Source organism: Catenulispora sp. MAP12-49, assembly GCF_041262705.1.
Lineage (GTDB): Bacteria > Actinomycetota > Actinomycetes > Streptomycetales > Catenulisporaceae > Catenulispora.
Genome location: NZ_JBGCCP010000006.1, coordinates 115,100 through 172,770, shown reverse-complemented (window position 1 = coordinate 172,770; position 57,671 = coordinate 115,100). Strand labels below are relative to the sequence as shown.

Genomic DNA, 57,671 nt, shown 5'->3' with positions numbered 1-57,671 from the left:
CAAGTAGCGTCACTCACCGATGACGCCGCGTACGCCCTGAGCAGGAGACTCGGTACCGTCTGACGGCACGGCTAAACTCTGGATGTGGCCGGCCAGATCAAAGACGACGATATCGAGCGAGTACGCAGGGCGGCCTCGATCGTCGATGTCGTCGGCGCCGTGGTCCAACTGCGCAACGGCGGCGGGGGGAACCTGAAGGGCCTGTGCCCGTTCCACGACGAGAAGTCGCCGTCCTTCCAGGTCAGCCCGTCCAAGAACTTCTACCACTGCTTCGGCTGCGGCGTCGGCGGCGACGTCCTGAAGTTCGTCATGGAGTACGACCACCTCTCCTTCCCCGAGGCGGTCGAGCGGCTGGCCGGCCAGTACAACATCGAGCTGCGCTACACCGAGGGCGGCTACACGAACCAGGGTGTGCGCAGCGAGCGCACCCGCCTGATCGAGGCGCACAAGGTCGCCGCGGAGTACTTCGTCGACCAGTTGGCCACGCCGGCCGCCGCCAAGGCCCGGGAGATCCTGAGCGCGCGCGGGTTCGACACCTCCGCGATCGAGCATTTCCGCGTCGGCTTCGCCCCGGAGTCCTGGGAGTCGCTGGTCCGGCACCTGCGCGGCCGCGGCTTCACCGACAAGGAGATCCTGACCGGCGGTCTGGCCTCCGAGGGCCGCCGCGGCGCGATGGACCGCTTCCGCAACCGCTTGATGTGGCCGATCGCCGACCTGTCCGGCGACGTGATCGGGTTCGGCGGCCGCCGGCTCACCGACGACCCGGACACCCCGAAGTACCTCAACAGCCCCGAGACGCCGATCTACAAGAAGTCCTCGGTGCTCTACGGCCTGGAGCTCGCGCGCAAGGAGATCATCAAGCAGGAGCGCGCGGTCGTGGTCGAGGGCTACACCGACGTGATGGCCTGCCATCTGGCCGGCGTGACGACCGCGGTGGCCACCTGCGGCACCGCCTTCGGCGAGGAGCACATCAAGATCCTGCGACGGCTGCTGGCCGACCGGAACCAGTTCCTCGGGGTCGAGGTGGTCTTCACCTTCGACGGTGACTCGGCCGGCCAGAAGGCGGCCATGCGCGCGTATCTGGACGAGGACAAGTTCGTCACGCAGACCTTCGTGGCCGTCGAGCCCAGCGGGATGGACCCGTGCGATCTGCGGCTGGCCAAGGGCGACGTGGCCGTGCGCGAACTGGTCGCCACCCGGACCCGGCTGTTCGAGTTCGTGATCCGTGCCGAGCTGGCCAAGCAGAACCTCGACGAGTCCGAGGGCCGGGTGCACGCTTTGCGGACCACCGCCCCGATCGTGGCCAAGATCCGGGATTCGGCGCTGCGCAACGACTACACCCGCCGGCTGGCCGGCTGGCTCGGGCTGGAGGAGCGGGACGTGCAGTCGGCGGTGCGCCGGCTGCTCGCCGCCGCCGGGGTCCGGCCGGAGGTCCCGGTCTCCGGCGGCCAGGGGCCCTCAGGGGGCCGTGGCGGCGACTGGGGCGACCGCCGGGGGAATCAGGGCTCGAACAACCGGCGCGGCGGCTACGGGGGCGGCCAGGGCGGCTTCGGGGGCGGTCGCGGCGGGGGTCGTGACGACCGGGGCGAGCGCGGCGGCTGGGGCGGGCGCGAGGACCGCGACCGCGGCGGCTACGGCGGCGGTCGTGGCGGTGGCCGCGGCGGTGGCGGCGGCTACGGCCGGTCGGAGCCGGACGGACTGTTCGGCGCCGAGGCCGCGACCGTCCCCGGAGGGCGCGATCCGGTGGCCGGCGCCGAGCGCGAGGCGTTGAAGATCGCGTTGCAGTTCCCGCAACTGGCCGGTGCCACGTTCGACGGTCTGGCGCCGGAGGAGTTCACTGTTCCCGCCTATGCCGCGGTGTGCGCGGGGGTGCGCGGGGCCGGCGGCTGCGGAGGCGGCAATGACAACAACTGGACCGGCCGGGTCCAGGATCAGGCTCCTGACGACGCCATCCGCGGGCTGGTCACCGAGCTCACCGTGGAACCGGTACATTCCCGCGGCGCGGCCGACGAGCGTTACGTCGCCGAAATCATGACAAGGGTGCGAATCCACACGGTCGACCGCCGTATCAAGGACGTGAGATCCAAGCTGCAACGGCTGAATCCGGTTACGGGTCAAGAGGAATACAACAAACTCTTCGGTGAACTCGTGGCGCTGGAGCAGTACAAGCGTGGCCTGGCGGAAGTCTCATAACGGTCACGGTTCCGTGACCGTCGGGTGATATCGATCTTGGTGAGTTTCCGTTATCTGGGATAGCTCAGGGGCGCGCGGGGTAAGCGTGTGGCGAAGACGTCGCGAACCCCCACTTGGAGCTTGTCGTGAACAGTGCTGTCGCACAGGGACCGGTCGCTCTCCTCGACGCCGTCGCGCCGACCCCCCACCCCACTGCTTCGTCCGCGGCCGAGCCCCGGACCGCTGTCGGTCTGGGCGATTCGGAGGAGCTCGGTCCCCTGCGGATCCCCGGGCCCGCCGCGCCGGAGATCGCAGAGCTCGAAGCGGTTTTGGAGGAGGAGGCCGAGACCGAGCCGGAGAAGGAAGCCGAGGCTGACTCGAAGGTCAACGCCTGGGCCGATTCCGCCGGACCGGCCGGTGACCTGTTCCGGCAGTACCTGCGGGAGATCGGCCGGGTGCCGCTGCTGAACGCGGTCCTGGAGGTCGAACTCGCCCAGGCCGTCGAGGCCGGCTTGTTCGCCGAGGAGAAGCTCACCTATGAGACCCACCTCAAGCCGCAGCTGCGGCGTGAGCTCGCCATCCTGGTCCTGGAGGGCCAGGCCGCCAAGCGCCGGCTGATCGAGGCGAACCTGCGCCTGGTGGTCTCGATCGCCAAGCGCTACCTCGGTCGCGGCATGTCGATCCTGGACCTGGTCCAGGAGGGCAACCTCGGTCTGATCCGCGCGGTGGAGAAGTTCGACTACACCCGCGGGTACAAGTTCTCCACCTACGCGACCTGGTGGATCCGGCAGGCGATGAGCCGGGCGCTGGCCGACCAGGCCCGCACCATCCGGGTGCCGGTGCACGTGGTCGAGCTGATGAACCGCGTGGTGCGGCTGCAGCGCCGGCTGTTGCAGGAGAACGGCGTCGAGCCCTCCCCGGACGACATCGCCGAGGTTCTGGGTGTCGCGGTCGAGCGGGTCGTGGAGGTGCTGCGCCTGGCCCAGGAGCCGGTGTCGCTGCACGCCCCGGTCGGCGAGGAGGACGACGTGGCGCTCGGCGACCTCATCGAGGACGCCGACGCGGTCTCCCCGGCCGATTCGGTCGCCGTGGTGATGCTGCGCGAGCACTTGGACGCGCTGTTGTCCACCCTCGGAGAGCGGGAGAAGCGCGTGGTGCAGCTGCGCTACGGGCTCACCGACGGCCAGCCGCACACCCTGGAGGAGATCGGCCGCACCTTCGGCGTCACGCGCGAGCGGATCCGGCAGATCGAGGCCAAGACCCTGGCCAAGCTGCGCGGTCACACCTATGCCGATCAGCTGCTTGACTACCTGCGATGACGGTGGGTAGTCACCAGGATACTGAATCGCACGGCGGGTGCCGGAACAGGTTGGGCGGGACCTGTTTCCGGCGCGCGGCGCATAGGGCATGATCTGGCGTCATGCCGATCGTCGCGGGTATCGATTCCTCGCCCAGCACCACACGAGTCGTCGTCTGCGATGCCCTCAGCGGGAAAGTGATCCGGAAGGCGGCGGTGGCCCACGCCGCGGCCGGGGACGACGACCCGCACGAGTGGTGGAACGCACTCGTCAAAGCCTGTGACGGCGACATCCTGGACGGGGTCCAGGCGGTCGCCGTCTCCGGCCAGCGCCAGGCGCTGGTGACGCTGGACAACGCCGGGGGCGTGGTGCGCCCGGCGCTGATGTCCACCGACTTCCGCGCCGCGAACTCCGCCGACGATCTGGTCGGCGAGGGCGGCGGACCGGGCGCCTGGGCCTCGGCGGTCGGCGCGGTGCCGACCGCGGCCTTCCCGATAGCCAAGCTGCGCTGGCTGGCCCAGCGCGAGCCCGAGAGCGCCGCGCGGGTGGCCGCCGTGCTCCAGCCGCACGACTGGCTGACCTGGCTGCTGCTCGGCGGCGCCGCGGCGCCGGTCACCGACCGCGGCGAGGCCTCCGGCACCGGCTACTGGTCGCCGTTCTCCAACGACTACCGCACGGCCCTGCTGGTGCACGCCTTCGGCCGCGAGGTCGCGGTGCCGCGCGTGCTGTCCCCGGTCGAGCCGGCCGGCAGCACCAACGCCGGCGTTCTGGTCGCGCCCGGAACGGGTTCGGCGATGGCGCAGGTGCTCGGCCTGTCCGCCGAGCCCGGCGACGTGGTGATCAGCATCGGCGCCACCGGCACGCTGTTCGCCGGCGGGCTGGAGCGCCCGGTGGCCGATCCCAGCGGCACCGTCTCCGGGTTCGCCGATGCCACCGGCGGCTTCCTGGCCATGGCCCGCACCGGCGAGGCGATGCCGACGCTGGAGGCCGCGGCGAAGATGATCGGCGTGGACCTGCAGAGCCTGTCCCGGCTCGCGCTGGAGTCCACGCCCGGGGCGCAGGGCGTGGTCTTGGTCCCGCCGATGGCCGGCCAGCCCGGTTCGCTGACCGGGCTGCGGCTGGCCCGGATGACCGCGCCGAACCTGGCGCGGGCGGCGGTGGAGGGCATGCTGTGCGGGATCGCCGAAGGGCTGGACGCGCTGGCGGCGCAGATGGCCGCGGTCGGCATGCCGCTGCGGCGCGTGATCCTCACCGGCAAGGGCGCGCGGCTGGACGCGGTGCGGCTGATAGCCCCGGCGATCTTCGGCGTCCCGGTCGCGGTCGCGGTGTCCGCCTCCTTCGAGGACGGCCCCGGCGGCGGCCTGACCTCCACCGGCGTGTTCGCCGCCCTGGACGCCACCGGCGTACCGCGCCCGGGCTCGGGCCGGCCCACCGGCGCGGTGATGCTCGGCGGCAGCGAGATCATGGCGATCGGCGCGGCCCGGCAGGCGGCGTGGGTCCTGGCCGCCTCCACGGCCCCCGGCGGCGAGGCGCCCAAGGCCCCGCCGACGTGGAACGAGGCCGTCATGTTCAAGGACTCCCCGAACGCCAAGGCCGGCATCGGCGCCGGGGTGCGCGCACAGTACGCCGGTGCCCGCGACGCGATGCTGGCCTCCATGGAGACCACCGCCACCCCAGCCGTGGGAAGTACCGTCCCGGCGTGAGTGATGCGGGCGGGACGAAGCGAAGCCCGGTTCCGCACCCCAGGTCCAGACACGGCCCCGAACCCCGGCCCAGCAGCCCCGCGATTTTATAGAAGAGGCCTTTTTATAGAAGAGGCCTTACACCATACTCCGCGCCGCATGCCGAGGGTCGGCCCCCGCGAGGGCGGGGGCCGACCGTCCGGACTGCCTGTCCCGGCGTCCGATCCGCTTGCCTCAGCCCGACATCGCGCAGCCGTTGGCCGCGTTGCTCCACGTCGGCTGCATGGCGAAGCTGCCGGTGGACAGGCTGATCGAGCCCAGGTCGTACCAGGCGCACAGGTCGCCGTTCTCCTCGCCGTCACCGGCCACCCAGCCCGAGGAGGGCTGCGGGTCGGTCATCGACTCGGCGTACTCGTGGCCCTCCACGATGCTGAAGCCGTCGAGCTGGTTGGCGACGCTGTTCGCGCCGCAGCTGCTGCCGGCGTCCAGGACGTACGGCATGTTGGTGTACGACACCGTGCCGTCGTAGTCGTGCCACGCGCAGAAGCCGGAGTTCGGGAACCCGTCGGGGTTGGTCCCGGACGGGCTCAGCACCACGATCTGGGTGTCGCCGGTCGGGGTGATCCCGAAGTGCGACACGCCGTTCTCCGCCTCGGCGGCTATGTCCGACTGCGCCGCGGACTGCGGGGCCGGGCTGCCGTCGTCCACCCAGGTGCCGGCGAGCACGGCGCCGCCGAACGTCGGGCCCGAGCCGGAGCTGTCGGTGTACTGGCTGGTGACCGTGGACCAGGAGTCCGAGCTCGTTCCCAGGCCGCTGAACAGGTTCTGCATGTAGCCCTCGACGCCGTTGGAGTCGCTGTCCCACTGGGAACCCCAGAAGACGAGGTACACCTGGACGTTGTGCTGGACCGGGCCGCCGCCGTAGTTCAACGGGCCGCCGGTGCCGCCGGACTCCGGCGCGAAGGTGTGGACCCGCGATGCCGTCGCCGCTGTCGACGCCGACCGCATCGGGACGATGCCGAACCGCCCGTGCGGCTGCGGCTTGTGGTGCTTGGCCTGCGCTGCGGCCTGCGGTGCGGCCTGCGTCGTCGCCGACGCCGCCCCACCGCTCATCGCGGCCAGGCCCGCGGCCAGCGCGAGCGCGCCGATCGCGGCCAGGCCCCGGTGCAGCCGGCGCGGGGCGAGATGCCGTTCGCTCATTCCCGTACTCCGTTCCGCCGCCTCCGAAAGCCGCGGACAGGGGTGCGCCCGCGACACGGTGGCGGCTTACAAGGGGATCCGGGCGGAGCGGGATGGTCCGCCCGGTGGAGCTGTGGGCCAGGGTCTTGATGTCAGGTTCCTGAACATCCGGTCCCTGACCCACTGCGACGGAGGCTAGCGCCGGGTGCTGGAGCGGTCGAGGAATGGGCGGGTCAAAGACCTTTTACTAGTTTTTGACACATAGGGTGGCGCAAAGGGAGCGTGTGAGCGGTCCGTGAGAAACCAAGGGGGAGCCGGGGTCGTTCGGCACGGGGAAGTCCGGTCGGGGATGCTTGATCCATGCCCACCTCCCTCAAGGTCACCTTCACCGGCGGCGGCGACGCCGCCCTCGCCGCGCGCCTGGAACTCCCCGAGGGCGCCGAGCCGCGGGCGTACGCGATCTTCGCGCACTGCTTCACCTGCGGCAAGGACGCCGTCGCCGCCTCGCGCATCGCCCGCGCGCTGACCGATCACGGCATCGCGGTGCTGCGCTTCGACTTCACGGGGCTGGGCCAGTCCGGCGGCGACTTCGGGAACACCGGCTTCAGCTCCAATGTGGACGACCTGGTCGCGGCGGCCGACTACCTGCGGGCCGAGCACGCCGGGCCGAGCCTGCTCGTCGGCCACTCCCTCGGCGGCGCGGCCGTCCTGGCGGCCCGGCACCGGATTCCCGAGGTGCGCGCCGTGGCCGTGATCGGCGCTCCGGCGGACCCCTCGCACATCGCGCACCTGCTGGGGGACGTCCGCGACACCATCGAGCGCGAAGGGGAGGCGACCGTCACGCTCGGCGGGCGCGAGTTCTGCGTGCGCCGCAGCCTCCTGGCCGACATCGCCAACCAGCCGCAGGCCGAGCGCATCCGCGGGCTGAAGGCCGCGCTTCTGGTCATGCACGCCCCGCAGGATGAGACGGTCGGCATCGACAACGCCCGGCAGATCTTCGACACGGCCCGGCACCCCAAGTCGTTCGTGGCCCTGGACGGCGCCGACCATCTGCTCAGCCGCCGTCCCGATGCGGAGTACGCGGCCTCCGTGCTCGCCGCGTGGGCCGGCCGCTACCTCCCCGAACCGGAGGCGGCGCCGGTGCCGGCCCCGACGGTGCCCCTGGCCGCCGACGTGCCCGTGGGCGACACGGTGACCGTCGCCGAGACGGGAACCGGAACCGGGGGGCTCCAGCAGCTGATCACCGTCGGGCGCCACCGCATGCTCGCCGACGAGCCGGTGCCGATCGGAGACGACACCGGCCCGAACCCGTACTCCCTCCTGCTCGCGGCCCTCGGCGCCTGCACCTCGATGACGCTGCGGATGTACGCGACCCGCAAGAACCTGCCGCTGGAGAAGGTGACGGTCTCCGTGCGCCACGACCGGATCCACGCCGAGGACTGCGCGGAGTGCGAGACCACCGCCGGATTCGTGGACCGCATCGATCGGACCATCCAGCTCGACGGCCCGCTGACCGATGCGCAGCGGACCAGGCTCATGGAGATCGCCGACAAGTGCCCGGTGCACCGGACGCTGACCTCTGAGACGGTCATCCGGACGGAGCTCGCCTGAGGTGCGATGCCGCTGTCCCGTTACGGCGACACGGCCGTCCGCGGTTGCCGGCTGGTAGCGGGAGCAGGCATCGGCATCACTGTTCGGCGAAGTCCGTGCTGAGCGTCAGCTCCCGCCACTTCTCCACCTCGGCGCCGAACGCCGCCAGCGCACCGGTCACGGCGCGGTGGGCGTCCGAGCCGAGCAGCAACCGCGTCGGCGGCTCGTCGAGCTCGATCAAGCGCAGCAGCGCGTCGGCGGCCTTGTCCGGATCGCCGGGCTGGCGGCCGGTGAACCCGGCGCGCGCCGCGCTGATCGGCTCGACGAGGCCGTCGTAGTCCTCGATGCTCCGCGTCGCGCGCCGCATGGAACGGCCCGACCAGTCGGTGCGGAAGGCGCCGGGTTCGACGGCGGTGACCCGGATCCCGAACCCCGCCACCTCGGCGGCCAGGGCGCGCGTGATCCCCTCCAGCGCGAACTTGCTGCCGTTGTAGACCCCGAGCGTGGGGCCCGCGATGAGGCCGCCGACAGAAGTGACGGTGATGACGTGTCCCGCGCGCCGGGCGCGCATGCCGGGCAGGACGGCCTGGATGACCGCGACCGCGCCGAAGACGTTGACGTCGAACTGCCGGCGCCACTCCTGGATCGTCGACTCCTCGACGGTGCCCTCGTGGCCGTAGCCGGCGGCGGCTATCAGCACGTCGATCGGGCCCACAGTCTGCTCGACGCCGGCGACGACCCCGCGGGCGTCGTCGAACCGGGCGGCGTCCAGGATCCGCGCGTGGGCACGGCCGGGCGCCAGCGCCTCGAACTCCTCGACCGCCTCGGAGGTGCGGACCGTCCCGACGACCGTGTGCCCGCAGGCCAGCGCGCGGCGCGCGGCCGCCCGGCCCAGGCCGCTGCTCGCGCCGGTGATCAGTATCAGCAGAGTGCGGTCCCGCATGGCGTGTCACTCCCCAACTTACTTACACATGAGTCAGCTAAATACCTGACGCCAATGTAAGGTAGTCGCCATGGCAGGGCAACCCGACGGCCGGCGCACCGACACCCGCGTCCGCATCCACGAGGTGGCGCTCGAGGTCTTCACCGAGCACGGATACGAGCGCGCCACGATGCGGGAGATCGCCGACCGGCTCGGCGTGACCCGGCCCGCGCTCTACTACCACTACCGCAGCAAGGAGGACATCCTGGCGAGCGTGCACGACGAGCTCGCCGCCTCCGTCGACGACCTGCTGGCGTGGGCCGGCGGGCAACCGGCGACCCGCGCCACCCGGCGCGAACTGTTGCTCCGGCTGCACGCCCTCATGTCAGGGCCCTGGCGCGCATTCAGCCGCTTCGCGCAGGCCAACGAAGCCGCCATGCGCGACCTGTCCGCGACGGCGAGCTTCGCGCACCGCATGGATCAGGTCGGCGCACTGCTCGGCCCGGCCGACTCGGTCGAGGGCCGGCTCAAAGGGCGTCTGGCGCTCACCGCGCTGTTCATGGCGACCGCCCGGGGCTCTCAGCTCCGCGGAACGGACGCCGAGCGCATGGCTGCCGCGCTGGATGTCGCCACGTCGCTCGTGAAATAGGCCAAAAGGCGACGCCCCGCCGCGAGCCCGGGGGGAAGGCTCGCGACGGGACGCCGCCGGTTTGGGGGAGCAGGACCTGCTCCGGGGTCGGGGCTAGTTCGTCCCGAGCGCCGTCCGCAGCACCGCGACCGCCTGGTTGATCGCGCCCTCGGCGGCGTGCGTCTCGCGCAGCGCGTTGAGCATGACGAAGTCGTGGATGACGCCCTGGTAGCGCACCGCCGTCACCGGGACCCCGGCCTGCCGCAGCTTGTTCGCGTACGCCTCGCCCTCGTCGCGCAGCACGTCGGCCTCGCCGGTGACGACCAGCGCCGGCGGCAGGTCCGCCAGCTGCTCCACGCTCGCGCGCAGCGGCGAGGCGGTGATCTCGGCGCGCTGGGCCGGGTCGGTCGTGTACTGGTCCCAGAACCACTGCATCGCGTCGCGGCGCAGGAAGTAGCCCTCGGCGAACTGGTGGTAGGAAGCGGTGTCGAAGCTCGCGTCGGTCACCGGGTAGAAGAGCACCTGCTGGACCAGCCGGATCCCGCCGCGCTCCTTGGCCATCAGGGTCAGCGCCGCCGCCATGTTGCCCCCGACGCTGTCGCCGGCCACCGCTATGCGCGAGGCGTCCAGGCCCCGGGCCGCGCCGTCGCTGACGACCCAGCGTGCCACGGCGAAGTTCTGCTCGATCGCGACCGGGTAGCGCGCCTCCGGGGACAGGTCGTACTCGGGGAAGACGACCGCCGCCCGGGCCCCGACGGCCAGCTCGCGCACCAGCCGGTCGTGGGTGTGAGCGTTGCCGAACACCCAGCCCGCGCCGTGGATGTAGATGATCACGGGCAGCACGCCGGTGCTGCCGGCCGGCTTGACGATCCGGGCCCGCACCTGGCCGGTCGGCCCGCCGGGGACCGTGATCCACTCCTCGTCGACGGCCGGCTTGGCGATCTCGCCGGACTGCACCTCGTCGACGGCCTTGCGGCCCTCGACCGGCCCCAGGTCGAACAGGTACGGCGGGTTGGCGGTCGCGGCAGCGAAGTCGGCGGCGGCCTGCTCGAGAACGGGGACGGGAGCGGGGGCGGCGGCGGGCACGTACTCGGACATGGCTGACTCCTCGTGGTTCGGTGAGCCGGGGGAAGCTCACGGCCTGAACACTAGCGCGCGATTACATCGTGCACAAGTTAAATGCTCACGAGGGGATCGTCTCCACGGCTATGCTGATGGTCATGGACACCGCACGATCCGTGAACGACACCCCGGCCTCGGACGACGGCTTCACGATGCTGCTGGACGACCAGCTCTGCTTCGCCCTGTACGCGGCCTCGCGCGCCGTGACCCAGCGCTACCGCCCGCTGCTCGACGACCTGGGGCTGACCTATCCGCAGTACCTGGTGATGCTGGTGCTCTGGGAGCACGGCACCGTCCCCATCAAGGACATCGGCACCGCGCTGCACCTGGACTACGGGACCCTCACCCCGCTGATCAAGCGCCTGGAGACCAACGGCCTGGTCCGCCGCGAACGCGCCGCCGACGACGAGCGCACGGTCCGCGTCAGCCTCACCGCCGAGGGCGAGGAGCTGCGCACCCGCGCCGCCGACGTGCCGGCCGCCATCGGCGCGGCGATGGCCCTGACCCCGCGCCAGTTCGACGACGCCAAGCGCCTGCTCCGCCTGCTGGCGGACAATGTTTCGGAAGCGTCGGCCTGAGCTACGTCGCCTGAGCTACGTCGCCTGAGCTACGTCGCCTGAGCTACGTCGCCTGAGCTACGTCGCCTGAGCCGCGTCGCCTGGGCTACGTCGCCTGAGCTACGTCAGCGGCCGAACGGTGAGGATCTGTTCGGCGTAGCCGACCGGCCCGGCCACGTCGTGGAGCACGGTCGAGGTGACGCCCTGACCGGTCGGGCCGAACGTCACCGTCGTGTCCAGCCCCGTCCACCGCCCCGCGACCGGCTGCCGGTGCAGATGGACGGTCAGATCGACGTTCGGGAACATCCACTCGGTGGGGGATTCGCGAACGGCGATGCCGTTGGCCGTGTCGACGAGCGCGATGAAGGACGCCAGCCGGCTGGAGCTCTGCCCGGCGACGAGATCGAGCTCGGTCCCGACCCACGCCGTCGTGCGTCCCGGCTGCGGCGGCGCGACCGGGCGGACGTCGACGGAGGCGATGTAGCCGCCGGGCCAGACGTCCGTCATAAGCCACGAGGCCAGCGCTTCCGGGGGCGTGAGCTTGTCGCCGTTCCCGTTGCCGTCGCTCTTACCGTCGCCGGCCCCGCCCCCGCCCCCGGCCACCGCCGCGGTGTCACCGGCGTTCAGCAGCCAGGCCCGCGCCCGCACCACCGGCCGATCACCGATGAGCACGACCGCCTCGACCAGCTCGATCGTCCGCCCCGGCCGCAGCGTCTCGACCCGGATCTCGCACTCGTCGAGCGCGAGCCGCCCCAGGATGTCGAAGCTGACCCGGGACAGCAGCAGCGCGCCGCCAGACCGCGGCCGCTCGGCCGCGAACCGGTCGATGGCGTGCACCACCAGCCCGCCGAGGGGGCTGAAGTGCTGCTCTTCGGGGTCCCACGCGCCACCCGCGTGCGTCGTGGGCTTGTAGCGGTTCTCGCCGGCCGGTTCGTAGTAGCTGCCGATGTTCATGGTGGTGCGAGTCTATTTCAGGGATTGATCGGCTCCGGTTCCCGGGCCCGGGGGTGAATCACAACCGCCACCCCATCGCATCTAGAACCTAGAAGCAGCGGGTCGGCGAGGAGGGCGGAGATCGTGGGGCGGACGGGGCGTGGTGGTCGCGAACGGCAGGATGCGGAGTTCACGGAGTACGCGGCGGCGCGCGCGGCGCGGCTGCGGGAGACCGCCTATCTGCTGTGCGGGGACTGGCATCGCGCCCAGGACCTGGCACAGATGGCGCTCGCAAAGGTCTACGTCGCCTGGCCGAAGATCGAGCGGTCCGAGGCGGTCGACGCGTATGCGCGGCGGGTGCTCACCAACGAGTTCCTCGGCTACCGGCGTCGGCGTAGTTCCACCGAGCGTGTCACGGACGAACTGCCGGAGACGGCAGTCCAGCCGGTGCAGCACGAATTGCGCCTGACGCTGCTGGAGGCGTTGGAGCGGCTCTCGCCGAGCCGGCGGGCGGTGGTCGTCCTGCGGTACTGGGAGGACCACAGCATCGAGACGGTCGCGGAGATGCTCGGCATGAGCACGTCCGCGGTGAAGTCGGCGAGCCTGCGTGCGCTCGCCGAGCTGCGGTCGATGCTCGGCGCGGACTTCCTGGCCGATCTCGCGATCACCTGATCCTGTCGGCCGACCCCTTACGGACAAAGGAGATCAGTCAGCATGCAAGCAGAAGAGGAGTTCCGCTCCCGGCTCCGGGAGGACTTGCGAGGACGGCCGGCGCCGGCGGTGGGCACCCTGGCGGCCGACGCGTTCAGCACCGGTCGCCGGATGCGGCGGCGGCAGCGGACGCTGCGCGCCGTCAGCGGGACCGCGGCGGTGGTGGCGGTCGCGGTCGGATCGGCGGCGATGGCGGGGGCGTTCGGCTCGAACTCGCCGTCCGCGGGCAGTGCCGCACCGGGTGTCGGAACGAAGACGTCCAGGTCTGCGCCGCCGCCGTCCTCGCCGAGGTCGCCGGGCCGGTCGGGCCCGACCGCCCCGCCCTCGTCGGCCCCGGGCCGGCCGGTGACCATCCCGCCGGGGTGGACCGTGCCGCCGCCGGCGACCGTCACCGACCCCGAGTGGGTCACCTCCCGGGCGGTCATCGCGGAGACGAAGAAGCTGCTCCCGGCGGGTACGGACAGCTCGGCCTACTCCGGGGACTACGCGTACGGCGGCGGGGACCCGCGCCAGCAGTGGGCGGTCGACGCGTCGATGACCATCACGACCGCGAAGGGCTCCGCGCAACTGGACGTCACGCTCCACGACGGCAACGGGGGCAACTCCGGCTTGGGCTGCCGCGGGGTGTCGTCGTGCGGATCCGAGCTCCTGCCCGACGGCAGCCGCGTCATCGTCCAGCACGACTGGGACGCCATGGGCACCGGCAAGCTGGGCGCCTACATCATGGTCATCCGCAAGGACGGCATGTCCGTGCAGGTGACGATCCGCGACCAGTCGCAGCTCACCGACGACCAGCTGTTCGCCGTGGCGTCCAGCGGCGCCTGGGGCGGCCTGAAGATGGACAAGAGCTTCGTGGACCAGGCCGAGGCCACGATCAAGGGCACGTTCATGAACCCGCCGGCGTAGTCCGGCAGATCCGGCCCGGCCCGGCGCGGCCGGACGAGAAGACGGCGGTTCCCTGGTGAGTCAAGCACCGGGGAACCGCCGTCGTCGTCGAAGTGTAGATGCGGCGACATCCGGGCCACTACATCAGAGCTCGAACACTGACCGCTTCCGACGTCCACAACCTGTCACCGTGCGCCTCTCGGCGGTAGCCGTTTCTTTGTCGAGACTTGGGGCCTGTCAGGCGCCGTCCACGCGCCTGTGAGCTGCATGTCCGCCGGCCGACCGATCGGCGGAACTACCAGGAAGCGGTGAGACGGAATGCGCAACCTGAAGTCCGTGCCGGAATACGGCACCTCGCTCTTTCGGATCGTCGTGGGCTTCCTCATGGCCTGCCACGGTGCCAGCAGCCTGTTCTCGTGGCCGATGAAGGCCATGGGCGGCCACACGGTGTCGCCGACGACGTGGCCCGGCGGGGTCGCCGCGACGCTGCAGTTCGTATTCGGGGTGCTAGTGATGGTCGGCGTGGGGACGCGGGTCGCCGGGATCATCCTGTCCGGGACGATGGCCTACGCGTACTTCTCCGTCCACCAGGAGAAGGCGCTGCTCCCGATCGCCAACGGCGGGGAGCCCGCCGCGCTGTTCTGCTGGGCGTTCCTGATGATCGCGATCGTCGGGGCCGGCCCGCTGTCCGCGGACGCCGTCGTGGCCAAGCTGCGCGGCGCGTCCCCGGCGCCGGCCGTGTCCGAGCCGGAGGGCACGCCCGCCGCTGTCGCGGCGTGAGCTGACCGGCCCTCCCGATCCGGCGCGGATCCGACCCCCCGCGGGTCCGCGCCGGAATCCCCGCCGCGCGGCGGCACCGCGTCCAGGACGTCCGGGACGTCCGCGCAGTGAATCAGGCCATTGATCAGCTTGTGACGAAACGCGTGAAGCCGCATGCCACCGCGGCTCCCCACAACCGGGCGCTGACCGGTTCGGGCAGGGACAACCTGTCACCGTTCGACCATCGGCGCCCCCGGCTTTTCCCCACACACTGGATCGCGGCCGGGCGATCCGTCCGCGGCCGCGCCCGCCGAGCGCCCCGCCCGAGATGAGGTGGCACGTTGACATCCCTTGATGAGATCGAGATCCCGCTCCCGTTCCAGGAGCTGCTGCGGCCCCACCTGCCCTACGCCGGGGCCGGCCCGCTGACCGCCGGCGAGGACCTGGCCGCGCTCGGCCTGGACTCGATGGCCGTGGTGCAGGTGCTGGCCGACGTCGAGGCCGAGTTCGGGGTGGAGCTCCCCGACGAGATCCTGGACGAGGCCACGTTCGCCACCGTCGGCTCCCTGTGGGCGGCCGTCAGCGCGCTGGTCGGTAGCGGTGCTGACGCGGCTTGACGACCTGGTGCGCCGCGGGGCCCCCGAGCGCCCCGCCGTCACCTTCAAGGACGGCACCCTGACCTACGGCCGGCTGGCCGAGCAGGTCGGCGCGGCCGCCGCGGGCCTGCGGGCGCTCGGCCTGGAGCGCGGCGACCGGGTCCTGGTCTACCTGGAGAAGCGGCTGGAGACGGTGGTGGCGCTGTTCGCCGCCTCCGCCGCCGGGCTGGTCGTGGTGCCGGTCAACCCGCTGCTCAAGGCCGGGCAGGTCGCCTTCATCGCCGCGGACTGTACCGCGCGGGCGGTCCTGACCAGCCCCGAGCGGCTGCAGACCCTCCGCGGGGACCTGCCCGAGTGCGTCGCGCACGTCGTCGTGGTCGGCACCCGGGCCGGGACCGACGACCACGCCGGCGCGGCCCCGGTGACCGCCTGGACCGAGCTGTGCCAGATGGCCGAGCCCGAGACGCAGAACCCTGTCACGGTCGTCGACTCCGACATCGCCGCGATCCTCTACACCTCCGGCAGCACCGGAACGCCCAAGGGCGTCGTGCTCTCGCACCGCAACCTGCTCGCCGGCGCCGAGAGCGTGGCCGGCTACCTCGGCCACACCGCCGACGACGTGATCCTGTCGGTCCTGCCGCTGAGCTTCGACGCGGGCCTGAGCCAGGTGACCACCGCGCTGCACGCCGGCGCGCACGTGGTCCTGGTCAACTTCCTGCTGGCCCGCGAAGTGCCCAAGCTGTGCGCCAGGCACCGCGTCACGGCACTGACCTGCGTGCCCCCGCTGTGGATGCAGCTCGCCGAGGCCGACTGGCCCGCCGAGTCCGCGGCCCATCTGCGTTATTTCGCCAACACCGGCGGCCATCTGCCGCGGCCCACGCTCGACCGGCTGCGCGAGATCTTCCCCAAGGCCGACCCGTTCCTGATGTACGGGCTCACCGAGGCCTTCCGCTCCACCTACCTCGACCCGGCCGAGGTCGACCGGCGCCCCGACTCCATCGGCAAGGCGATCCCGAACGCCGAGGTGCTGGTGGTCCGGCCGGACGGCACGCCGTGCGAGGCCGGCGAGGAGGGCGAGATCGTCCACCGCGGCGCGCTGGTGGCCCTGGGCTACTGGAACGACCCCGAGCGGACCGCCGAACGCTACCGGCCGCTGCCGCGCGCCGGCGGCGCGGCGCGTGCCGAGACCGCGGTCTGGTCCGGGGACCGCGCGGTGCGCGACGAGGAGGGGTTCCTCTACTTCCGCGGCCGTGCCGACGAGATGATCAAGACCTCCGGCTACCGGGTCAGCCCGACCGAGGTGGAGGAGGCGGCGCACGCCACCGGGCTGGTCGTCGAGGCGGCCGCCTTCGGGGTGCCGGACGAGGCGCTGGGCCAGCACATCGTGCTCGTCGTGGCTCCCGTCCCGGACGCCGGCACCGACCCCGGCCCCGCCCGCGCCGACGCTGCCTCGCTGCTGGCCGCGCTGCGCGGCCGGATCCCGACCTACATGCTGCCGCGGCGGATCGAGTTCCTGGACCGGCTTCCGCGCTCCGCCAACGGCAAGTTCGACCGCCCCCTGATCCGGGAGCGGATATCGCAAGTGGAATCCGATGACGAGATGGGACTGACATGACTCTGGTGGGTGTCGTCGGCGCCGGCGTGATGGGCGTCGGGGTCGCGCAGAACCTGGCGCAGACCGGGCACGACGTGATCCTCGTCGACAAGGACGAGGAGACGTTGCGCGAGGCTCTGACCCTGATCGAGCGCAACTGCCGCATGAGCCGGCTGATGGGCGGCCCGGAGGTGGACGCGGCCGAGGTGCTGGCCCGCATCACCACCGGGGTCGGCGCCAAGCAGGTGGCCGGCGCGGAGATCGTGATCGAGAACGTGACCGAGAACTGGGACGTCAAGCGCGCGGTCCATGAGGAGATGGACGCCGCCTGCGGCCCGGAGACGGTGTTCGTGGTCAACACCTCCGCGATCCCGATCACCAAGATGGCCTCGGTGACCGACCGCCCCGACCGCGTGGTCGGCGTGCACTTCATGAACCCGGTCCCGGCCAAGCCGGCGGTCGAGCTCATCCCGGGCTTCCACACCAGCCCCGAGACCGTGCGGCGCACCCGCGACCTGCTGACCGCCATGGGCAAGAAGGCCGTGCAGGTGAAGGACTCCTGCGGGTTCGTCTCCAACCGGGTGCTGATGCTCACCGTGAACGAGGCCGCCTACCTGGTGCACGAGGGCGTGGCCAGCGCCGCCGACGTGGACGAGGTGTTCCGCAGCTGCTTCGGCCACCCGATGGGCCCGCTGGAGACCGCGGACCTGATCGGCGTGGACACCATCCTGTACAGCGTCGAGGTGCTGTACGAGCACTACGCGGACAGCAAGTACCGGCCCTGCCCGCTGCTGAAGCAGATGACCGACGCCGGGCTGCACGGCCGCAAGTCCGGCCGCGGCTTCCACGACTACGACCCCTCCGGCCGGCTGGTCGCCGCCGGTTCCGCGCGCTGAGAAACGACGCCAACGACGCCTACGAGGCCAACAACGCAAGGAGATAAGCGAATGTCCGACTCGATCCAGGCCAAGAAGCAGATAGCCGAGTTCATCCACGGCCGTTTCCCGCAGGCTGAGATCAGCGATTCCGACGACATCTTCGCGCTCGGATTCGTCAATTCCCTGTTCGCCATGGAACTGGTGATGTTCATCGAGAAGACCTTCTCCATCACCGTCCCCAACGACGAGCTGAAGATCGACAGCTTCCGCACCGTCGAGCTGATGGCGGACCTGGTCGGCCGGCAGAAGGTCCTGGCATGACCGTCGCCGATCTCGAGCGCTCCGCGCTCGGGACGCCCGACCGGAACTCGGCGCGGGCGTTCGTGGACAGGTGGATCGTGCCGTGTGCCAACGACTGGGACCGGGACGGCCGCATCCCCGAGGAGCTGCTGGAGCGCCTGGCCTCCGAAGGGCTGTGGGCGCCGTTCCTGCCCGCCGAGTTCGGCGGCGCGGGCCTGGACATGGTCACGCTCGGCGCGATCCACGAGGAGGTCGGCCGCGGCTGCTCCTCGGTGCGCAGCCTGCTGACCGTGCACACCATGGCCTCCTGGGCCGTGCACCGCTGGGGCAGCCCCGAGCAGCGTGAGCGCTGGCTGCCGCGGATGAGCCGCGGCGCCGTGCTCGGCGCGTTCTGCCTGTCCGAGCCCGGCGCCGGCAGCGACACCTCCGGCATCACCACCACCGCGGTCCCGCACGGCGGCGGCTGGCGGATCTCCGGGGTGAAGCGCTGGATCACCAACGGGCAGCGGGCCGACCTGCTGCTGGTGTTCGCCCGCGTCGGCACCGGCATCGCGGCGTTCCTGGTGCCGCACGACACCCCCGGCGTCAGCGTGCTGCCGATCGACGGCATGCTCGGCACCCGGGCCTCGATGATCGCCGAGATCTCCTTCCAGGACGTCGAACTCGGCCCGGACGCCCTGCTCGGGCCCAGCGGCTTCACCGCCGGCATGGTGCTCACCGGCACCCTGGACCTGGGCCGCTACAGCGTGGCGACCGGCTCGGTGGGCATCATCCAGGCCTGTGTCGACGCCTGCGCCGGCTACGCCGCCCAGCGCAAGGTCAACGGCGCGCCGCTCAGCGAGCTGCCGCAGATCCGCGCCAAGCTCTCCGACATGGTCACCGACGCCCGCGCGGCGCGGCTGCTGTGCGAGGAGGCCGGGCGCCTGAAGGACGCCGGCGAACCCTCGACCATCATGGCCACCTGGATCGCGAAGTACTTCGCCTCCACCGCCGCGGCCCGCCACGCCACCCAGGCGGTGCAGGTCCACGGCGCCAACGGCTGCAGCCCCGACTACCCGGTCGAGCGCTTCTACCGCGACGCCAAGGTCATGGAGATCATCGAGGGCTCCACCGAGGTCCAGCAGCTCACCATCGCCGGCGAGGCATTCCGAGGAGGCCTGTCGTGAGCACCACCGCCGACGGCGTTGCGACGGCCGGCGCTTCGAGCGCGGACAGCATCGAGGCGCAGACCGCGCAGGCGATGACCAAGCCGAAGCAGGGCCGGATCAAGTGCGTGGTCTGGGACCTGGACAACACCCTGTGGGACGGCATCCTGCTGGAGGACGAGAACGTCGTCCTGCGCTCGGACGTCGTCGCGCAGATCCACCGGCTCGACGGCCTCGGCGTCCTGCACTCGGTCGCCAGCCGCAACGACCCGGAGACCGCGCTGGCCAAGCTGAAGGCGTTCGGGCTGCAGGACATGTTCCTGCACCCGCAGATCGGCTGGGGCGCCAAGTCCGAGTCGGTCGCGTACATCGCCAAGGCCCTGAACCTGGGCCTGGACGCCTTCGCCTTCGTCGACGACCAGGAGTTCGAGCTCGCCGAGGTCGCGCACGCGCACCCCGACGTGCTCTGCGTGGACGTCGCCGACCTGGGTGAGCAGCTGGCCCGGCCGGAGTTCCACCCGCGCTTCGTCACCGACGAGTCGGCCCAGCGCCGCCTGATGTACCTGGCGCAGGCCACCCGCGACGACATCGAGCGCGACTTCAGCGGCACGAACGACCAGTTCCTGGCGAGCCTGGACATGACCTTCGTCATCGCCCCGGCCCGCACCGAGGACCTGCAGCGCGCCGAGGAACTGACGATCCGCACCAACCAGCTGAACTCCACCGGCCGCACCTACTCCTACGACGAGCTCGACGAGCTGCGCGAGTCCAAGAACCACCTGCTGCTCGTGGCCTCGCTGGAGGACAAGTTCGGCACCTACGGCAAGGTCGGCCTGACCCTGGTGGAGAAGGGCGACGACGGCGTCTGGAAACTCCTGATGCTGCTCATGTCCTGCCGGGTGATGTCCCGCGGCGTCGGCTCGGTGCTGCTGAACCACGTCATGGGGCTGGCGAACGAGGCTGGCGCGGAGCTGCACGCCGACTTCGTCGAGACCGGCCGGAACCGGATGATGCAGATCACCTACGCCTTCGCCGGCTTCACGGAGATCGCCCGGGTGGGCAAGCTCGCCACCCTGAAGGCCGACATGGCGCGGCTTCAGCCGCCGGCTCCGTACGTGAAGCTGGTGACCGTGGACGAGGACGGGACCGAGCACGTGACCGGCCCCGGCGCGGCGGGCCAGGCATGAGTACAGACCCCGGCATGAGCACCGAACGCTGGCTGCCGTTCCCGCGCCCGCCGGGCGAGGTCCGGTTGTACTGCGTCCCGCACGCCGGCGGCGGCGCGTCGTCCTTCCGGCCCTGGATCGGTGCCATGCCCGGCGTCGCGGTCTGCCCGCTGCAACCCCCGGCGCGCGAGGCCCGGCTCCGGGACGAGCCGATCCGCGCCATGGAACAGATGGCGTCCGAGATCGCGGACGTGGTGCAGGACAGTGCCGACGGACCGTATGCGGTCTACGGCCACAGTCTCGGCGCCCTGACCGCCTTCGAGACCGTCCGCGAGCTCCGACGCCGGGATTCACGGACACCGATGCCGGTGCACCTGTTCGTCTCCGGCTGCCCGGCGCCGCAGATCCGGGACAGCCTGCTGCCGAACGTCCACGACGCCTCCGACGAGGAGGTCGTGGCGCTGCTGCGGCGCCTCGGCGGAACGCCGGAAAGCCTGCTGGGCGACCCGGGCCTGCTCGGGCTGATCCTGCCGGCGGTCCGGGCGGACCTGGAGGTGAAGGAGACCTACCGCTACACCCCCGAAGCGCCGCTGGACCTGCCGCTGACCGTGCTGGACGCCGACGACGACCCGCGCGCCGGCACCGCCGGCACGGCGGCCTGGCGCGAGCAGGCGGCCGCGGAGTTCGCCCTGCACACCGTGGGCCAGGGCCACTTCGCAGTGTTCGAACAAGCCCAGATCACCCACAAGTACCTGCTGGAGGCCCTGACCCCGTGGCTGTGACCGCGGTCCGGGTCTGGCGCGCCGCGCTGGACCAGGAAGGGGATCCGCACCGGTGGCTCAGCCACGAAGAACGAGCGCGCGCCGCCCGATACGCGAGCCCTGACGAAGGGCGCCGGTTCACGGTGGCGCGCGCTGTTCTGCGTTCGGTGCTGGGGGAGGCCTGCGGCCTGGCCCCGGACGAGGTGGCGATCGCCACCGAGGACGGCGGACGGCCGATCATCGACCCCTGCGACGGTCGCACGCCGCCGGACTTCAACGTGTCCCATTCCGGGCGCTGGGCGCTGATCGCCGTGGCGTCGCCGGGCCGGCGGGTCGGTGTGGACCTGGAATGGGACGGCCGGGACGTGGACTGCCTGGCCATGGCGCGGACGATGTTCCAGCCCTGCGAAGCCGAGCGCCTGGCCCGGCTGGAGGGGGAGTGGCGGCGGCGGGAGTTCTTCCGGCTGTGGACCGCCAAAGAGGCCTACGTCAAAGCCGACGGCGCCGGTGTCGCCGGGCTGCGCGCCGTCCTGGTGGACGGCGCGAAAGCGCGGTCGTCGGCGCCGTCGGCGGGCTTCCCTGCTGAGCTGCCCGTCCGGTGGTTCTCCGCCGCACCCGGCTATCCGGCGGCGCTTGTGGTGTCAGGCGGGGTCACACCATTCGTGCTCTGCGACCGATTCCTCGAAAGCTGATTCGCCAGCACCCGCAGTGGGGTCCCACCGGCCAGATCGTGCAGCGTCAGGCCGCCGTAGCCGCGCTCGTGGAGCAGGTCCAGCACGCGCGGCAGGCGCAGCACCCGGCCGCCGTTCGGCACATAGGCCGAGTCCAGGTCGAGCATGTCGGCGCAGATGTCCATCGCGCGGCCGATGGCGCCGCGCAGCTCCAGCAAGGTTTCCGCGCCGGCCGTCTCCACGGTGCCTGCCACCGTGAGGTCTGGAGTCGCCGCCGCGGGTTCTCCGAACCCGGCCAAGGTCGAGATCTCGCTGATCCGCAGATCCGAGTCCGGCTCGGCCAGCGCCAGCAGCACCGCCTCGTAGCCGCGCAGGAAGCGCTCGACGGTCTCGGCGTCCATCACCGCGCCGGAGGCCTGCAGGTTCACCGAGACCGCGTCGCGCAGTTCGGTGATCCGCAGATACACGTCCGAGCCGAACGCGGCCCACGCGGTCGGTGCCGCGTTCCGCACGAAGGTCGTGCGCCGGACGCCAGCGGTGTGCGCGGCGTGGCTCAGGAAGTTGAGTTCCGAGCCGATCCGCAGGTCCCGGCCGCGGATGGCGCCGGCGCAGGCCAGGATCTCCAGCATCTCGTCGTAGCCCAGCGCGGTGTGGTCGCGGACCGCCTCGGTCTGCTCCGCGACCCGCCCCAGCAGTTCGGAGAACGACGGGTCGTCCCGGCCGTCCACGATCATCAGCAGCGGCGAGAAGCGGCACGTCAGCACATCGCTGTAGGCGTCCTCGCCGCGGTTGCCGTGGAAGTTCCAGTGCGGGACCAGGCCGTCGCCGGTGTAGGCCGCGGCCAACGCCGTGAACACCGCGACGTGGACCAGCGAGGGCCACAGTCCGGCCCGGTCCGCCAGCTGCCGACTGGCGGAAAGGGCCGCGGGGGAGGTCAGGGTGGCGGCGTTCGGGTCGGCCGGACCGCCGCGGCGCCGGGCGAACAGATCGGAGCTCAGGCGCGCCGCCTGCTCGCGCCAGAACTCCGAGGCCTGCTCGTGCCGGTCCCGGAACCCGGTCTGGCTCTCGTGGCCGACCAGGTGCAGCGGCTGGTAGCGCACCGGTTCCAGACTGGCCGGCCGGCGGGTGGCCAGCGCGGTGCCGAGCACCTCCAGCTCCCGCTCGAAGCGGTCCACGCTCCAGGCGTCGAAGGCCATGTGGTTCATGACGACCACCAGCTGGCGCGGCGTGCCGCCGTCGGTGATCACACAGGCCCGCAGCGGCCAGTCGGCGGCCAGGTCGAACGGCGCCGTGGACAGCTCCTGGACCACGGCGGCCGGCGGCGGGGTGCCGTCCTGCTCGGCCGTGGCCTGGACCAGCTTCACCGGCCCGGCCGGGTGCACCCGCTGCCACGGATCGCTGTCCGCGTCGTGGTGGTAGGTGGTCCGCAGCGCCTCGTGCCGGCGCACCAGGTGGCCCAGCGCCGTCCGGATCTGCGGCACCGACAACCCCGGCGGCAGCGGGAAGCGGGTGACGATGTGCGCGTCGTGGCGCGCCTCGGCGGGCAGCTGGTGGTGCCGCAGCCAGATGTAGCGCTGGCCCAGTCCCAAAGCGCCGGTCTTCGTGTCCTGAGCCGTCCCCGTCACCGGCCGGCCCCGTATCGCTCGTGCATGGTAAGACGATCCCCGCCCGCCCGGCCTGGGACAACGGCCCGGCGGTGTCAGCTTCCTGACGCCGTTACCGGCCATCCGCGCGCATTGACCGCGAGCTTCGCGGTTCGGACAGTGGGCGGTATGACCTTGACCGAAGACCTCGCCGCCCGGTTCGGCCGGCACGAGGGCGAGCTGGCCGTCGGCGGCGTCCCGGTGCGGCGGCTGGCCGCCCGCGTCGGGGCGACGCCGTTCTTCGCCTACGACCGTGCCCTGCTCACCGAGCGGGTCGCCGCGGTCCGGCGCGCGCTGCCGGACGGCATCCACCTGAGCTACGCCGTGAAGGCCAACCCGATGCCGGCGCTGCTGCACCACATGAGCACCCTGGTCGACGGCTTCGACGTGGCCTCGGGCCTGGAACTGCGCGCCGCCCTCGACACCCCGGTGGGCCCGGCCAAGGTGAGCTTCGCCGGCCCCGGCAAGACCGCGGACGAGCTGAGCCAGGCCGTGGCCGCCGGGGTGACCGTCGAACTGGAGTCAGAGCTCGAACTCGCCCGGGTCCGCGCCGCGGCCGCCGAGACCGGCGTCACGGCCCGGGTCGCGGTCCGGGTGAACCCCGACTTCGCCGTGCGCGGCTCCGGCATGCGCCTGGGCGGCGGCCCGCAGCAGTTCGGCGTGGACGCCGAGCGCGTCCCGGACCTGCTGGGCCTCATGGGCGGCGGGGACCTGGAGTTCCAGGGCTTCCACATCTTCGCCGGCTCGCAGAACCTGCGCGCCGAGGAGATCTGCGAGGCGCAGCGCCGCACCGTCGACCTGGTCCTCACCCTCGCCGAGCACGCGCCCTCGCCGGTCCGCTACGTCAACGTCGGCGGCGGCTTCGGCATCCCCTACACCGCACGGGACTCCGCACTGGACCTGGCGCCGATCGGGGAGAACCTGGCGAAGCTGACCGACGTGGTGGCCGCCGGCCTGCCCGGCGCCCGGATCGCGGTCGAGTTGGGCCGCTACCTGGTCGGCGAGGCCGGCGTGTACGTCACGCGGGTACTGGACCGCAAGGCGTCGCGCGGCAAGGTGTTCCTGGTCGTGGACGGCGGCATGCACCACCAACTGGCGGCCTCGGGCAACTTCGGGCAGACGATCCGCCGCAACTACCCGCTGGCGGTGGCGAACCGCATCGACGACCCGGCCGCGGCCAAGGTCTCGGTGGTCGGGTGCCTGTGCACCCCGCTGGACCTGCTCGGCGACGACATCGAGCTGCCGGACGCGGACGTCGGCGACCTGATCGTGCTTTTCCAAGCTGGCGCCTACGGTCTGACGGCCAGTCCGACCGCCTTCCTCAGCCACCCGGCACCGGTCGAGGTGCTTGTCTGAACGGTGGCCGGATGCGGTTTGTCCGGAGGTTGACAGTCAAGGGCGTTTTCCAACCCCACCTGTATGGGATGCGGGATCCACGTGTCACACAGGACTCGGCCCTCGATAGCCGACCACCGTGTGACACGTGGATCCCGCCACACCATAGAGGGCTCTTTGTTCCGGGTCCCCCGCCGCGTCGGCGGGCGTAGCCAAGCTGGCCGGGCCGGTGGTGTCAAGTCGCTGATACCCGGCCACAGCAACAGCGATCCGACTTGATACCACCGGACCGGCCTGCTTCCGTCAGGCGTCGACGCGGCGGGGGACCCGGAACATGGTGACCACAAGCAGCACCGCCACCAACAAGCGCAACGCGCCCACGCACGAAGACAAAGCCGAACAGTCGCGGGCCGCCGCCATCAAGCAGGCCCGCAGGGGGCGCCCCCCGCTGTAGAGCGCCTGCCGGAGGCACCTGCCTTTGATCTTAGGCACCCACCAAATGCGGCAGGCAGCCGCCAGACCAAACGCGTGCGCAGTGACTCGGACCGATGCGCGCCCTTACCCAGCCACAACCGCCGCCCGCCGCCCGCCGGCCCCAGCCCCCAGCGCCTCTAATCACCAGGGAACAGCGCCGGATCGGGCTCAGCGGGCGTCCATAGCTCCTTGAGCCCGCTCTCCGGCGCCGCCACCGCACGCTGGACGCCGAACGCGACCGTGCGCAGCATCCCGGCCAGCGCCTCGGCGTCCACGACGTCCGGATCGGTGCGCAGCTGGACGCTGGTCCGGCCGTCCTGAGCCGTGACCCGCACGTCGAACGGCTGCCCGTACTCCCGCGGCTTCTCCGTCCAGACGAGTTCGGCCGGGGCGTGCTCAGCCGGATCGGCGACCCGGTCGTCGAACGGCAGGTAGTTGAACCAGGCCGGGAACAGGCGGTTGTACCAGCCGTCGGCAGATCCCTCGGTCTGCGCGGCGATCCGGTCCACGTCGTAGCAGGAGTACCGGTAGGCCTTCGCGCCGGCCCAGTGCGTTCGCTTCACGTGCTCGGCCAGCGTTCCGGCGCGGTCCACCGGCAGGGCGATCGGGATGAGCTGGTTCAGCGTGCCGACCACGTGGCGGTGGTCCGGTGCGAAGCGGTTGTTCGACATCAGGCTGATGACCGTGCCCTCGGTGCCGAGGTGTTCCGCGAGGGCCGCGGTGACCATCGCGAGCAGCACGGCCGGCACCGTGACCGCGTGCTGGCGCGCAGCCTCGGCGGCCAAGGCCGTCAGCCGGTGGGAGTGCAGGACGGCCTGTACGCGCGGCTTGGTCTGGCCGGTGCCCAGCGTCGGCAGGGCCTGTCGGAACCCGGCCGGCGCCTCGGCGAGCACGCCGCGCCAGTACTTCTCCGCGGACGCCTGCCTTGTCTGCCACTTCTCAGCATACTGAGCCGTCGATAGATCCCGCTGCGAGGCCCCGGCGTCGAGATCGGCCCCGGGGTCCTCGGCCAAGATCCGGAAGCGGCGCTCCAGCTCGATCATCGACCAGACGTCCAGGATCAGGTGCGAGAACGCCAGCGAGACGAACATCGGCGCGCCGTCGGTGGTCACCAGCGAGCCGCGCCAGCAGGGGCCGCCGATCATCGGGATCGCTTGCGCCGCCAGGGTCTCGGTGGTGCGGATCGGGTCGGCGAAGTCGGTGATCTGCCGGTCGGCGGTCTCGATCGCGCGCGGCAGCCCGGTGGCGGGATCCAAGCCGCAGAGGCCACCGCCATCGCCGCCACCGCCGCCGTCGTGGACGTCACCGCCACCATCGCCGCCGCCACCGCCCTCCACCGGATGCACGTGCTGCGCCGGGACGCCGTCGCCGTCGACCGAGTAGCTGGTGCGCAACGGCTCGTGCAGCTCGATCAGCCGGCGCAGCGCCGCCGCCAGCCGCTCGGGGGTCAGGCCTCGCAGGTCCCAGGTCGCCGACAGGTTCGCCTCGGCCCGCCACGGCGGCGGGTAGGACTCCACCTCGCGCCAGCTGTAGAGCTGGCCGTGGCTGAGCGGCGTGGGCGCGACGGTGTTCGGCATAGGGCCCATTGCCCCAAGGCCGGACGACGATCGCAAGGTGATGACGATGGCACAATGCGGCGGCCGTTAGTTGCCATCGCCGCGGGGCCGGTATTCGTTGACTGCGAACGCCTCGCCAATTGATCCTCGTTCTCGGAACTCCCGGACCGGCGATTGTGCCGCGGCCATTCCTCGGCCTTTCCGGGAGGGCGAATCGCGATTCCTCCCCCAAGGTGGCGTGGGCATGGCAGATGTGGTTGTGGAACCGGTCGCCGTGATCGGCCTGGCGTGCCGGCTGCCCGGCGCGGACGGACCGGCCGCGCTGTGGCGGCTGCTGCGCGCCGGCGGCGACGCGGTGCTCGAGGCTCCCGAGGAGCGCTGGCCGAGCGCGGTGCTGCCCGACTTCCGCTTCGGCGGCTTCGTCGAGGGCGTGGACCGCTTCGACGCCGCCTTCTTCGGCATCTCCCCGCACGAGGCCGCGGCCATGGACCCGCAGCAGCGGCTGCCGCTGGAACTCGCCTGGGAGGCGCTGGAGCACGCCCGGCTGGTGCCCGGCGAGCTGGCCGGCACCCCGGTCGGCGTGTTCCTCGGCGCGATCGGCTCCGACTACGCCGTCCTGGCCGGCCGCACCGATCCCGCCGCGCAGAGCGCCCACACCTACACCGGCGCGCATCGCGCGATGATCGCCAACCGCGTCTCCTACGCGCTCCAGCTGCGCGGCCCGAGCCTGACGCTGGACGCCGGCCAGTCCTCCTCGCTGCTCGCGGTGCGCCAGGCGTGTCAGAGCCTTGCCACCGGCGAGTCGACGGTGGCGCTGGCCGGCGGCGTGAACCTGAACCTGCTGGCCGAGACCACGGCCGCGATCGCCGGGTTCGGCGCGCTGTCGCCGACCGGCCGATGTCGGGTCTTCGACGCCGCCGCCGACGGCTACGTCCGCGGCGAGGGCGGGGCCGTGGTGGTCCTCAAGCCGCTGGCCGCCGCCCGCCGCGACGGCGACCCGGTGCTGGCCGTGATCCTGGGCGGCGCCGTCAACAACGACGGCGGCGGCGACGGGCTGACCGTGCCGCGCGCCGAGGCCCAGCGCGAAGTGGTGCAGGCCGCGTGCCGCGAGGCCGGGGTGCAGCCGGGCGACGTGCAGTACGTCGAACTGCACGGCACCGGCACCCGGGTCGGCGACCCGGTCGAGGCCGCCGCGCTCGGTGCTGCGCTCGGCGGCGCGCACCGCCCCGCGGACCGGCCGTTGCTGGTCGGCTCGGTGAAGACCAACATCGGGCATCTGGAAGGCGCCGCGGGCATCGCCGGCCTGGTCAAGGTGGTACTCAGCCTGCACCACCGCGAGCTGCCGGCCAGCCTGCACTTCCAGACTCCGAACCCTGACATCCCGCTGGAGGAGCTGCGGCTCCAGGTGGTGCGGGAGACGACGCCGTGGCCGGCGCCCGATGGGGTGGCGCTGGCCGGCGTCAGCTCCGTCGGCATGGGTGGTACGAACTGCCACCTGGTGCTCGGCGCGGCCCCGGACGAGACGGCGTCGCCGATCCAGGATCCTGATGGCCTGCCGTGGGTGCTCTCCGCGCGGTCGCCGGAGGCTCTGCGCGCCCAGGCCGCGACCCTCGCCTCGGCCGTCGGTGACGGGTCCGACGGTCCCGACCCGGCGCTGGCGCTGCTGCGGACCCGCAGCCGCTTCGAATACCGCGCAGTCGTCGACGCCGCAGGCACCGCCGCTCGCGACGAGCGCATCAAGGCCCTGACCTCGCTGGCCGACGGCATGCCCGACGCCTCGGTCACCCTGGGCACCGCCGTCCGGGGCAAGCACGCGTTCGTCTTTCCCGGCCAGGGCTCGCAGTGGATCGGCATGGCCGTCGCCCTGCTCGACGCCGAGCCGGTGTTCGCTGCGCGGATCGCCGAATGCGACGCCGCCCTGGCGCCCTTCGTGGACTACAGCCTCACCGACGTGCTGCGCGGCGCGGCCGACGCACCTGGCCTCGACCGGGTCGACGTCGTCCAGCCCGCGCTGTGGGCCGTGATGGTAGCGCTGGCCGAGCTATGGCGCTCGCGCGGCGTGCAGCCCGACGTCGTGATCGGCCACTCGCAGGGCGAGATCGCCGCGGCCACGGTCGTCGGTGCGCTGTCGCTGGCCGACGGCGCGCGCGTTGTCGCTTTGCGCAGCAAGGCGATCATCCGGCTGGCCGGGGCCGGCGGGATGCTGTCCGTCGCCGCGCCGCTGGACGTCGTGCGGGCCGGCCTGGGACCTGAGGCCACCATCGCGGCGGTCAACGGTCCGCGCTCCGTTGTCGTGTCCGGACCGGTCGGCGTGCTGGAGGCGCTGCAGGCCGAGTTCGAGGACGCCGGGCACCGCGCGAAGCTGGTCCCGGTCGACTACGCCTCGCATTCCGAAGCCGTCGAGGCGATCCGCGAGGAGTTGCTGGAGGCGCTGGCCCCGGTCAGCCCGAGCTCCTGCGTCACCGAGTTCGTGTCCTGCGTCACCGGCGCGCCGATCGACACCGCCGAGCTCGACGCCGAGTACTGGTACCGCAACCTGCGGATGACCGTGCGCTTCGCCGACGCCGCACGGCACGCGCTCGACGAGGGCGTGGCGCTGTTCGTCGAGTGCAGCGCGCATCCGGTGCTGACCGGCGCGCTGGAGGAGACGGTCGAGGCCGCCGAGCGGACCGCCGCCGTCGTCGGGACGGTGCAGCGCAATGTCGGCGGGCCCGACCGGTTCCGCCAGGCGCTGGCCGAGGCGTATGTCGCCGGGGCCCCGGTGGACTGGACCGGCGCGTTGGACGTGTGGCCGAACCAGCTCGCCGAGCTGCCGACGTACGCCTTCCAGCGCAAGCGGTACTGGATCGCGGAGAGCGCCACGGCTCCGAAATCCGCCGCACCGCGCACGGTAACCCCGGCCGCCGAGGCCTCCGACCGGGCCTCGGGCGGCTTCGCGGATCGTCGAGCCCTGCGAAACCTCGTCGTCGCGACGACGGCGGACGTCCTCGGCCACAGCGACGCATCCGCTGTCCGGTCCGACTGGCGGTTCAAGGAGCTCGGCGTGGACTCCGCGGCCTCGGTACGGCTGCGCAACCGGCTGCGGGCCGCGACCGGACTGGCCCTGCCGACCGGCGTGCTGTTCGACTATCCGAGCCCGGACCAGCTCGCGGACCGGATGTGGACTCTTTCACAGGGCACTGATGAGCGTTCGGATGCCGGTGTCCGCAGCGCCGCCGAGGACTCCGATCCGGTGGTCATCGTCGGCATGGGCTGCCGCTACCCCGGCGGCATCGCTTCGCCGGAGGACCTGTGGGACCTGGTCCTCGCCGGCGGCGAAGCGGTGTCCGACTTCCCGGCCGACCGCGGCTGGGACTTCGAGGCCTTGTTCGCCGAGGGCGGCGAGGCGTCCGGGACCAGCTCCACCCGCCGCGGCGGCTTCCTGCGCGACGCGGACAAGTTCGACGCCGCGTTCTTCGGCATCAGCCCGCGCGAGGCCGCGGCCATGGACCCGCAGCAGCGCCTCATGCTCGAGGTCTGCTGGGAGGCGGCCGAGCGCGCCGGACTGGACGCCGACACGCTGCGCGGCAGCCGGACCGGCGTCTTCGTCGGCGCGATGGCCCCGGACTACGGACCCCGTCTGCACCAGCCCAGCGCCGGCACCGACGGACACCTGCTGACCGGCAGCGCGCTGAGCGTGGTGTCCGGCCGGATCGCCTACAGCCTCGGGCTCAACGGACCGGCGCTGACCATCGACACGGCCTGCTCCTCCGCGCTGGTCGCGATGCACCTGGCCGCGCAGGCGCTGCGCCGGGGCGAGTGCGACATGGCCCTGGCCGGCGGCGTCACCGTGATGGCCACCGCCGGGATGTTCGTCGAGTTCAGCCGCCAGGGCGGACTGGCGCAGGACGGCCGCTGCAAGGCGTTCTCCGCCGACGCGGACGGCACCGGCTGGGCCGAGGGCGCCGGCGTGCTGCTGCTGGAGCGGCTGTCGGACGCGCGGCGCGCCGGGCACCCGGTGCTCGCGGTGCTGCGCGGCTCGGCGGTGAACCAGGACGGCCGCAGCAACGGACTCACCGCCCCGAGCGGTCCGGCGCAGGAGCGGGTGATCCGCGCCGCGCTCGCCGATGCCGGACTGGCCGCCACCGACGTGGACGCCGTCGAGGCGCACGGGACCGGGACCCGCCTCGGCGATCCGATCGAGGCCGAGGCGCTGCTCGCCGCGTACGGCGGCGACCGGCCCGCCGACCGTCCGCTGTGGCTGGGTTCGGTGAAGACCAACATCGGCCACACCCAGGCCGCCGCCGGAACCGCGGGCGTCATCAAGATGATCGAGGCGCTGCGGCACGGAGTGCTGCCGCGCACGCTGCACGCCGATCAGCCGACCACGCATGTGGACTGGAGTTCGGGGACCGTCAGGCTGCTGACCGAGCCGGTCGAGCTGCCCGTGCGGCGGATGGCGCGAGCCGGGGTGTCCTCGTTCGGGATCAGCGGCACCAACGCGCATGTGATCATCGAGCGCGCGCCGCAGCTGGTCGAGCCCGAGCCTGAGCCCGAAGCCGAGCCCGCGCCCGAGTCGGACGTCGCGGCTGCGGCACCGCTCGTATGGGTCTTCTCCGCGCGCACTGCCTCCGCGCTTCGTACGCAGTCCACACGGCTGCACGCCTTCGCCACCGATGCCTCCGACGCCGACCTCGTCGCGGCCGGCCCGACGCTGGCCCTGCGCACCGCGATGGAACAGCGAGCGGTGGTCGTCGCGCAGGACCGCGAGGAACTGCTCGCCGCGCTGGACGCCCTCGCCGAGGGCCGCCCGCATCCGGCAGCCGTCCAGGGCACGGCGTCCGCCGACGTCCGGCCGGTGTTCGTGTTCCCCGGCCAGGGTTCGCAGTGGGCCGGAATGGCCCGGGAACTGTCGGCCTGGCACGCCGGCTTCCGAGCCGCCTTCGAGCGCTGCGATACCGCCCTGGCCCCCTACACCGGATGGTCGGTCGCCGACGTCCTGGCGGGCCGGGACGGGGCGCCTGCGCTCGAAGGCTCCGATGTCATCCAGCCGGCGCTGTTCGCGGTCATGGTCTCCTTGGCCGCGCTGTGGCGCTCGGCCGGCGTCGAGCCCGCAGCCGTCATCGGCCACTCCCAGGGCGAGATCACGGCCGCCTGCGTGGCCGGCGCGCTCGACCTGCCCGACGCCGCGCGGATCGTGGCGATGCGCAGCAAGGCCCTGATGAAGCTGACCGGGACCGGCGCGCTGCTGTCCGTCCCGCTTCCCGCCGATCGGGTGCGGGAGTTGGTGGAACCGTGGCACGACCGGCTGTGGGTCGCGATCCTCAGCGGGCCCGCCAGCACCGTGGTCGGTGGAGACCCGGACGCGTGCGAGGAGTTCGCCGCCGCGCTCGGATCCGACGTGCGGGCGCGGCGCGTGGCGATCGACTACGCCGCGCACACCCCGCACATCGAGGCGCTGCGCGAGGACCTGCTCGCCGCGCTGACCGGGGTCGAATCGCACGCGACAGACATCGCGTTCTGCTCCTCGGCCGAGGGCCGGTTCGTGACCGCCGAGGCGCTGACCGCCGAGTACTGGTACCTCGGCCTGCGCAACCCGGTCCAGTTCGAGCAGGCGATCCGGCAGTTCGGCGACTGGGACGGCACGCCGCTGTTCGTCGAGTCCAGCCCGCATCCGGTGCTGATCGGCAACGTGCAGGACACCCTGCGCGCGGCCGGGATGGCCGGGGACGCGTTCGGGACGCTGCGCCGCGACGACGGCGGTCCGCGGCGGTTCCTGCTGGCGGCCGCGCAGGCCTACGTCGCGGGCGCGCCGGTGGACTGGCGCGCGGTGCTCGGGACGGTGTCGCACCTGGTCGTGCTGCCGACGTATCCCTTTGAACATCAGCGTTTCTGGGTCGACGGCTCGCCGGCCCGAGCGGAGGCCGGGCACCCGCTCATCGACGCCACGGTGCGCCTGGCCGAGGGCGACGGACTGGTGCTGGCCGGCCGGCTCTCGACGGCCGCGACGCCGTGGCTCGCCGACCACGCCGTGGACGGCAACGTCCTGCTTCCCGGCACGGCCTTCGTGGAACTGGCGCTTCAGGCTGCCAGTGCGGTGGGCAGCGGCGGGATCGACGAGCTGATGCTTCAGGCGCCGGTGGTGCTCAGCGGCGGCGAGGCGGTGGACATTCAGCTGACGGTCGGCGAGGCCGACGAACGCGGCCGCCGGACCCTCGGTGTCTACACCCGGAGTGCCGGAGAGGAGGATGAGTGGACGCGCAACGCCACGGCCATGCTGCTCGCCGATGCCGAGCCGCTCGCCGCGTCCTGGGAGGAGTCGGCCGCCGACGCTGCCGAGATTGCCGGGACCGATCTCGAAGGCATCTACGACTGGCTCCTCGACCGTGGCTACGAATACGGACCCTCATTCCAGGGCCTGCTGCGGGCGGTCGCGGCCGAGGGCACGCGCTTCATCGACGTCGCGCTCCCCGAAGCGGTCCGCGCCGATGCCGGACGGTTCATGGTGCATCCGGCGCTGCTCGACGCGGTCCTGCATCCGCTGGTCCGCGACAGCGTCGGCGACGACGACATGCTGGTGCTGCCGTTCGCGTTCGCCGGGGTGCGGGTCGCGGCGCGAGGCGCCGAGGCGCTGAGCGTCCGGGTCGCCGAGCGGGGCTCCGACCGGTACTCGCTGGTCGCCTTCGACGGCGCCGGACAGCCGGTGCTCGGCGTCGACGAGCTGACGCTGCGCCGGGTGCCGCGCCGCCGGACCGCGAGCGGCCCGGCCTCGTACGCCTTGGCGTGGAACGAGCTGACGGTGTCGGAGTTCGAGCCGGCAGGGGAGCGGGTCGCGGTCGTCGGCACCGACGCCGCCGCCGACGAGCTGCGTGCCGTGCTGGGCGGGCTCGGCGCCGAGGCGACGCTCAGCTACGACCTGCCCTCGCTGCCGGACATGACGGCGGGTCAGGTCCCTGCGACGGTGTTCGTGTCCTATCGGCCGGACGTGGATCCCTTCGATCTCCCGTACTCGGTGCACGAGGGGCTGTACCAGGTCCTGGACCTGATCCAGGGCTGGGTCGCCGACGAACGGTTCTCCGCCAGCCGGCTGGTCTTCACGACCTCGGGCGCCCTTGACGGGACCGACGACGGTCTGGCCGCCGCGCCATTGTGGGGCCTGGTGCGGTCGGCGCAGGCCGAGCACCCCGGGCGCTTCGCGATCGTGGATGTCGCCGATACCGATGAGCAGACCTGGAAACTGGTCCTCGCGGCTCTGGCTACCGGCCGCACGCAGCTGAAGGTCCGTGATGGCGTGGTGAGCACCCCGCGCCTGGTTCGCACCGAGCCCTCTGAAGCAGCGATCGACCTCACTACCGGCACCGACCTCACCACCGGCACCGTCCTCATCACCGGCGGCACCGGCGGCCTCGGCGCCCTCGTGGCTCGCCGCCTGGTCGAGTCGCATGGCGTGCGGCACCTGCTCCTCGCCTCGCGGCGCGGTGCCAACGCCCCGGGCGCCGCCGAGCTGGAATCCGAGCTGTCCGCCCTCGGTGCGTCGGTGACCATCGCAGCCTGCGATGTCTCCTCCCGGCACGCCGTAGCCGCGCTGCTGGATGCGATCCCCGCCGACCAGCCACTGGCCTGTGTCGTGCACACCGCTGGCGTCCTGGACGACGCCCCGGTTGCCGCACTCTCCACGGCCCACCTCGACGAGGCGCTGGCCGCCAAGGCCGACGGCGCCTGGCACCTGCACGAGCTCACCGAGAAGACCGCTCCGAACGCGCTGTTCGTGCTCTTCTCCTCGGTCGCCGGCACCATCGGCACCGCCGGGCAGGCCAACTACGCCGCCGCCAACGCCTTCCTCGACACCCTCGCCGCCACCCGCCACCGCGAAGGCCGTCCGGCGGTGTCCATCGTCTGGGGCCTGTGGGCCGACCACACCGGCATGACCGGCGCGCTGACCGACGCCGACCTGGCTCGCCTGGCCCGGACCGGCGTCGCTCCGCTGCCCACCGGCGAAGGTCTCGAGTTCTTCGACCGAGCCCTGCGATCCGATACGCCGCTGACCGTCGCGGCCCGTTGGGACCTGGCAGCGTTGCGGGCCCGCGTCGACGGCGGCGGTGCGATCCCCGAGGTCTTCGAGGGCCTGGTCCGCACCACCGCTCGCCGTGCGTCGACTCCGAACGCCGCCGCAGCCAACCGGACAGCGGCCACCGCCTCGGCTCCGGCAGGTGCCGTCAACGGATCGCAGAACACGTTGACGTCCCGCCTGGCCGGCCTCTCCCAGGCCGACGGCGTCAAACTGCTGGCCGGCCTGGTCCGGGCGCACGCCGCCGCCGTCCTCGGCCACGCCTCCGCCGACGCCGTGGACGCCGACCGCGCCTTCACCGAACTCGGCTTCGACTCGCTGACCGCCGTCGAGCTGCGCAACCGGGTCGACGCCGAGACCGGCCTGCGGATGCCGGCGTCCATGGCCTTCGACCATCCGACGGTCGCCGCGCTGGCCGCGTTCCTGCACACCGAACTCGCCCCGGCCCAGGCCTCGCCGGAGGACGCGCTGCGCGAGGCGCTGGAACAGATGCAGGCCGCGCTGCCGGACACCGACGAGTCCACCCGCACCAAGCTCGTCGCCCTGCTGCGCAGCGGCCTGGACCGGCTGGGTCCGGCGACCGGCTCCGGCTCTGGCTTCGGCGCTGGCCCTGGCTCCGGCTCGGCCGGCGGCGAGCAGGCCGCCGCGCCGGCCTCGGCCGACGCCGTCCTGGACCCGGCCGCCGAGGCCACCGACGAGGAGATCTTCGCGTACATCGACCGGCAGTTCTCCGAACCGCCCAGGGTCTGACGGAAGGGGCACGCGCATGGCGACGACCGAGGACAAGCTCCGCGACTACCTCAAGCGCGTCACCGTCGACCTCACCGAGGCCCGGCGGCGGCTGGAGGAGTCCGAGAACGCCCGCCGCGAACCGATCGCGATCATCGGCGCGGGCTGCCGCTTCCCCGGCGGGGTGAGCACCCTGGAGGGGCTGTGGGAGACGGTGCGTTCGGGCACTGACACGATCACCGGCTTCCCGACGAACCGAGGCTGGGACACCGACGGGCTCTACGACCCCGACCCCGACGCCCCGGGCCGCACTTACACCCGGCACGGCGGCTTCCTGCACGACGCCGCGGACTTCGACGCCGAGTTCTTCGGCATGAACCCGCGCAGCGCGCTGGCCACCGACCCGCAGCACCGGCTGTTCCTGGAGACGGCCTGGGAGTCCTTCGAGCGCGCCGCGATCGTGCCGGACTCCTTGCGGGGCAGCAAGACCGGCGTCTTCGCCGGGACCATGCACAACGACTACGCGATGCGCTACATCAACGCCCACCCCGCCGAGTTGGAGGGCGCGTTCCTGCTGGCGAACGCGCCGAGCGTGCTGGCAGGCCGGCTCTCCTACACCTTCGGGCTGGAGGGTCCCGCGCTGACGCTGGACACGGCGTGCTCCTCCTCGCTGGTGGCGCTGCATCTGGCGATGCGGGCACTGCGTGCCGGCGAGTGTTCTCTGGCGCTGGCCGGCGGCTCGACGGTGATGTCGACCACTGATTCGTTCATCGAGTTCTGCCGGCAGCGCGCGCTGTCCGCGGACGGCCGATGTCGGCCGTTCTCCGCCGACGCCGCCGGCGCCGCGTGGTCCGAGGGCGTCGGCGTGCTGCTGCTGGAACGGCTCTCGGACGCGCAGCGCAACAACCGCCGGATCCTGGCGGTGGTCCGGGGGAGCGCGGTCAACCAGGACGGCCGCAGCAACGGGATGACCGCGCCGAACGGCCCCGCGCAGGAGCGGGTCATCCTGGCGGCCCTGGCCGACGCCGGACTGGACACCGCCGACGTGGACGCCGTCGAGGCGCACGGCACGGGCACGCCGCTGGGCGACCCGATCGAAGCCAGGGCGTTGGCCGCGACGTACGGCCGCGGACGCAGGACTGACGATCCGTTGTGGTTGGGCGCCTCGAAGTCCGTCTTCGGGCACACCCAGGCCGCCGCCGGGCTCGCCGGGATCCTGAAGATGGTGATGGCGATGCGGCACGGGGTGCTGCCGCCGACGCTGCACGCCGACGTGCTCAGCCCGCATGTGGACTGGGAGTCGGAGGCGCTCAGCCTGGTCACCGCCGAGCAGGAGTGGACGCGGCGGGGCGGCCCCCGCCGGTGCGCGGTCTCGGCGTTCGGGCTGAGCGGGACGAACGCGCATGTGGTGCTGGAGGAGGCACCGGATGCGGCTGAGCATTCGGGTGGTGCGGGGCCGGTGCCGGGACACACGCGTCCGCTGGCATGGGTCATCAGCGCTCGAAGCTCCGGCGCTTTGCGTGCGCAGACCGAGCGGCTGCGTTCTTTCGAAGCGGAACCGCACGACGCGGGCGACGTCGCGCGAGCCCTGGTGTCGACCCGCACGCTGTTCCCGCACCGGACCGTGGTGCTCGGCGACGACCGCGACGCGCTGCTGGCCGCGCTCGACGACCACGTGGCGGGACGGCCGAACCGGGATGTGGTCACCGGGATCGCACCGGACCACGCTCCGGCGGCGTTTCTGTTCACCGGCCAGGGCGGGCAGCGCGCCGGGATGGGACGCGAGCTCTACGCGGCGCTCCCGGCGTTCGCCACGGCCTTCGACGAGGTCTGCGACGCTCTGGACCCGCACCTCGATCGTCCGCTGAAGGACGTCGTCTTCGCCGCCCCGGACAGCCCCGACGCCGCGCTGATCGACCAGACGCGGTACACGCAGCCGGCCTTGTTCGCCTACGAGGTCGCCGCCTTCCGGCTGCTGGAGTCTTTCGGCGTCACACCGGATTTCGTGGCCGGGCACTCGATCGGGGAGTTCGCCGCGGCCTATGTGGCCGGGGTGTTCTCGTTGGCGGATGCCGCGCGGCTGGTCGTGCTGCGCGCCGCCCTGATGCAGGGCCTTGATGCGCCCGGCGCCATGGTCGCCGTGGAGGCTTCGTACGACGAGGTGGCGCCGACGCTGGCGGGGCTGGAGGACGAGGCGGCCGTGGCCGCCGTCAACGGTCCGGCCTCGGTGGTGCTGTCCGGCGAGGAGAAGGCATGCCTGCGGCTGGCCGAGCAGTGGTCGGCGGCGGGGCGGCGGACCCGGCGGCTGGCGGTCAGCCACGCGTTCCACTCGCCGCTGATGGCGCCGATGCTCGACGCGTTCCGGCAGGAGTTGGCGCGGGTCGAGTTCACCGCGCCCCGGGTGGCGCACGCGACGAATCTGGGTCCTGATGGGCCGGGCTGGGACGACCCGGAGTACTGGGCGCGGCAGGTGCGCGAGACCGTGCGGTTCGAAGGGACCGTGGACGGCCTGGTCGCGCAGGGTGCCGGAGTGCTGGTGGAGGTCGGGCCGGACGCGGTGCTGGCCGGGCTCGCGCAGGGGTGTCCCGGCGCGGCCGGGGTGCCGGTCGTGGCCATGCAGCATCGGAAGCGCGCGGAGGTCGAGGCGCTGGTCGGCGCGCTGGCGCAGGGATGCGTGGCGGGACTCGGGGTCCAGTGGACCGCCCTGCTCGGATCCGTTGCCGGAGTGCCGGAGTTCGACCTGCCGCTCTATGCCTTCGACCGCACTCGGTACTGGCTGCCGCCGCGTCCGCGCGAGGCGGACGTGGAGTCGGTCGGTCAGCGGGCCCTGACACACCCGCTGCTCGGCGCGGCGGTCGAGGTCGGGGACGACGGCGCGCTGGTGCTGACCGGGCGTCTGGCCGCCGCAGACCTGCCCTGGCTGGCCGACCACCGGGTGGCCGGTACCGAACTGGTGCCGGGCACGGCGGTGCTGGACGCGGTGTTGGTGGCCGCCGAGCGCGCGGGATGTGAGCGCGTCGAGGAGCTGGTGTTCGAGGCGCCGATCGTGCTGCCAGTTTCCGGGGCGTTGTTCGTGCAGATCGCCGTGGACGCCGAGCGCGGCGTGCGCGTCTACACGCGCGATGCCGATGACGAGGTGTGGACCAGGCGGGCCAGCGGACGGCTGGGCTCCGGTGCTTCCAGTTCGACAGAGTCCTGTGAATGGGCGATCTCCTGGCCGCCGTCCGGGGCGTCGGAGATCGACGCCGAGGGCGGCTACGACCGGCTGGCCGACCTCGGGTACGAGTACGGACCGGCGTTCCGGGGCGCGGTGCGGGTGTGGCGCGGCGACAACGAGCTTTTCGCCGAGGTCGCGGCGCCCGAAGACCTGGACCTGAGCGGCTTCGGATTGCATCCAGCGCTGCTGGACGCGGCGTTCCACCCGATGCTGCTGACCGCCGACGAGGCCGAGCCGCGCGTGCCGTTCCTGTTCCGAGGCGCGCGTTTGGCGGCCACCGGAGCGTCGGCGCTGCGGGTACGGCTCGCGGTGCGCGGCGACGAGGTCGAGGTCGCGGTGGCCGATCCCGCGGGCCGGCCGGTGTTCGGGATCGACGCCGTGGTGGTCCGAGCGGCGCCGGCGAGCGCGATGGCCGCCGGGGCGACGGCGTACGGCGTGGAGTGGATTGACGCCACGCCGAGTGCTCGCGGCGATTTCGACGCCGCTACTGAGGTTCTGGCCCTGCCGATGCCCGACACCGAGCCCCTGGCCGCTGTTCGCGAGGCCACGGCTTCGGTGCTGGCGAGTCTTCACCAGGCTGTGGAATCCGGCGGTCGGGCGGTCTTCCTGACACACGGCGCCTTCGACGGCTCGCTGGCCGGCGGCGCGGTGTGGGGACTGGTGCGTGCGGCGCAGGCTGAGAATCCGGGCCGGTTTGTCGTAGCCGATGTGCCGGCGGGCTTCGCGGACTGGGGCTTGCTCGCCGCATGCGAGGATCCGCAGCTGCGGATCACCGAGGGCAGAGTCTCGGTCCCGCGCCTGGTCCGGCAGACCCGATCCGCGACCACGGTCTCGGTGGACGGCCCGGTCCTGATCACCGGCGGCACCGGCGGCCTCGGCGCCCTGGTCGCCCGCCACCTGGTCGAGCAGCACGGTGTCAGCGAGCTGATTCTCGTCTCGCGCCGCGGCGCCGACGCCCCGAGCGCCGCCGAACTGCGCGAACTCGGCGCGACGGTGACCATCGCCGCGTGCGACGTCGCCGACCGCGACGCCGTGGCCGCCCTGCTGGCCGAGTACCCGCGCCTGGCAGCGATCGTCCACACGGCGGGCGTCCTCGACGACGCCACGCTCGCGGCCATGACCCCCGACCGCATCGATGCGGTGCTGCGCCCGAAACTCGACGCGGCCTGGTACCTGCACGAGCTGGCGCCGCAGACGCCGCTGGTGCTGTTCTCCTCGCTGGCGGGAGTCCTCGGCAACGCAGGCCAAGCCAACTACGCCGCCGCCAACGCTGCCTTGGACGCACTCGCCACGCACCGGCGGGCCAACGGCCTTCCGGCGATCTCGGTCGCCTGGGGCTTGTGGGACAACGGGACCGGGATGTCCGGCGCGCTGGATGTGGACCGCCTCAGCCGCGCCGGTCTCGCGCCGCTCAGCACCACAGATGGTCTCGCACTGTTCGACGCCGCGCTCGCCGCGGCCGCCGCGGGCAGCTCGGCCACCGGCTCCGATTCTGGCGCCGCGCTTGCCGCAGCCACCGCGCTCAGCCTGGCCGCCGGCCCCGGTTCCGGCGGTGCCCTCAGCCGGGCTGGCACCGGCGCTGGCCCATCGGTCGCGACCGAGCATCAGCCAGCTGATTTCATCGCCGCCGCCTTCAACATCCCCGGCCTCCGTGCCCGCGCCGACTCCGGCACCCTGCCCCCGATCCTCCAGTCCCTGGTCCCGGCGCGTCGCAAAGCCGCCGCAGCCGCCGCCACCTCGCCCACCGACCTGCGGACCCGCCTCGCCGCGCTCCCCGAGGCGCAGGCCGCGCAGGCGCTCGTCGACCTGGTTCGCTCGCACGTCGCCGCCGTCCTGGGCTATGCCGGGCCGGCGTCGGTCGATCCCGACCGGGCGTTCGTCGAGCTCGGCTTCGACTCGCTCACCGCCGTCGAGCTGCGGAACCGGCTTGAGGGCGAGACCGGGCTGAGCCTGCCGCCGGCGCTGGCCTTCGACCATCCCACCGTCGCCGCCGTCGGCGCGCATCTGCTCACCGAGCTCGCGCCGGCCGCGCCCGATCCGCACCACGTACTGCGTACCGCGCTCGCCGATATCGAGGCGCTGCTGCTCGCTCAGCCGGACCCTGATCCGGCGCTCGCCGAGCTGGTCGCCGCCACGTTGACGCGCCTCGTCGCCGGTTCCGCCACCGACGGTGTCGAGCAGCGCATCAACGACGCCAGCGATGAAGAGATCTTCGCCTTCATCGACAACGAACTCTAAGCATCCGCTGCCCCTTCGAAAGGTCCGGTCACATGGCCACAGAGGAAGAGCTCCGCAACTACCTGAAGCGGGTCACGCGCGACCTCACCGACACCCGTCGGCGGCTCGCGGAGACCGAGCAGCAGCTGTCCGACACCGAGCGCGCGCGGCACGAGCCGATCGCGATCATCGGTATGGGCTGCCGCTACCCCGGCGGGGTCGCCGGTCCCGAGGACCTGTGGGACGTGGTGTCCACCGGCCGGCACGCGATCGGCGAGTTCCCGGCCGACCGGGGCTGGGACGTCGAAGGGCTCTACGATCCCGACCGCGACGCCTTCGGCAAGTCCTACACCCGCAACGGCGGCTTCCTGTACGACGCCGCCGACTTCGACGCCGGCCTGTTCGGCATGAGCCCCGGCGCCGCGCTGACCAGCGACCCGCAGCAGCGGCTGATGCTCGAGACGGTGTGGGAGGCCTGCGAGCGGGCCGGCATCGACCCGATGGCGCTGCGGGGTTCGCGCACCGGTGTGTTCGCCGGGGTCATGTTCGACTTCTACTGCACCCGCTTCCTCGGCGCGGTGCCGCAGGAGGTCGAAGCGTCACTGTTCACCTCCGCGCTGCCCAGCGTGCTGGCCGGCCGCATCTCCTACACCCTCGGCCTGCACGGCCCCGCCATCAGCCTGGACACCGCCTGCTCCTCCTCGCTGGTCGCCGTCCACCTGGCCGCGCAGGCGCTGCGCAACCGCGAGTGCTCGATGGCGCTGGCCGGCGGCGCCACCGTGATGGCCACGCCGGACTCCTTCGTCGAGTTCAGCCGCCAGGGCGCGCTGGCCCCCGACGGCCGCTGCAAGCCGTTCGCCGAGGGCGCCACGGGCGCTGCGTGGGCCGAGGGTGTCGGCGTCCTGATCCTGGAGCGGCTGTCCGACGCCGAGCGCAACGGCCACACCGTCCTGGCCGTCATCCGCGGCTCGGCGGTCAACCAGGACGGCCGCAGCAACGGCCTGACCGCTCCGAGCGGACCGGCCCAGGAACGGCTGATCTGGGAGGCGCTGGCCGACGCCCGCCTGGACGCCCGCGACGTCGACGTCGTCGAGGCGCACGGCACCGGCACCCCGCTCGGCGACCCGATCGAGGCCCGGGCCCTGCTGGCCACCTACGGCCAGAACCGCGGCGAGGGCGAGCCGCTGCTGCTCGGCTCGGCCAAGGCCAACTTCGGCCACACCCAGGCCGCCGCGGGCGTCGCCGGCATCATCAAGATGGTCATGGCGATGCGGCACAACGAGCTGCCGCCCTCGCTGTTCGCCGAGAACCCCTCCTCGCAGATCGACTGGGACAGCGGCGCGGTGCGGCTGCTGGACGCGGCCCGGCCCTGGCCGGCGGTGGACCGGCCGGTGCGCGCGGCGGTGTCCGGCTTCGGGATCAGCGGCACCAACGCACACGTCATCATCGAGCAGGCCCCGCAGCCGGGTGACGCCGAACCGGCCGAGGCGGACGCCGGAATCGAGACAGCGGCCACCGCTGCGACGGAAACCGCAATCACCGAAAAACAGAACCCTTATGTCTGGGTCCTGTCAGCCCGCACCGAGAAGTCCCTGCGCGCCCAAGCCGGCCGCCTCGAAGTCTTCTCCCGCGCCGCCGACGCCGCCGACCTGGCCGCCGCCGGCCCGGCCCTGGCCCGCCGCACCACCCTGGAACACCGCGCCGTCGTGGTCGCCGCCGATCGCGAGGAACTGACCGCCGCCCTCACCGCCCTCGCCGACGGTACCCCGCACCCGGCGCTCGCCGTCGGCACGGCAGCCGCCGACGTCCGCCCGGTCTTCACCTTCCCCGGCCAGGGCTCGCAGTGGGCCGGCATGGCCGTGGAGCTGATGGCCGCGAACCCGGTCTTCGAGGACTGGATGACGCGCTGCGACACCGCGCTGGCCCCGCACACCGGCTGGTCGGTGGTGGACGTGCTGCGCGGCGCCGAGGGCGCCCCCACGCTGGACGGCACCGAAGTCATCCAGCCCGCGCTGTTCGCCGTGATGGTCTCGCTGGCCGGGCTGTGGCGCTCGATCGGCGTCGAGCCGGCCGCCGTCATCGGCCACTCGCAGGGCGAGATCGCGGCCGCCGCCGTCTCCGGCGCGCTGTCGCTGGAGGACGCGGCGCGGGTCGTCGCGCTGCGCAGCCGTTCGCTGCTGCGGCTCAGCGGGACCGGCGGGATGCTCGCCGTCGCGCTGCCCCCGGAGGAGATCGTCAAGCGTCTGGAGCCGTTCGACGGCCGCCTGTGGCTGGCCGTGTACGCGGGCCCGGCCAGCGGCGTGGTCGCCGGCGACCCGGACGCGCTGGACGAGTTCGTCGAGTCCTGCGGCGAGAACATCCGCACCCGCCGCGTCGGCGTGGACTACGCCTCGCACACCCCGCACGTCGAGGCCCTGCACGACGAACTCCTGACGGTGCTCGCCGGAACCGCGCCGGTGTCCACGGACATCGCGATGTGCTCCTCGCTGCACGCCGAGTTCATCGACACCGCGCGCCTGGACGCCGCGTACTGGTACGAGAACCTGAGCAACCCGGTCCGCTTCCGCGACGCCGTCGCGGCCTTCAAGGACTTCGGGACGCCGCTGTTCGTCGAGGCCAGCCCGCATCCGGTCCTCGTCGGCGACATCGCCGACATCCTGGAGGACGCCGGCGCGGCCGGCGCGGCGACCGGTTCGCTGCGCCGCGACGAAGGCGGCTGGCAGCGCTTCCTGCTCGCCGCCGCCGGGGCCTACGTGCTCGGCGCGCCGGTGGCGTGGACCGATCTGCTGGGGCCGGTGCGGCGTCGGGTCGAGCTTCCGACGTACGCCTTCGACCGCCAGCGGTACTGGATCGAGAGCACGGAGCGGGCCGCGTCCGGCGCCGGCATGAGCGCCTCCGCGCACCCGCTGTTCTCCTCGGTGGTCTCCCTGGCCGACGGCGGCCTGCTGCTGACCGGTCGGCTTTCGCGCACCGCGGCGCCGTGGCTGAACGACCACGTGGTCGAGGGCGCGGCGCTGTTCCCGGGCGCCGGATTCGTCGAGCTCGCCCTGGAAGCGGCCGCCGCGGCGGGCTGCGGCCACCTGGAGGAGCTGGCGCTGGAGAACCCGCTGATCCTGCCCGAATCGGGGGGCGTGGATCTGCAGGTGGTGGTGGGCGCTCCGGACGCCGACGGCCATCGCAGCGTCGGTATATACGTGCGGTCCGGCTCGGAGTGGGAGCGGTGCGCGGCCGGCTCGGTCGGGACCGGCATCGCCGCAGCCGGCGGCTGGACGTGGGCCGCGCAGTGGCCGCCGTCCGCGTCCGGTTCGGGCATGGATGTCGCGCAGCGCTACACCGACCTCGTCTCCGCGGGTTACGAATACGGGCCCGCGTTCGCCGGTGTGACGGCGGTCTGGCGCCAGGGCGACGAGATCTTCGCCGAGATCGCCGCGCCCGAGGAGCTGGACGTCGCCGGCTTCGGCATCCACCCGGCGGTACTGGACTCCGCCTTGCAGCCGGTGCCGCTGACCGGGGGATTCAGTGAGCTGATGCTCCCGTTCATCTTCCGCGACGTGCGCCTGTACGCCGCCGGGGCGTCCGCGCTGCGGGTCCGCCTGACGGTGACCGGCGACGACATCGAGATCGCCGCGGCGGACCCCGAGGGCCGGCCGGTGTTCGCGGTGAGGTCGCTGCGGGTGCGCAAGATCGCGGCCGAGGCGCTGCGGTCCCGGTCGGAGAACCGGGTGGCGCTGTCCGGGATGGACTGGACGCCGCTGGCGGTCACCGCCGACGACAGCCTCGGCTGGCGCGTGGTGGACGATCTGGCCGAGCTGGACGGCGCGACCGAGGCGCCGGACTTCGTGGCCGTGCGGGTCGCCGGTGGCGGCCGAACGCTTCCCGATGCCGCTCGGGCCCGCACCCTGCACGTTCTCGACATCCTGCGCGACTGGCTGAACCGCGGCGAGGCCGAACTCTTCGCCGACACCCGCCTGGTACTCGTCACCTCCGAAGCTGTCGGACCGCAGGCCACTGACATCGCTGGCAGTGCGGTGTGGGGTCTTGTCCGCGCCGCGCAGTCCGAGCATCCCGGCCGCTTTGTGCTGGCCGACGTCCCCCAGGGCTTCTCCGGCTGGGGCCTCCTCGCCGCCGCGATCGCCGCCGACGAGCCGCAAATCGCCGTCCGCAACGGCGAGCTGCTGGTGCCGAGAGTGGCGTCCCGGACCTCCGAGCCCGCCGCCGAGCAGCCCTTCGGCACTGGCAGTGTCCTGATCACCGGCGGCACCGGCGGCCTCGGCGCCCTGGTCGCCGAGCACCTGGTGTCCCGGCACGGGGTCCGTCGCCTGATCCTCACCTCGCGGCGCGGCCTGGCGGCCCCCGGCGCGGCGGAACTGGTCGACCGCTTGGCGGCGGCCGGGGCCGAGGCCGATGTCGTGGCCTGCGATGCCGCCGACCGCGAGGCGCTGGCCGCCGTCCTGGCCGCGATCCCGGCCGAGGCGCCGTTGACCGGCGTCGTGCACGCCGCCGGCGTCCTGGACGACGCGCGGCTGGAGGCTCTGAAGGCCGAAGGCGTGGACCGTGTCTTCCGCCCGAAGGTGGACGCGGCGTGGAACCTGCACGAGCTCACCGCCGAGCTGCCGGTTCAGGCCTTCGTCCTGTTCTCCTCGCTGGCCGGGGTGCTGGGCAACGCGGGCCAGGCGAGCTACGCCGCGGCCAACGTGGTCCTGGACGCCCTGGCCGCGCAGCGCCGCGCCGTCGCGCTCCCGGCGGTCTCGGTCGCCTGGGGCCTGTGGGGCACCGCGACCGGCATGACCGGCGAGCTGACCGAGGCCGAGCTGGCCCGGCTGGCCCGCTCCGGGGTCGCGCCGCTGACCGGTGATCAGGGTCTTGAGTTGTTCGACGCGGCCTTGAGCGCGGCCGATCCGCTGGCCGTGGCCGCCGTGTGGAATGCCGCCGGGCTGCGCGCGAGCCAGACCGACGGCGTCCTGCCCGCGGTGTTGCGGGCCCTGGTGCCCGCGAGTCGCCGGGCCGCCGCGGCCGGGCCCTCGGCGGCGGCCGGCGGCCTGACCGCACGGCTGGCCGGGATGGCCGCGGAGGAGGGGCGGCAGTTCCTGGCCGACCTGGCCCGCTCACATGTCGCGGCGGTGCTGGCCGTGCCGGGACCGCAGGCCGTGGACCCGGACCGGCCGTTCAGCGAGCTCGGCTTCGACTCGATGACCGCCGTCGAGCTGCGCAACCGGCTCGGCGGCGCCACCGGGCTCCGGCTGCCGGCCACGCTCGCGTTCGACCACCCGACGGTCAACGCCCTGGCCGACTTCCTGCACGGCAAGCTCGCCCCGGCCGCGCCGTCACCCGACGACACCCTGCGCGCGGCCCTGGACGAGATGCAGCGCTCGCTGGCCGGCAGCGACGACGCGATGCGCGCCAAGATGACCGCCATCCTGCACAGCGCGTTGAACCGGCTCGGCTCCGGCGGCGAGGGGACCGAGGCCGCCCCGGACAAGATCGCGATGGACGCGGCGTCCGACGACGAGCTGTTCGCCTTCATCGACAGCCAGCTGTGAACGCCGCCGACCGGATCCCCTTGCCCGCTCTGACTTCCCTGCCCGCACTGGCTTCCTTGCAAAATTCTCGAAAGGCCCCAGCACCGTGACCGAGGACAGACTGCGCGCCTATCTCAAGCGCGTCACCGTCGACCTCGCCGAGGCGCGCCGCCGCCTGGCCGAGGCGGACGGCGATCGGCACGAGCCGATCGCCGTGGTCGGGATGGCCTGCCGGTACCCCGGCGGCGTGCGCACGCCCGACGATTTCTGGTCCCTGCTCAGCGAGGGCCGGGACACCGTTTCGGACGTGCCGAAGGCGCGCTGGGACATCGAGGAGTACTACGACCCCGACCGCGGCACCGTCGGCGGCGTCTACACCAAGCAGGGCGCCTTCCTGGACGACATCGCGGGTTTCGACGCCGGGTTCTTCGGGCTGTCTCCGCAGGAGGCGTTCCGGATGGACCCGCAGCAGCGCCTGCTGATGGAACTGATGTGGGAGGGGCTGGAGGACGCCGGGACCACCCCGGCGGCCCTGGCCGGGAGCCGGACCGGCGTGATGGTCGGGCTGATGGACACGGTGCAGTACGGCCGGCTGGAGATGGAGCGGACCGGCCCCGCGGTCGCCGCCGATCCGCTGTTCGGACAAGGGGTCTCGACCTCGGTCGCGGCCGGGCGGCTGGCCTACCAGTACGACCTGCGCGGCCCGACGCTGACCATCGACACGGCGTGCTCCTCCTCCCTGGTCGGCGTGCATCTGGCCAGCGAGGCGCTGCGCCGCGGCGAGTGCGACATGGCGGTCGCCGCCGGTGCGTATCTGGTGATCCGGCCCGACACCTTCGTGCAGGGCTGCGCGACCTCGATGCTCGCGGTCGACGGACGCTGCAAGACGTTCGACGCCTCCGCCGACGGCTATGTGCTCGGCGAGGGCGGCGGCCTGGTCGTGCTGGAGCGGCTGTCCTCGGCACTGGCCAACGGCCGCCGGATCCGCGCCGTCCTGCGCGGCTCGGCGGTGAACCAGGACGGGCGTAGCAATGGTCTGACAGCCCCGAACCGCGGCGCGCAGGTGGACGTGATCCGGCGCGCGCAGGCGGTGGCCGGCGTCGACCCGAGCGAGGTCGCCTACGTGGAGGCGCACGGCTCCGGCACGAAGCTCGGCGACGCGATCGAGCTGTCGGCGCTGCACGACGTGTTCGCCACCACGCGCGCGACCGAGCGCCCGCTGCTGGTCGGCGCGGTGAAGACGAACATCGGCCACACGCAGTCGGCGGCGGGCGTCGCCGGCCTGATCAAGACGGTGCTGGTACTGGAGAACGGCACCGCGCCCGCGAACCGCAACATGGACGATCCCTCGGACGCCATCCCGGGGGACGGAACGGTGCGGCCGCTGGCCGCGGCCGTGGCCCTGCCCGAGGGGCGGGTGGTGGCCGGGGTGAGTTCGTTCGGCTGGTCCGGGACGAACGCCCACGTGGTGGTGGAGACGGCGCCGGCGGCGGGGGAGGCGGACGGTCAGGGGGCTGATCAACCTGCGGCCTCGCTGCCGGCGCGCACAACTGTGCAGGGCATCGGTGCCGGCGGCGGGCCGGCGCTTGTGCCGGGCGCTGCCCAGGGCTTCTTCACGCTGCCGGTTTCGGCGGCGAGCGCGGGTGCCCTGCGGGAGCGTGCCGGCGGTCTGGCGGCGTTCCTTGCTGAGCGGCCGGATCTGGAGCTGGCCGATGTGGCGCACACTCTGCAGCACGGCCGCGCCGGGCTCGACTACCGGAGCGGCGTCGTTGCGCTCGATCGTGAGGACGCCATCCGGCAGCTGTCGGCGCTCACCTCCGGCGTCGAGGCGAAGCGCCGGCCCAAGGTCGCCTTCCTGCTCCCCGGCACCGGCGACCAGTACGCGGGTCTCGGCCGCGAGCTCTATGAATCAGAGCCCGTTTATGCCGCCGTCATCGACGAGTGCCTGGCCGTCGCCAAAGAGCGCTGCGGGGTCGATCTTCGCCCGCTGATGTTCTCCGAGGCTTCCTCGGCCGCCGCGTCCAACGACCTGGCTGCTCTGCTCGGCCGCGCCACCGACGCCGAAGCCGAGGACCCCGACCCGCTCGCGCACGCCGAGCTCTCGCACCCCTTCCTGTTCACCGTCGAGTACGCGCTCGCGAGGCTGCTCCAGGAGTGGGGTGTGCGGCCGGACGTGCTGGTCGGGTACAGCCTCGGCGAGTACGTCGCGGCGTGCCTGGCCGGTGTTCTGACTCTCGAAGACGCGCTGCACGTGGTGGTCGAGCGGGCCCGCCTGATCGCGACCGCGCGGGCCGGGCGGATGCTGGCGGTGGCCGCCGACGAGGCGCGCGTGCGGGCGGCGTTGGCCGCCAGCGGGGCGCGGGTGGACGTGGCCGCGCTGACCGGGCCGACGATGACGGTCGTCAGCGGGACCGAGGACCAGGTCGAGGTGCTCGCCGAGGCGCTGCGCGGGGCGGGGGTGGCGTGCCGTCCGCTTCGGAGCGAGCACGCGTTCCACTCCTCGCTGCTGGCCCCGGTGCGCGACAAGCTGGCCGCGCTGCTGGAGTCGGTGCCGCGCGCGGTCCCGACGACCACGATCGTGTCGAACACCACCGGGACCGCGCTGACCACCGAGCAGGCGGCGTCGGGGGACTACTGGGGCGACCACCTGGTGAGCCCGATCCGGTTCGCCGACAGCGTGAAGTACTGCGTCGAGCAGGGCGTTGACGTCTTCGTCGAACTCGGCGCCGGGAACACCCTCGGCGGCCTGGTGCGCCAGAACCTCGCCGGGGCCGGCGGCGCAGCCGTGGTCGGGACGCTTCCCGCCGCGTGGACCGGCGCCGCCGGCGCGCCGGACGTGCGGCTCGACATGGCCGGGACGCGCGCCCGGCTGTGGGAGCAGGGCCTGCCGGTGGCGTGGCCCGAAGGCGGACGGACGGTCAGCCTGCCGCCGTATCCGTTCCAGCGCACGGCTTTCTGGCCGGAACAGAACCCTGATGCACCTGCGGATCGGCCGAGGCGGTCGCGGCCCGCGGAGCTGGCTTACGTGCCGGCCTGGCGGCGTGACGTGACCGGCGCGGCGCCGAGCGGACTTCCGCTGGACGGCCCGCTGGTGGTCTTCGCCGGCGACGAAGGGCTTGCGGACCTCGCCGAGGCGGCGGGCGTGCGGGTGGTCGAGGTGGTCCCCGGCGCCGAGCTGAAGCGCGAAGGACGCCGCCTGACGATCGACATCGCGAAGCCCGAGCACTACCGCGAGGCATTCACCGGATTGCCGGAGGACGGACCGGTGCACGTGGTCCACGCCTGGAGCACCCTGGCGGCGGCCACCGACGACGCAGGGCTGCGGCGCTCGATCGAGCTCGGCTTCGACAGCCTGCTGCTGACGGTCCAGGCACTGCCCGGCACGCGGCCGGTCCGCCTGCTGACGGTCAGCCGGGGCGCGCTGGATGTGCACGGCGGCGATGCGGTCGCGCCGCATCAGGCGGCGGTGCATGGGCTCGGAAGGGTGGTCCACCACGAAATCAAGGGCCTGACCTGGCGTGGTGTGGACTTGGACGCAGACACCCCGGGCACAGCGGATCTGGCTGCGGAACTCCTGATCCAGGATGCGGAACCCGAGCTCGCCGCTCGCCGCCGCAGCCGCCGATGGGTTCAGGATTGGGCCGAGCTGCCGGTCTCCAACGAGTCGGTTGAGTCCACGGTTGCTTGGCGCCCCGAAGGCACCTACCTCATCACCGGCGGCACCCGAGGCCTCGGCCTCACCCTCGCGAACCACCTCGTGGCAGCCGGCGTCCGCAAACTCGCCCTCGTCGGCCGCAGCCGCCCCGACCCCACCGCTCCGGGCATCGCAGCCCTCGAAGCCGCCGGCGCCGAGGTCCTGCTCCTGGCCGCCGACGCCGGTGTCCCTGATGCGCTGCGCGCCGCTCTCACCGAGACCCGCCAACACTTCGGCGCCCTCACCGGTGTCATCCACGCCGCAGGCCTTCCGGCCGGCGGCATGGCCCAGCGCCGCGCGGTCGCCGAGGCCGAGACGGTCCTCGCGCCCAAGGTCCTCGCGATGGGTCCGCTGGCCGAGCTCGTCGGTTCGGCGACGCCTGAGGCCGAGCGGCCCGAACTCCTCGTCCTCTACTCCTCGGCGGTCACCGTCTTCGGCGGGATCGGCGAGGGCGACTACTGCGCCGCCAACTCCGTCCTCGACGCCTACGCCGCCGCCCTGGCCGCCGAAGCGCCCTCCACCAAGGTGGTCTCCGTCGCCTGGGGCCCGTGGCTCCACGACGCCTGGCAGTCCGCCGCGCCGGCCAGCGGCCTCGCCGAGCGCGCCGCCGCCTACCGCCGCCAATACGGCTTCAGCGACGAGGCCGGCTGCGCGCTCCTGGACCGCATCCTGCGCAGCGACGCCGGTTCCGGCAGCGTCGTCGCCGTCCGGCAGCGGCTGGAGGATTCGCGGCGGGAGTGGGCCGCGATGGTCGACCTGGACTCCCTCGTGGACGCCAGTTCCGTCGCGCCCGCGACCGAGCGCTTCCCGCGTCCGCAGTTGCGGACCGAGTATGTCGCGCCGCGTACCGCGCGCGAGGGCGCCGTGGCCGAGATCTGGCAGGCGTACCTGGGCATCGAGCGCGTGGGGGTGCACGACCCGTTCTTCGACCTCGGGGGGAACTCGCTGGTCGGGATGGCCATGGTGCTGGCCGTCGAGAAGGAGCTGGGCCTGGCGATCGCGCCGGCCCTGCTGTTCGAGCACCCCACCGTCGCGGCCTTCTCCGCCGCGCTGGACCCCGCCGGCGGCAAGGCCGCCGCGCGGGACCTGATCGCCACATCCTCGGCTCGGGGGCATCGCCGCCGCCGGGCCCGTACGGGAACCGAATGAGGGGACTGACCGTGAACGACCGTCTCTTTGAGACTTCCGACCAGACCGACGGCCCCTCCGGCACCGACATCGCGATCGTCGGGATGGCCGGGCGGTTCCCGGGCGCCGCCGACGTCGGCGCGCTGTGGTCCGGGATCCGGGCCGGGGCCTCGGGGCTGACCCGCTTCAGCGACGCCGAGCTGCGCGCCGCCGGGGTCGCCGAGGACCTGCTCGCCGATCCCGCCTACGTGAAGGCCGCGCCGGTGGTGGACGGCGTCGAGCAGTTCGACGCCGGCTTCTTCGGGGTGAACCCGAAGGAGGCGCAGATCCTGGACCCGCAGCACCGGCTGTTCCTCGAGCACTGTTGGGAGGCGCTGGAGGACGCGGCGTGCGACCCGGCGCGCTTCGAGGGCCTGATCGGCGTCATCGCCGGCTGCGCCTGGAGCTCGTACCTGACCAACAACCTGGAGCCCGCCGGCGTCGGCCAGTCGCTCGGCGAGATGGCCGTGGGCCTTGCCAACGACCGCGATTCGCTGACCACCCGGGTCGCGCACGCGCTCGGTCTGACCGGCCCCAGCTACACCGTCCAGAGCTACTGCTCCACGTCTCTGGTCGCGGTCTGCGCCGCCGCCACCGCGCTGGCCAACTTCGAGGCCGACATGGTGCTGGCCGGCGGCGTCGCGCTGTCCGTGCCGCACCGCGTCGGCTACCTGTACCAGCCCGGCGGCATCACCCCGCCGGACGGCGAGTGCCGCGCCTTCGACGCCGCGGGTCTGGGAAGCCCGATCGGCAACGGCGTCGGCGTGGTCGCCTTGCGCCGCCTGGAGGACGCGCTGGCCGACGGCGCCCGCGTCTACGCTGTGATCCGCGGTTGGGCCGTCAACAACGACGGCGGTCGCAAGGTCGGCTTCACCGCACCCGGCGTGCAGGGCCAGGCCGCCGTGATCGCCGAAGCCCTGGCCGCCGCAGGCCTGGAGCCCTCGGACGTCGGTTACGTCGAGGCCCACGGCACCGGCACCGCCCTCGGCGACGCCGCCGAACTCGCCGCGCTCCAGCAGGTCTTCGACGGCGCCTCGGTCCGCGTCGGCTCGGTGAAGTCCAACCTGGGCCACCTGGACCGGGCCGCCGGCGTCACCAACCTGATCAAGGCCGCGCTGGTCCTGCACCGCGGCGAGATCCCGCCGACCCGCAACTTCACCGACCCCAACCCGCAGCTCGGTGCCGGCGGTGCCGAGCTGGAGGTGGTCACCGAGCTGACTCCGTGGCCGCGCACGCCCGAGACGGTGCGCCGGGTCGGCGTCAGCGCGTTCGGGATCGGCGGCACCAACGCGCACGTCGTGCTCCAGGAGGCGCCGCTGCCGGTGCCCGCCGACGCCGACACCGACGACCAGCGCCCCGAAGTGCTCATGTGGTCCGCGCGCTCGGCCGAGGCCGCCGACGCGATGACCGAGAAGCTGTCCGAGCACCTCCAGGACACCGACGACGAGCTCACCGACATCGCGAACACCCTGCAGACCGGCCGCAAGGTCTTCGAGCACCGGCGCATCGCGGTCGGCTCGACCGCCGCCGAGCTGGCGTCGGCGCTGCGCGACAACAGCATCCTGACTCGCACCGACGGCCGCTCCGACCGCGAGGTCGCCTTCCTGATCGCCGGAACCGGCGAGCAGTACCCGGGCCTGGCCGAGGACCTGTACCGCACCGAGCCGGTCTTCCGCGAGGTGCTGGACGAGTGCCGCGCGGTGCTCCAGGACAAGCTCGGCCGCGACGTGCTGACCGACATGCTGCGTCCGCGCGACACCGCCGGGGCCGGCGATCTGGCACGTCTGCTGGGTCGCGGCACTGAAGAAGAGAGCGCCGAAGGCCAGGCGACGGCGGTCCTTCAGCCGGCGCTGTTCGCGGTCGAATACGCGCTGGCCAAGCTGCTCGAGTCCTGGGGCATCCGGCCCGGTGTGATCGTCGGCTACAGCCTCGGCGAGTACGTCGCCGCCGCGCTGTCCGGCGTGCTGTCGCTGCCCGACGCGCTCGCGCTGGTCGCGCACCGCGCGCAGCTGATCGACGCCCAGCCGCACGGGGCCATGGCCGCCGTGCCGATCGCCGCCGCCGACGTGGCCGCCCGGATCGAGCGCGCCGGTATCGCAGAGCTCGATGTCGCCGCCGTGAACGGCCCCGAGCTCACCGTGGTCTCCGGCACCGCCGAGGCGGTCGCGGCCCTGACCGCGCTGCTGGAGCCCGACGCCATCCCGGTCCGTGTGCTGACCACCACGCACGCCTTCCACTCCTCGATGCTGGCCGGCATCAAGGCGGAACTGACCGCGTGGGTCGCGGCGAACGTCACCACCGGCGCACCGCAGACCCCTTACTTGTCGAACGTCACCGGCACCGCCGTCACCGCCGAGCAGGTCGCCGACCCCGGCTACTGGGCCGAGCACATGTGCGCGCCGGTCCAGTTCGACGCGATGCTCGCCGAACTGCTGGCCGCCGGCGACCCGGTGCTGCTGGAACTCGGGCCCGGTCCGTCGCTGGGCACCATGGCCCGCGCGCACCGCGCCTGCTCGCCGGAGCGCTGGCCGCTGATCGTCCCGACGCTGCCGGGCGGCGCCGACCCGCGCTCGGGCGCGACGGTGCTGGCCGAGGCCCTCGGGCGGCTGTGGCTGACCGGCGTGCCGGTCGACTGGTCCGGCTACCGCGAGGGACACCCGGCGGCGCGCCGCGTCAGCCTGCCGACGTACCGGTTCCAGCGCCAGCGGTACTGGATCGACGCCCCGGCCGGCGGCCGCGCCGCGGTGAAGGTGAAGCAGGCCGCGCAGCTGACCGGACCGGTCGCCGACGCCGAGCACGTCCAGCTGCTGAGCCCGCGCTGGACGACGGCGGAGCTGTCCGGGACCACCTCGGCGCCGGACCGGTTCGTGGTCCTCGGCGAATCAGAGCTCGCTGATGCGATCGCGGCCACGCTGCGCGCCGACGGTGCGGACGTCGCAGTGGTCGGCGACGGCTTCGGCACTGACCACGCGAGTGCCACCACCACGGTCATCGACCTGCGCGCTCTGGCCTCCGACGCCGGCGAGCCGGGTGCTCTGGTTCCCGGGGTGGCGGCCGCGCTCGACGCCTGGGGCAGCACCAACGGCACCACGCGCTATCTCATCGCGACCGCCGGCGGCCAAGCTGTCGCCGATGGCGAAATCCCGAATATCGCGCAGGCAGCGCTCGCCGCCCTGCCGGCTGTCGCGAACCAGGAGTACCTGAACCTCGACTGCCGCGCGGTTGATTTTGCTTCGAATACAGACCTTGATGGGCATGAGGAATCGGCGCGTGTCCTCGCCACGGAAGCCTCGGGCGATGGCGAGGAAGTCCTGGTCGCCTACCGCGACGGACGCCGCCACATCCGCGAGCACGTCTCGGGCCTGCCCGGTGGCGAGCCGGTGCCGGTCCGCTCGGGCGGCACGTACCTGATCACCGGCGGACTCGGCGATGTCGGGCTGCTGGTCGCCGGTCATCTGGCGGCTTCCGGCGCCTCGCGGCTCGTGCTGGCCAGCCGCAGCGGCATCCCGGCCGGTGCCGGCGACCGCCGCTCCGACGGTGTGCGGCGGTTGACCGATCGCGGTGTCGAGGTCCTGACGCCGCAGCTCGACATCACCGACCCCGATGCGGTGCGCCAGCTGTTCGCCGAGCTCGGACGGATCGACGGTGTCATCCACGCCGCGGCCACCACGAGCCCTGACACGTTCCGGGCTCTGCGCGATCTCGACGCCGACACGGTGGCCACACACTTCGGAGCCAAGGTCGATGGCGCGCTGGTGCTGCGCGAGGTTCTGGGCGGGCTGCCGGAGGATCAGACTCCTGATTTCTGTCTGCTGTTCTCCTCGACGTCCTCGCTGCTCGGCGGTATCACCTTCGGTTCCTACGCCGCCGCCAACGCCGCACTGACCGCTGTCGCAGAGCTCGGGGATACGTCCACCACCCGCTGGCTCGCCGCTGCCTGGGACACCTGGTCGATCACCCTGGAGCGCCTCCAGTCCGGCTTCGGCGCCGGCATGGCCGCCCACTCCATGAGCACCGAGCAGGCCTTCGCCGCCCTCGACGCGCTGCTGGCCAAGCCGCGCGCGGCCACCGCCGTGGTGGCCGGGGGCCTGGGCGACCGGCTGCCGCGTGCCGCCGCGCTCCTGGACGTGGCGATCGGCACCGGGGAGCGCTTCCCGCGTCCGGAGCTGGCGCAGCCCTACACCGCGCCGCTGACCGCGACCGAGCGCGCGCTGACCGAGCTGTGGTCCGACGTGCTGGGCATCGAGCCGGTCGGCACCCGCGACGCGTTCTTCGACCTCGGAGGCAACTCGCTGCTGGCGTTGCAGATGCTGGCTCTGGTCAAGAAGCGCTTCGGCGTTTCGGTTCCGGCGGTGCAGCTGTTCGAGGCGCCGACGGTTCAGACGCTGGCCGCGATCCTGGACGGTGAGAACGGCCAGAGCGCGCAGAGCACGGCCGCCCCGGTCGTCACGCAGCGCCCGATCGTGCGCGCCGGTACCGAGGAAGACCGCCTCATCGCGGTCGTCGGCATGGCCGGCCGCTTCCCCGGCGCGCCGAACGTCGAGGCCTTCTGGCACAACATCCGCGAGGGTGTGGAGTCGATCAGCTTCTTCAGCGACGAGGAACTGCTCGCCTCCGGCGTCACGCCGGAGGAACTGGCCGATCCCTCCTACGTCCGGGCCCGGCCGGTCCTGGACGACGTCTCGGGCTTCGACGCCGCGTTCTTCGGCATGAACCCGCGCATGGCCACCTTGACCGACCCGCAGCAGCGGCTGTTCCTGGAGGTCTGCTGGGAAGCGCTGGAGCAGTCCGGCTACGTCGTGCCGGAGCTGCGCGGGCGCGTCGGCGTCTACGGCGGCGCCAACATCAGCAGCTACCTGATGCGCATGCCGGAGCAGATGACCAGCGGTGACTTCAGCGTCTACGAGGTCATCATGGGCAACGACAAGGACGCCCTGACGACCACCGTCTCCTACCTGCTCGACCTCTATGGCCCCAGCGTCGCGGTGCAGACCTTCTGCTCCACCTCGCTGGTCGCCACCCACCTGGCCATCCAGAGCCTGCGCAGCGGCGAGTCCGACATGGCGATCGCCGGCGGCGTCTCGGTGCGCGTGCCGGACAAGATCGGGCACGAGTTCATGCCCGGCGGCATGGAGTCGCCCGACGGGCACGTGCGCACCTTCGACGCCGAGGCCCGCGGCAGCATGTTCGGCGACGGCGCGGCGGCGGTCGTGCTCAAGCGGCTGTCCGACGCGCTGCGCGACGGCGACCACATCTGGTCGGTGATCCGCGGCTCGGCGATGAACAACGACGGCGCGCTCAAGGTCGGCTTCACCGCGCCCAGCGTGATCGGCCAGTCGCGGGTGATCGTGGACGCGATGGCCGACGCCGGGGTGACCGGCGATGACATCAGCTACATCGAGGCCCACGGCACCGCCACCGAGCTCGGCGACCCGATCGAGGTGACGGCCCTGACCCGGGCTTTCGGCGAGACGGACGCCAAGCAGTACTGCCCGATCGGCTCGGTGAAGACCAACGTCGGCCACCTGGACCGCGCCGCCGGTGTCACGGGTCTGATCAAGACCTCGCTGGCGCTCACCGACCAGGTGATCCCGCCGAGCCTGCACTACACCGCGCCGAACCCGCGGATCGACTTCGCGAACAGCCCGTTCTACGTCAACACCGAGCTGACCCCGTGGCGCACCCGCGAGGGCCGCCCCGCGCTGGCCGGTCTGAACTCGCTCGGCATGGGCGGCACGAACGTGCACCTCGTGGTGCAGCAGGCGCCGGTGCGCGCCGTCGCAGACCCCGCGGACACTTCCACGGTGCGCCGCTACCAGGTGCTGCCGCTGTCGGCACGCACCCCGGCCGCTGTGGAGGCGACCGCGAGCCGGCTGGCCGATTTCCTGGCCGACGCGCCGCGGACCCGCCTGGTCGACGTCGCCTACACCATGCAGGTCGGCCGTAAGCGCTTCGACCACCGCCGGGCCCTGGTCGCCGACGGCCTGGCCGCCGTGCAGGACAAGCTGCGCGAGGGCGACCTGCTCGGCCGCGTCGACGCGGTCACCGGCCGTCCGGTGGCGTTCCTGTTCTCCGGCGTGGGGGAACAGTACCCGGGCCTGGTCCGCGAGCTCTACCAGCGTGAGCCGGTGTTCCGGGCCCTGCTCGACGAGTGCCTGGGTCATCTGCGGACCCTGATACCGGACGCCGACCTGAAGGACCTGCTGACCGGAGAGCGCGGCGGTGGCGGCGCCTCGGATCTGGCCGCGATGCTGGGCCGTGGCAACGGTTCCGACGACGAGCGCGCGGCGCTGCTGGAGCGCACCGAGATCGTGCAGCCGGCCATGTTCGCCGTCGAGTACGCGCTCGCCAAGACCCTGATGACCTGGGGTGTGCAGCCCAAGCTGATGCTCGGGTACAGCCTCGGCGAGTACGTCGCGGCCTGCCTGGCCGGCGTCCTGTCCCTGCCGGACGCCCTCAAGCTGGTCGCGCACCGCGCCGAGCTCATCTCCGCGATCGAGGCCGGGGCCATGACCGCGGTCTCG

The 57,671-nt window shown here is 72.7% G+C and carries 30 protein-coding genes (2 of these 30 running past the window's edge); 24 read left to right on the top strand and 6 right to left on the bottom strand.

Annotated elements, in window-relative coordinates; genetic code table 11:
• The 4 genes from ABIA35_RS14730 to ABIA35_RS14715 form a co-directional block, all read left to right on the top strand.
• Nucleotides 1–63 carry the final stretch of a deoxyguanosinetriphosphate triphosphohydrolase gene (locus ABIA35_RS14730; RefSeq protein WP_370358322.1) on the top strand. It extends 1,233 nt beyond the left edge of the window, so only the last 63 of its 1,296 coding nucleotides appear in the window; the start codon falls outside the window, past its left edge; its stop codon occupies nucleotides 61–63.
• A gap of 21 nt (nucleotides 64–84) precedes the next feature.
• A complete protein-coding gene (gene dnaG / locus ABIA35_RS14725; protein ID WP_370338593.1) occupies nucleotides 85–2,193 on the top strand; it encodes a DNA primase in 2,109 nt (702 codons plus the stop codon).
• Between the two features lie 125 nt (nucleotides 2,194–2,318).
• Complete coding sequence (locus tag ABIA35_RS14720; protein ID WP_370338595.1) at nucleotides 2,319–3,491, top strand: RNA polymerase sigma factor; 1,173 nt, start codon at nucleotides 2,319–2,321, stop codon at nucleotides 3,489–3,491.
• A gap of 101 nt (nucleotides 3,492–3,592) precedes the next feature.
• Nucleotides 3,593–5,173, top strand: a complete 1,581-nt coding sequence (locus tag ABIA35_RS14715; protein WP_370358254.1) for an FGGY family carbohydrate kinase — start codon at nucleotides 3,593–3,595, stop codon at nucleotides 5,171–5,173.
• 213 nt (nucleotides 5,174–5,386) lie between these two features.
• Here ABIA35_RS14715 and ABIA35_RS14710 read toward each other — a convergent pair whose 3' ends face one another.
• Complete coding sequence (locus ABIA35_RS14710) at nucleotides 5,387–6,352, bottom strand: hypothetical protein (protein ID WP_370338599.1); 966 nt, start codon at nucleotides 6,350–6,352, stop codon at nucleotides 5,387–5,389.
• A 339-nt stretch (nucleotides 6,353–6,691) separates the two neighbouring features.
• Between ABIA35_RS14710 and ABIA35_RS14705 the strand changes: the two genes are divergently transcribed.
• The gene (locus tag ABIA35_RS14705) at nucleotides 6,692–7,942 is read left to right on the top strand and encodes an alpha/beta fold hydrolase (protein ID WP_370358253.1); all 1,251 of its coding nucleotides are present in this window, start codon (nucleotides 6,692–6,694) and stop codon (nucleotides 7,940–7,942) included.
• Between the two features lie 76 nt (nucleotides 7,943–8,018).
• Here the strand turns inward: ABIA35_RS14705 and ABIA35_RS14700 are convergent, their stop codons facing one another.
• Entirely contained in the window at nucleotides 8,019–8,864 is an 846-nt protein-coding gene (locus tag ABIA35_RS14700) for an oxidoreductase (RefSeq protein ID WP_370358252.1), read from the bottom strand.
• Between the two features lie 70 nt (nucleotides 8,865–8,934).
• Here ABIA35_RS14700 and ABIA35_RS14695 point away from each other — a divergent pair, with 70 nt between their 5' ends.
• A complete protein-coding gene (locus tag ABIA35_RS14695; protein WP_370358251.1) occupies nucleotides 8,935–9,492 on the top strand; it encodes a TetR/AcrR family transcriptional regulator in 558 nt (185 codons plus the stop codon).
• A 93-nt stretch (nucleotides 9,493–9,585) separates the two neighbouring features.
• Here ABIA35_RS14695 and ABIA35_RS14690 read toward each other — a convergent pair whose 3' ends face one another.
• Nucleotides 9,586–10,569 (bottom strand): alpha/beta hydrolase, encoded by a 984-nt coding sequence (locus tag ABIA35_RS14690; protein ID WP_370358250.1) that lies wholly within the window; start codon nucleotides 10,567–10,569, stop codon nucleotides 9,586–9,588.
• A gap of 122 nt (nucleotides 10,570–10,691) precedes the next feature.
• Between ABIA35_RS14690 and ABIA35_RS14685 the strand changes: the two genes are divergently transcribed.
• Nucleotides 10,692–11,171, top strand: a complete 480-nt coding sequence (locus ABIA35_RS14685) for a MarR family winged helix-turn-helix transcriptional regulator (RefSeq protein WP_370358249.1) — start codon at nucleotides 10,692–10,694, stop codon at nucleotides 11,169–11,171.
• A gap of 99 nt (nucleotides 11,172–11,270) precedes the next feature.
• Here the strand turns inward: ABIA35_RS14685 and ABIA35_RS14680 are convergent, their stop codons facing one another.
• Nucleotides 11,271–12,104 (bottom strand): thioesterase family protein, encoded by an 834-nt coding sequence (locus ABIA35_RS14680; protein ID WP_370358248.1) that lies wholly within the window; start codon nucleotides 12,102–12,104, stop codon nucleotides 11,271–11,273.
• A 123-nt stretch (nucleotides 12,105–12,227) separates the two neighbouring features.
• Between ABIA35_RS14680 and ABIA35_RS14675 the strand changes: the two genes are divergently transcribed.
• From ABIA35_RS14675 to ABIA35_RS14625, 11 genes are all read left to right on the top strand, one after another.
• Nucleotides 12,228–12,755, top strand: a complete 528-nt coding sequence (locus ABIA35_RS14675) for a SigE family RNA polymerase sigma factor (protein WP_370338612.1) — start codon at nucleotides 12,228–12,230, stop codon at nucleotides 12,753–12,755.
• 42 nt (nucleotides 12,756–12,797) lie between these two features.
• Nucleotides 12,798–13,700 carry a hypothetical protein gene (locus ABIA35_RS14670; RefSeq protein WP_370358247.1) on the top strand — a complete coding sequence of 301 codons (903 nt, stop codon included), beginning with the start codon at nucleotides 12,798–12,800 and terminating at the stop codon, nucleotides 13,698–13,700.
• A gap of 297 nt (nucleotides 13,701–13,997) precedes the next feature.
• Entirely contained in the window at nucleotides 13,998–14,459 is a 462-nt protein-coding gene (locus ABIA35_RS14665) for a DoxX family protein (RefSeq protein ID WP_370338616.1), read from the top strand.
• Nucleotides 14,460–14,779: 320 nt separating this feature from the next.
• A complete protein-coding gene (locus ABIA35_RS14660; RefSeq protein WP_370358246.1) occupies nucleotides 14,780–15,055 on the top strand; it encodes a phosphopantetheine-binding protein in 276 nt (91 codons plus the stop codon).
• A complete protein-coding gene (locus ABIA35_RS14655) occupies nucleotides 15,039–16,649 on the top strand; it encodes an acyl-CoA ligase (AMP-forming), exosortase A system-associated (protein ID WP_370358245.1) in 1,611 nt (536 codons plus the stop codon). The genes ABIA35_RS14660 and ABIA35_RS14655 overlap by 17 nt, the downstream gene beginning before the upstream one ends.
• A complete protein-coding gene (locus tag ABIA35_RS14650; RefSeq protein WP_370358244.1) occupies nucleotides 16,646–17,524 on the top strand; it encodes a 3-hydroxyacyl-CoA dehydrogenase family protein in 879 nt (292 codons plus the stop codon). The genes ABIA35_RS14655 and ABIA35_RS14650 overlap by 4 nt, the downstream gene beginning before the upstream one ends.
• Before the next feature lie 51 nt (nucleotides 17,525–17,575).
• Nucleotides 17,576–17,827: an acyl carrier protein gene (locus ABIA35_RS14645; RefSeq protein WP_370338624.1), complete on the top strand. Its 252-nt coding sequence runs from the start codon at nucleotides 17,576–17,578 to the stop codon at nucleotides 17,825–17,827.
• The gene (locus tag ABIA35_RS14640) at nucleotides 17,824–18,972 is read left to right on the top strand and encodes an acyl-CoA dehydrogenase family protein (protein ID WP_370338625.1); all 1,149 of its coding nucleotides are present in this window, start codon (nucleotides 17,824–17,826) and stop codon (nucleotides 18,970–18,972) included. The genes ABIA35_RS14645 and ABIA35_RS14640 overlap by 4 nt, the downstream gene beginning before the upstream one ends.
• Nucleotides 18,973–19,046: 74 nt before the next feature.
• Entirely contained in the window at nucleotides 19,047–20,138 is a 1,092-nt protein-coding gene (locus ABIA35_RS14635) for an HAD-IIIC family phosphatase (protein ID WP_370358321.1), read from the top strand.
• Between the two features lie 14 nt (nucleotides 20,139–20,152).
• The gene (locus tag ABIA35_RS14630; protein ID WP_370358243.1) at nucleotides 20,153–20,899 is read left to right on the top strand and encodes a thioesterase II family protein; all 747 of its coding nucleotides are present in this window, start codon (nucleotides 20,153–20,155) and stop codon (nucleotides 20,897–20,899) included.
• The gene (locus ABIA35_RS14625; protein WP_370358242.1) at nucleotides 20,890–21,570 is read left to right on the top strand and encodes a 4'-phosphopantetheinyl transferase superfamily protein; all 681 of its coding nucleotides are present in this window, start codon (nucleotides 20,890–20,892) and stop codon (nucleotides 21,568–21,570) included. The genes ABIA35_RS14630 and ABIA35_RS14625 overlap by 10 nt, the downstream gene beginning before the upstream one ends.
• On the opposite strand, the gene ABIA35_RS14620 is transcribed toward ABIA35_RS14625, so the two are convergent.
• Nucleotides 21,498–23,174, bottom strand: a complete 1,677-nt coding sequence (locus ABIA35_RS14620; RefSeq protein ID WP_370358241.1) for a condensation domain-containing protein — start codon at nucleotides 23,172–23,174, stop codon at nucleotides 21,498–21,500. The genes ABIA35_RS14625 and ABIA35_RS14620 overlap by 73 nt on opposite strands.
• Nucleotides 23,175–23,321: 147 nt before the next feature.
• Between ABIA35_RS14620 and ABIA35_RS14615 the strand changes: the two genes are divergently transcribed.
• Complete coding sequence (locus ABIA35_RS14615; protein WP_370358240.1) at nucleotides 23,322–24,548, top strand: pyridoxal-dependent decarboxylase, exosortase A system-associated; 1,227 nt, start codon at nucleotides 23,322–23,324, stop codon at nucleotides 24,546–24,548.
• A gap of 590 nt (nucleotides 24,549–25,138) precedes the next feature.
• Here the strand turns inward: ABIA35_RS14615 and ABIA35_RS14610 are convergent.
• The gene (locus ABIA35_RS14610) at nucleotides 25,139–26,578 is read right to left on the bottom strand and encodes a condensation domain-containing protein (RefSeq protein WP_370358239.1); all 1,440 of its coding nucleotides are present in this window, start codon (nucleotides 26,576–26,578) and stop codon (nucleotides 25,139–25,141) included.
• A 223-nt stretch (nucleotides 26,579–26,801) separates the two neighbouring features.
• Here ABIA35_RS14610 and ABIA35_RS14605 point away from each other — a divergent pair, with 223 nt between their 5' ends.
• From ABIA35_RS14605 to ABIA35_RS14585, 5 genes are all read left to right on the top strand, one after another.
• A complete protein-coding gene (locus tag ABIA35_RS14605) occupies nucleotides 26,802–35,354 on the top strand; it encodes an SDR family NAD(P)-dependent oxidoreductase (RefSeq protein WP_370358238.1) in 8,553 nt (2,850 codons plus the stop codon).
• 16 nt (nucleotides 35,355–35,370) lie between these two features.
• On the top strand, nucleotides 35,371–40,788 hold the full coding sequence (locus ABIA35_RS14600) for a type I polyketide synthase (protein WP_370358237.1): 5,418 nt from the start codon (nucleotides 35,371–35,373) through the stop codon (nucleotides 40,786–40,788).
• Between the two features lie 32 nt (nucleotides 40,789–40,820).
• Nucleotides 40,821–46,307, top strand: a complete 5,487-nt coding sequence (locus ABIA35_RS14595) for an SDR family NAD(P)-dependent oxidoreductase (RefSeq protein WP_370358236.1) — start codon at nucleotides 40,821–40,823, stop codon at nucleotides 46,305–46,307.
• 85 nt (nucleotides 46,308–46,392) lie between these two features.
• Nucleotides 46,393–51,129, top strand: coding sequence for an SDR family NAD(P)-dependent oxidoreductase (locus tag ABIA35_RS14590; RefSeq protein WP_370358235.1), 4,737 nt, complete (start codon nucleotides 46,393–46,395; stop codon nucleotides 51,127–51,129).
• 11 nt (nucleotides 51,130–51,140) lie between these two features.
• Nucleotides 51,141–57,671: the 5' portion of an SDR family NAD(P)-dependent oxidoreductase gene (locus ABIA35_RS14585; protein ID WP_370358234.1), read on the top strand. Its footprint extends 7,335 nt past the window's final position; the window shows 6,531 of its 13,866 coding nt (coding positions 1–6,531); its start codon is at nucleotides 51,141–51,143; the stop codon falls past the right edge of the window.

What these genes read in the sequence shown, in the direction of transcription:
- ABIA35_RS14645 (WP_370338624.1), top strand. Translation starts at nt 17,576, where the DNA reads ATGTCCGACTCGATCCAGGCCAAGAAGCAGATAGCCGAGTTCATCCAC.
- ABIA35_RS14715 (WP_370358254.1), top strand. Translation starts at nt 3,593, where the DNA reads ATGCCGATCGTCGCGGGTATCGATTCCTCGCCCAGCACCACACGAGTC.
- ABIA35_RS14700 (WP_370358252.1), bottom strand. Translation starts at nt 8,864, where the DNA reads ATGCGGGACCGCACTCTGCTGATACTGATCACCGGCGCGAGCAGCGGC.
- ABIA35_RS14615 (WP_370358240.1), top strand. Translation starts at nt 23,322, where the DNA reads ATGACCTTGACCGAAGACCTCGCCGCCCGGTTCGGCCGGCACGAGGGC.
- ABIA35_RS14680 (WP_370358248.1), bottom strand. Translation starts at nt 12,104, where the DNA reads ATGAACATCGGCAGCTACTACGAACCGGCCGGCGAGAACCGCTACAAG.
- ABIA35_RS14665 (WP_370338616.1), top strand. Translation starts at nt 13,998, where the DNA reads ATGCGCAACCTGAAGTCCGTGCCGGAATACGGCACCTCGCTCTTTCGG.
- ABIA35_RS14595 (WP_370358236.1), top strand. Translation starts at nt 40,821, where the DNA reads ATGGCCACAGAGGAAGAGCTCCGCAACTACCTGAAGCGGGTCACGCGC.
- ABIA35_RS14605 (WP_370358238.1), top strand. Translation starts at nt 26,802, where the DNA reads ATGGCAGATGTGGTTGTGGAACCGGTCGCCGTGATCGGCCTGGCGTGC.
- ABIA35_RS14705 (WP_370358253.1), top strand. Translation starts at nt 6,692, where the DNA reads ATGCCCACCTCCCTCAAGGTCACCTTCACCGGCGGCGGCGACGCCGCC.
- ABIA35_RS14600 (WP_370358237.1), top strand. Translation starts at nt 35,371, where the DNA reads ATGGCGACGACCGAGGACAAGCTCCGCGACTACCTCAAGCGCGTCACC.
- ABIA35_RS14710 (WP_370338599.1), bottom strand. Translation starts at nt 6,352, where the DNA reads ATGAGCGAACGGCATCTCGCCCCGCGCCGGCTGCACCGGGGCCTGGCC.
- ABIA35_RS14670 (WP_370358247.1), top strand. Translation starts at nt 12,798, where the DNA reads ATGCAAGCAGAAGAGGAGTTCCGCTCCCGGCTCCGGGAGGACTTGCGA.
- ABIA35_RS14690 (WP_370358250.1), bottom strand. Translation starts at nt 10,569, where the DNA reads ATGTCCGAGTACGTGCCCGCCGCCGCCCCCGCTCCCGTCCCCGTTCTC.
- ABIA35_RS14630 (WP_370358243.1), top strand. Translation starts at nt 20,153, where the DNA reads ATGAGCACCGAACGCTGGCTGCCGTTCCCGCGCCCGCCGGGCGAGGTC.
- ABIA35_RS14695 (WP_370358251.1), top strand. Translation starts at nt 8,935, where the DNA reads ATGGCAGGGCAACCCGACGGCCGGCGCACCGACACCCGCGTCCGCATC.
- ABIA35_RS14685 (WP_370358249.1), top strand. Translation starts at nt 10,692, where the DNA reads ATGGACACCGCACGATCCGTGAACGACACCCCGGCCTCGGACGACGGC.
- ABIA35_RS14640 (WP_370338625.1), top strand. Translation starts at nt 17,824, where the DNA reads ATGACCGTCGCCGATCTCGAGCGCTCCGCGCTCGGGACGCCCGACCGG.
- ABIA35_RS14635 (WP_370358321.1), top strand. Translation starts at nt 19,047, where the DNA reads ATGACCAAGCCGAAGCAGGGCCGGATCAAGTGCGTGGTCTGGGACCTG.
- ABIA35_RS14610 (WP_370358239.1), bottom strand. Translation starts at nt 26,578, where the DNA reads ATGCCGAACACCGTCGCGCCCACGCCGCTCAGCCACGGCCAGCTCTAC.
- ABIA35_RS14650 (WP_370358244.1), top strand. Translation starts at nt 16,646, where the DNA reads ATGACTCTGGTGGGTGTCGTCGGCGCCGGCGTGATGGGCGTCGGGGTC.